Annotated in this window: 19 protein-coding genes (1 of these 19 running past the window's edge); all 19 read left to right on the plus strand. The window is 36.3% G+C overall.

Annotation, left to right across the window (positions count from 1 at the left end; translation table 11 throughout):
• On the plus strand, window positions 1–6,402 hold the 3' portion of the coding sequence (locus B0A80_RS08585) for a non-ribosomal peptide synthetase (protein WP_089077015.1). It extends 111 nt beyond the left edge of the window; only the last 6,402 of its 6,513 coding nucleotides appear in the window; its start codon lies off the left edge, out of view; it ends in the stop codon at window positions 6,400–6,402.
• A 37-nt stretch (window positions 6,403–6,439) separates the two neighbouring features.
• Window positions 6,440–8,056 (plus strand): MBL fold metallo-hydrolase, encoded by a 1,617-nt coding sequence (locus B0A80_RS08590; protein ID WP_089077016.1) that lies wholly within the window; start codon window positions 6,440–6,442, stop codon window positions 8,054–8,056.
• Between the two features lie 63 nt (window positions 8,057–8,119).
• Entirely contained in the window at window positions 8,120–12,856 is a 4,737-nt protein-coding gene (locus B0A80_RS08595; RefSeq protein WP_089077017.1) for a non-ribosomal peptide synthetase, read from the plus strand.
• An 18-nt stretch (window positions 12,857–12,874) separates the two neighbouring features.
• Window positions 12,875–19,126 carry a non-ribosomal peptide synthetase gene (locus B0A80_RS08600; RefSeq protein WP_089077018.1) on the plus strand — a complete coding sequence of 2,084 codons (6,252 nt, stop codon included), beginning with the start codon at window positions 12,875–12,877 and terminating at the stop codon, window positions 19,124–19,126.
• 62 nt (window positions 19,127–19,188) lie between these two features.
• Complete coding sequence (locus tag B0A80_RS08605) at window positions 19,189–22,365, plus strand: non-ribosomal peptide synthetase (RefSeq protein ID WP_089077019.1); 3,177 nt, start codon at window positions 19,189–19,191, stop codon at window positions 22,363–22,365.
• 26 nt (window positions 22,366–22,391) lie between these two features.
• The gene (locus B0A80_RS08610; RefSeq protein WP_089077020.1) at window positions 22,392–25,103 is read left to right on the plus strand and encodes a beta-ketoacyl synthase N-terminal-like domain-containing protein; all 2,712 of its coding nucleotides are present in this window, start codon (window positions 22,392–22,394) and stop codon (window positions 25,101–25,103) included.
• 75 nt (window positions 25,104–25,178) lie between these two features.
• Window positions 25,179–29,690, plus strand: coding sequence for a non-ribosomal peptide synthetase (locus tag B0A80_RS08615; protein WP_089077021.1), 4,512 nt, complete (start codon window positions 25,179–25,181; stop codon window positions 29,688–29,690).
• A gap of 55 nt (window positions 29,691–29,745) precedes the next feature.
• Window positions 29,746–31,065 (plus strand): aminotransferase-like domain-containing protein, encoded by a 1,320-nt coding sequence (locus B0A80_RS08620; RefSeq protein WP_089077022.1) that lies wholly within the window; start codon window positions 29,746–29,748, stop codon window positions 31,063–31,065.
• Between the two features lie 11 nt (window positions 31,066–31,076).
• Entirely contained in the window at window positions 31,077–32,195 is a 1,119-nt protein-coding gene (locus B0A80_RS08625) for a VOC family protein (RefSeq protein ID WP_017496625.1), read from the plus strand.
• Window positions 32,196–32,200: 5 nt separating this feature from the next.
• On the plus strand, window positions 32,201–33,577 hold the full coding sequence (locus tag B0A80_RS08630; RefSeq protein WP_089077023.1) for an FAD-binding oxidoreductase: 1,377 nt from the start codon (window positions 32,201–32,203) through the stop codon (window positions 33,575–33,577).
• A 67-nt stretch (window positions 33,578–33,644) separates the two neighbouring features.
• Window positions 33,645–42,581: a non-ribosomal peptide synthetase gene (locus B0A80_RS08635; protein ID WP_089077024.1), complete on the plus strand. Its 8,937-nt coding sequence runs from the start codon at window positions 33,645–33,647 to the stop codon at window positions 42,579–42,581.
• Window positions 42,582–42,608: 27 nt separating this feature from the next.
• Window positions 42,609–44,237, plus strand: coding sequence for an MBL fold metallo-hydrolase (locus B0A80_RS08640; RefSeq protein ID WP_070908818.1), 1,629 nt, complete (start codon window positions 42,609–42,611; stop codon window positions 44,235–44,237).
• A gap of 91 nt (window positions 44,238–44,328) precedes the next feature.
• On the plus strand, window positions 44,329–45,045 hold the full coding sequence (locus tag B0A80_RS08645) for a thioesterase II family protein (protein ID WP_026110003.1): 717 nt from the start codon (window positions 44,329–44,331) through the stop codon (window positions 45,043–45,045).
• A gap of 23 nt (window positions 45,046–45,068) precedes the next feature.
• A complete protein-coding gene (locus B0A80_RS08650; RefSeq protein WP_089077025.1) occupies window positions 45,069–45,434 on the plus strand; it encodes a hypothetical protein in 366 nt (121 codons plus the stop codon).
• Window positions 45,435–45,615: 181 nt separating this feature from the next.
• Window positions 45,616–48,102, plus strand: a complete 2,487-nt coding sequence (locus tag B0A80_RS08655) for an outer membrane beta-barrel family protein (RefSeq protein ID WP_089077026.1) — start codon at window positions 45,616–45,618, stop codon at window positions 48,100–48,102.
• 145 nt (window positions 48,103–48,247) lie between these two features.
• The gene (locus tag B0A80_RS08660; RefSeq protein ID WP_089077027.1) at window positions 48,248–49,882 is read left to right on the plus strand and encodes a cyclic peptide export ABC transporter; all 1,635 of its coding nucleotides are present in this window, start codon (window positions 48,248–48,250) and stop codon (window positions 49,880–49,882) included.
• A gap of 538 nt (window positions 49,883–50,420) precedes the next feature.
• Window positions 50,421–54,851 carry a non-ribosomal peptide synthetase gene (locus B0A80_RS08665; RefSeq protein WP_089077028.1) on the plus strand — a complete coding sequence of 1,477 codons (4,431 nt, stop codon included), beginning with the start codon at window positions 50,421–50,423 and terminating at the stop codon, window positions 54,849–54,851.
• A 30-nt stretch (window positions 54,852–54,881) separates the two neighbouring features.
• A complete protein-coding gene (locus B0A80_RS08670; RefSeq protein WP_070908812.1) occupies window positions 54,882–55,520 on the plus strand; it encodes a 4'-phosphopantetheinyl transferase family protein in 639 nt (212 codons plus the stop codon).
• A 24-nt stretch (window positions 55,521–55,544) separates the two neighbouring features.
• The gene (locus B0A80_RS08675) at window positions 55,545–57,482 is read left to right on the plus strand and encodes an alpha/beta fold hydrolase (protein ID WP_089077029.1); all 1,938 of its coding nucleotides are present in this window, start codon (window positions 55,545–55,547) and stop codon (window positions 57,480–57,482) included.
• Window positions 57,483–57,671: the final 189 nt, after the last annotated feature.

The raw sequence follows: 57,671 nt of genomic DNA on the forward strand, positions 1-57,671 counted from the left end.
GAAATAAAAAAGAACAGAGAAGAGTTGACTCTTTTTTTACTGAACAGTCAAAAGCTGCAGGCATCAAAACCTGTATGGCCAGAAATACTAAAAACAGCCGATTTAGAGTATTATCCATTATCTTCTTCACAATACAGAATGTGGGTTTTAAGTCAAATGGAAGAATCCAGTAAAGCCTATAATGTTCCGGCTTTATACACTTTTGAAGGGAATCTGAATGTTAAAACATTGGAGCATGCTTTTCAGTTGATTATCGAGCGTCATGAAATTCTAAGAACCAGGTTTGTCAATAAGGAGAATACCGTTGTACAAAAAATAATCCCTGCCGCAGCAATACAATTTAAGGTAGAAGAAATAAATCTAAGAAATCAAACAACAAGTGCAGAAGAACTAATCAACAAAGAAATGTCCTATTCTTTTGATTTAGAAAAAGAGCTGCTGCTAAAAAGTATCGTTTATCAAATAGAAGATCAAAAGTGGATATTCTTCTTTATGATTCATCACATCATCAGCGACGGCTGGTCGATGGGAATACTTATAAATGAGTTATTAGAAAACTACACGGCATTAGAAAAAGGCGAAAATGTTGCTAAAGAACCCTTAACGATACAATACAAAGAATACGCAGTTTGGCAGCAAAAATTATGGAGCGATGATTATTTTGCAGCGCACAAAGAATACTGGCTGTCGCAGATTTCAGGTGAAATCCCTAAAATCCAACTTCCTTTCAGTAAAACAAGGCCGGTTTTAAAAACCTATAACGGAGATACCGTTTACAGAACGATAAATAAAGAAATAAGCATGAAGTTCAGGAGAGTTTGTCTGGACAACGAGAGTACTTTATTCATGGGATTGCTGGCCACTTTAAAAATAGTACTTTACAAATATACCAACCAGACAGATTTAATTGTGGGTTCGCCAATAGCCGGGCGTGAGTTACAGGTACTTCACAATCAGTTGGGACTGTATTTAAATACCATTGCTTTAAGAGGAGTGATGAATCCGAAAGACAGTTTCGAATCTTTTCTTAAGAACATTAAAGAAAGCACTTTTAAAGCCTATAACTACCAATCGTATCCTTTTGACAAACTGATAGAAGAAGCACAGTTGGAGACCGATTTAAGCAGAAATCCATTGTTTGATATCTTCCTGATTTTACAAAACAACGAAAGTACGAACGTAAAAAACATCGGAGATCAATTAACTGTTCAGGCTTTAGAGACAGAAAACAAAACCAGTAAGTTTGATTTGCTTTTCAATTTTGTTGAGGTAGATGAAAATTTAGAATTGAGTATTGTTTATAATACCGATTTGTATGACCCATTTTTTATAGAACAAATCACGGTACATTTTGAGCATTTATTGAATCTGGTGAGCAGCACTCCATCAGAAACAATAGAGAACCTTTCTCTGGTAACTGAGATTGAAAAGAAAAAACTGGTTTTAGATTTCAATGCTACACAATTCGATAATCAGGTATGTGCTCCCTTGAATGTTTTATTCGAAGAACAAGTAGAGAAATTAGCCAATCACACAGCACTTCGTTTCAAAGAGAAAGAATTTACTTTTCAGGAACTGAACGAAAAAGTGAATCAGCTGGCTCATTATTTACGTAAAGAAAAAAACATCAAACAAGGTGATTTCGTTGTCGTAAAACTTCCAAGAAGTGAGCAGATGATTATCGCACTTATGGCCATCATAAAAGCAGGAGGTGCTTATATTCCCGTAGAACCGCAATATCCCGAAGAAAGAATCAATTTCATTATAGCCGACAGTCAGTGTAAATTTTTAATTGATGAGGAAACTTTAGAAAACAGCTCAGAACAGTTGGCTTCTTTGCCTAAAAGCAATCCTGAAAATCACAATACAGTTACCGATTTGGCTTATGTACTCTATACCTCCGGATCAACCGGAAATCCGAAAGGCTGTATGATTACCCATGAAGGAGTAACCAACAGAATTGACTGGATGTGGAACGAATACCACTATTCTTCGAAAGACGTTATTCTGCAAAAAACCACTTTTACCTTTGATGTTTCGGTATGGGAAATTTTCATGCCTTTGTGCTGGGGAACCAAAATGGTACTTTGCGAACAAGAAGACATTTCAGAACCGCATCGCATTCTGAATTTAATCCAAAACAATGACGTAACCAGTCTGCATTTTGTGCCAAGTATGCTCAACACTTTTATTGCTTCAGTGGCTAACACAGAACAATTAGCGGGCAAATTGTCTAGTTTGCGTGCCGTAATAACCAGTGGCGAAGCTTTAACACCATTGACCGTTAAGGAATGGTATAATAAAGTATCGGCTGCACCCATTTACAATCTTTATGGCCCGACAGAAGCTTCTATAGACGTTACTTTCTTTAATACTAATGTAGACAATGAAATAGTCCCGATTGGAAAACCAATCTGGAACACACAGATTTATATCTTAAGCGAGTCAGATGCCGTTCAGCCGATTGGTGTAGCGGGAGAAATCTGCATTGCCGGAAAAGGACTGGCACTTGGTTACCTAAACAATCCGGAGTTGACTCATCAGAAGTTTGTACCGAATCCGTTTCAACCCGGAGTGAAAATGTACCGAACCGGAGATCTGGGCATGTGGCTGCCTGATGGGAATGTAGCATATTTAGGCAGAAAAGATTTTCAGGTAAAAATCAGAGGATTCAGAATAGAGCTGGAAGAAATAGAAGCGGCATTAAACCAACATCCACAAATACAAACGGCTGTGGTTTTAGACCATACTAATGAAAACAGCGGAGATAAATATCTGACAGGCTATATTGTAGCAAATAGTGAATTGGTGAAGGAAGAACTCAACTTATGGCTGGGAACTAAACTTCCTGTTTATATGATCCCGTCAAATTTTGTGGTAGTAAATGAAATTCCATTAACCAATAGCGGTAAAGCAGACCGAAATAAACTACGTCAAAGTAACGGACTAAGTCTAAAAACAGCCATTGCCTACGTTCCGGCACAGAACGAGCTGGAACAAAAACTGGTAGTAATTTGGGAAGGAATACTCAATCAGACCAAGATTGGGATACTCGAAGATTTTTTTACACTGGGCGGTCACAGTTTAAGTGCTACACATTTAGCGAATAGCATCAACAGAGAATTCAATGTGAAAATCAATCTGAGAGATATTTTCGAAAACAGAAACATTCAAAGTCTGGCCAAAAAAATAGCAGGGACAACTACGACTGTTTATCAGGAAATTAAAAAAGTACCGGAAAGCAGCAGTTACCTGCTTTCGTCAGGGCAAAGAAGATTATGGCTGTTGTCGCATCTGGACGATGCGAGTATAGCGCTCAACATGTACAAGACTTTTACGTTTACCGGTGTATTGGACATTTCGGTATTTGCAGCAGCTTTTTTGGCTATTCTGAAAAGACATGAAAGTCTGAGAACGGTTTTCAGACTGGATGAAAATGGAATCGTGAAGCAATATATCAAACCCTTTACTGAAAATTTACTGAATTTAACGATTGAAGATTTCAGACCAAATCAATATTATCAGGAGGTTATTGATGCCAAAATCAACCAGGAAATCGATAAACCTTTTAATCTGGAAGAAGATTCTTTGCTGCGATTGAAATTGTATCAGATCAAAGACGATCAGTGGATGTTTTCTTTTGTAATGCATCATATTATCAGTGATGGATTGTCTATGAATATTTTGACGAAAGAATTTGTTTCGAATTATCAAAATCTATCCCAGGGAAAAGCAATTACAGCTCCGGATTTAAAAATTCAGTATAAAGATTATGCGCAATGGCAAACAGAGCAATTTCAGTCGGAGGAATATAAAAATCAGCTGCAGCATTGGTTAAAAAAGTTTGAGGGAGAAGTTCCGGTATTAGATTTTCCAACAGATAAATCAAGAGCAGCAATCAATGCATATGACGGAGATTCAGTTGATTTTACAATTGAGAAAGAGACTTTTTCAAAATTTAAAAACTTCTGTGAGAGCCACTCGATTACCGTTTTTACCGGACTTTTATCACTGGTTAAAACGTTATTATACAAATATACCCACCAACAGGATATTACCATCGGTACGCCTATCGGAGGCAGAATACATACCGATTTAGAAGACCAGATTGGACTTTACATCAACACTGTTCCTTTGCGAACGGTATTCAATGAAAATCACGATTTTATAAGTTTACTGCATCAGGTAGAACAAAGTGTTATCGATGCACAGGAAAATCAAATGGTCGCTTTTGACGAACTCGTTCTTAATTTAGATCTTCAATTGAGCCGTAACCGCCATCCGTTGTTTGACGTTTGGTTTGTACTGAGAGACAATTCGATAGAAGCCGATAAAGAATCACTCGAAATAGATGATTTGCAAATTGCAGAATACGATGATGTAACCCTGAAAAAATGCCTGTTCGATTTAGTATTCAACTTCATAGAAAGCGAAGGACAGTTAGAAGGTAAAATTGAATATAAATCAGGATTGTACATTAGAGAAACCATTGTGAGGTTAATCTCTAACCTAAAAGTGTTGTTGCATCAGTTAGTAGTAAACGCAGATCAAAGTTTAACTGCATTACCATTCCTGAATGCTGAGGAAGAAAATTTACTACTTCATGTCTTTAATAATACGACTAGAGATTATAGCACACAACCCAACACCTTAATTGGACTGTTTCAAAAACAGGTATTAGAAACACCGGAGCAGACTGCATTGGTTTTCGAAGATAAAAAAATAACATATCAGGAATTGGATGAGGTATCCAACAAACTGGGGAATTATTTAAAGAAAAAATACGGCATAAAGGCAAATGAATTTGTAGGCGTTAAATTAGATCGAAGCGAGTGGAATGTTATTTCATTGCTTGGGATTCTAAAAAGCGGAGGAGTTTATGTACCCATTGACATTGCTTATCCCGAAGAGCGAATCGATTATATCATTGAAAATAGCGATTGCAAGCTGGTCATCGATTCTGATGAAATTTATGATTTCAGATCGATGGAAAAGCTCTACAGCAGTGTTATGGAGAAATCGAATAGCAGTGCCGATGATTTGGCCTATCTGATTTATACTTCCGGTTCAACCGGCCTTCCTAAGGGAGTTTCGATAAAACAGGGCGCCATTTCGAATACAATTTTATCTCAGATCGAAATTTTTGGCAATGAAAACAAAGAAAAAGCCCTTCAGTTGGCCTCGTTTTCATTTGATGCTTCGATTTCAGAAATCTTTACGGTTTTGGCTTCGGGCGGAGAATTGCACATCATAACCGATGAGGTAAAAAAAGACACCGAAGAGCTGGAAAATTACATCGAAGAACACGCAATTCACTTCGCAACCATTTCTCCTTCTTACCTGAAATTATTGCAGCTGGACAAAATTAAAAGTTTAAAAAAGCTGGTAACTGCAGGAGAAGCAGCCCCGACCGAAGAAGTTAAAAAATACCTGACTTATGGCGGTACCTGTTTTAATGCTTACGGCCCTACAGAAACCAGTATTTGTGCTACGATTTATAAGGTGAATGAAAATGAGCTACAGGAACTTTCTAATGTTCCGATCGGATTTCCAATCGCCAACACTAAAATTTACATCCTCGGAACCAACGAAAAATTACTTCCTCTTGGAGCCATTGGTGAAATTTATGTAAGCGGAGCCGGTTTAGCCGAAGGGTATTTGAACAAGCCGGAATTAACCAATCAGAAGTTTATCGATAATCCATTTGCTGAAGGCGAAAAACTATACAAAACCGGTGATTTAGGAAAATGGCTCCCTAACGGTACGATTGAATATGCCGGACGAAATGACGATCAGGTAAAAGTGAGAGGATTTAGAATCGAACTGGGCGAAATAGAAACCGTTATCAAAGAACACGAAGCAATCGAAGATGCCGTAATAGTGGTGAAAGAAGACAGTTTAGGAATTAAAGAAACTGTTGCCTTTTTTGTGCTAAAAGCCGATTCGGTTTCAGACAGTGATGATATTAAAGAATTTTTAGAAGACAAACTGCCGGAATATATGATTCCGTCTCACTTTATAAGCTTGAAAGAATTTCCGCTAACTCTAAATGGAAAAACTGACAAAAAGAAATTGTTGCAGAACAAGTCTTTAACCGAAAATGTTTCCCGAAACTACCTGGCGCCCCGAGACGAAACAGAAAGTAAACTTGCCGCATTGTGGGAAGAAGTGCTGGAGATCGATAAAGTGGGAGTACTGGACGACTTTTTTAAAATAGGAGGTCACAGTTTAAAAGCCACTTATTTAATCACGAGAATAAAAGCGGAATTTAACGCAAAACTCGATCTGATTTCGATTTTCAATAATGCCACTTTAGGAGAAATGGCAGCAGAAATAAAAAAGGCACAGCTCGTGAATGCGGAAGTCGTGATTACAGATGATTTTGAAAATATCTCCCTATAACCTAATCCCATTTTTTAAAACTATAAAATAAATCTAAATGGCTACTCCAAAAATATATCTGAAAAATAACGTACAAGTTGAACCGTTAATTTCAAACTGGTATGCATGGCATCACATTATCCCGCCAATTCTAACGGGGTTTAATGTGGTAAACCGATACATTCCGATTATGGAATCGTACATCAACGACCCAAGCATACATGAGACTGCCGTGAAAGATCCTGCTTTTAGAGGAGGTCCTTTCATCGATTTAGACAAAAAACATGTTGATGAAGTAGCAGCTTTGTTGGAAAACACAAAGAAAATGGCAGCCCCGCTTTTTGAGTTTACAGATGCCGTAAAAGAACTGGACAAATTGCTTAAGAAAAAAGCAACCGGACATTTGATGCAGCCGCTGTATAAAGAAGTTCCATCAGCAATTAGAGGGTATGTCGAATTGTATTATGACAGGCATCACAGACCGGATTTCAGATTTTACGAGCCTCTTATTTATGCCAGTCCGTATTATGTAGAAGATTTTCAGACGGTGAAGCTGTCTTTAATTAATAAGGATGCCGACCGGCCTTTTATCTTCTCCACGCCAAGATTGTCTAATCTGGAAGCAGCATTGGAATTAAAATTACCTTTTAAATCGAAACAAATCGACGAGTTGTTCAAGATGAAACGTGAGCCTCAAACTTTCGAATACATCAAAGAACTTTTGAATATTGAACAAAATGATGAGGCACTGTTTAGAGATTTATTTACTACAGAAGAGCCAAAAAAGTATGAAAAATATACCGGAGACAGTATGCGCATCCGATACTTCGGACACGCTTGTATTCTGATCGAAACCAAAGAACACTCCATTGTGCTCGATCCGGTTTTAAGCTATACTTACGAATCTGATGTGTCACGATTTACCTATGATGATTTGCCGGACGAAATAGATTATGTATTGATCACCCACGGACATCACGACCACATATTGATGGAAACGATGCTGCAAATACGACACAAAGTCAAAAATATAGTTGTGGGTAAAAGCATAGGCGGTGCCATTCAGGACCCGTCATTGAATTTACTGTTAAGAAATCTGGGATTTGAGAATATTATAGAATTAGAAGAATTGCAAACCATTTCGGCTATCGATGGTATTAAAATTACCGGAATTCCATTCATCGGGGAGCATCATGACATTCACATCAACAGTAAACTTTCGTATCACGTTGAATTAGACGGTTATTCTTTATTGGCAGTAGCAGATTCCTGCAATCAGTCGCCGGAATTGTACGAACATGTTCATGAGATTATTGGTGATGTAGACGTGTTATTCATGGGAATGGAATGCGATGGTGCACCGGCTTCATGGGTGTATGGTCCCATTTTTACCACCAAACAGGAACGCGAAAAAGACTTCAGCCGAAGAGGAAGAGGCAGCAATTACGACGAAGGAATCAAAATGGTAAACTGCTTTAATGTCAAAGAAGTTTATGTGTATGCCATGGGAGAAGAACCATGGGTGCGACACATTTTGGATGTTGAATATACAGATGAATCCAACCCAATTGTGCAATCGAACATGTTAATCGAAGACTGCAGAAACAGAGGTATCGTAGCAGAAAGACTATTTGCCGAAAAAGAACTGTTTAAACAAGCGGTACTGCTGTACTAATTCCCTTTAATCCTCCCCAAAACAAAGACTACTATCCATTTATTTTCTTAAATAATTCATCTTATGGCATCAGATTTATATTTAAAATTAAAAGAACAAAACATTCACATTGACGTAAAAGACGAGAATCTTGACATTAAGGCTCCTGCAGGTGCATTGACTCCCGATATTATTGACGAGATTAAAAGAAACAAAGCCGATTTAATTCGTTTTATTAATCAATACAAATACGACAAAGCAGTTGCCATTCCGAAAGCTGCTATAAGCCCTGATGCAAAATATGCCCTGTCTTCCTCACAGTTACGACTTTGGATTTTAAGTCAGTCCGAAAAAGGAAATGTGGCGTATAATTCGGTTGGAGGATATATTTTTGAAGGAGTACTGGATCAAAATACGTTAAATGAATCTCTGAAGGAAATCGTATCAAGACATGAGAGTCTGAGAACTGTTTTTGAAGAAGACGGTAACGGAGGAGCAAATCAGATTGTTAAAGGAATAGAAGCAATCGATTTTTCAATTGAACATGCGGATTTACAAAACGTTTCAAATGCCGATGAAGTTTTAAAAGAACAGGTTGCCAAAGAGGCTTTAATTCCTTTTCACTTATCAAAAGGACCGCTTTTTAAAACGAAGCTTTACCAGTTAGCACAGAACAAATGGGCTTTCATTTATACCATACATCACATTATTGTGGATGCTTTGTCAATGAATATTTTCATTGCCGAAATACTGGAACTCTACAATTCTAAAAAGCAAAACAGAGCTAATGCATTAAATGCGTTAAGAATACAATATAAAGATTACGCCAGTTGGGAAAATGAACAGCTTACCGGTAAAAAATACGAAGAGTTAAAAAATTATTGGCTCGATCAGTTTCAGGGAGAGTTGCCGGTTCTTACGATGCCGGTGGATAAAAAAAGACCAATTCTGCAAACATTCAATGGCGGAACAGTAGAAAAAAGAATCGACGCCAAATTATCAGAAGACCTTGAAAAACTGATAAGAGAAAACGGTGCCACCATGTTTATGGGATTAACCGCCGTAATTAATACGTTATTATACAAATTCTCTACTCAGGAAGATATCATTATCGGAACCCCGGTTTCCGGAAGAGAAGACGAAGATCTGCAAAACCAGATAGGGTATTATGGAAACACGCTGGCCATTCGAATGCAGTTTAAAAAAGAAAATACTTTTTTAGAATTATTAGAATACACCAAGAAACAGGTAGTAGGTGCCTATGAGCATCAAATGTTTCCTTTTGCCACACTCGTGAAAGAGCTAAACTTAAAAAGAGACCCGAGCAGAAATCCGCTTTTTGACGTTCAGGTGATCTACGGAGAAAATGACAATTCTAAAAAAAGCGAAAGTTTGGAAGGCTTGCAGGTTTGGGAATATGAATTTGAAGAAAAATTAAAAACCAGCCGTTTTGATATGGTTTTCAGTTTCTACAAAGACGGAAATCATTTAGTGCAGAACATTCAGTACAATACGGATGTTTTTTCAGAAAAAATAGTACATCAGATTGCAGACCATGTTTCGGTTATCATGAATTCTATTGTAAAGAATCCAAAGGAACAAATTTATAAATTGGAACACATCGGAGAACAGCAAAAAGAAGCACTTCTGCAACTTTCTAAAGGTGATGTCCTGGCGTATGACCAAAGCAAAACAATACTCGATTTATTTAAAGAGCAAGTACAGGAAAAACCCGAAGCTATAGCAGTGGCTTTCAAAAATAAAAAAATCACCTATAAAGCGCTGGACGAAGAATCGAACAGATTAGCCAATTATTTGTTAGCCAATCACACCCTCAAAAAGAACGATTTTATAGGATTAATGATTGATAATTCTGAAAATGTATTGGTCTGCATTCTGGGAATTTTAAAAACAGGAAGTGCTTATGTGCCGATCGATCCGGAATATCCAAAACAAAGAATTCAGCATATTATTGAGGACAGTGGATTAAACGTTCTGCTCACGCAATCCGATTATCTTTTTGACCTTGACTTTTATACAGGAGAGTTTTTTGCCACAGACATTCAAATGGATTCGATTGCGGCCGAAAGTACTGTATTCGGGGCACAAGTGAATCCTGCTGATGCGGCTTACATAATTTATACCTCGGGTTCTACAGGTAATGCAAAAGGAGTCGTTATCAATCACGAAAATTTAATGTTTTCTACTATCGCAAGACTGGAGACTTATCCTGATGCAGCGGCATTTTTATTGCTGTCTTCGATTTCATTTGACAGTTCTGTTGCCGGAATTTTCGGGACAATTACGGCAGGAGCTAAATTGGTTTTTGCCCCTAAAATCAGAGTTTCGGATGTCGATACTATAATAGATATTCTGGTAGAAGAAGAGGTTTCTCACTTACTTACCGTTCCCTCTTACTATCAGCTATTGCTTAACCAGTTAGGAGAGCATCCAAATAATTTAAAAACAGTAATCGTAGCAGGGGAAGAATGTACCAAACAACTGGTTGATCTGCACCAGAAGGTGACTACACTAAAAAACTGTAAACTTTTTAATGAATACGGACCTACAGAATGTACCGTTTGGGCCAGTTATTATGTGTATGAACCGGCTGTGGAATTTATCCCTTCTATCGGAAAACCAATAGCCAACAGCTCGGTTTATATTCTGAATGATAACAATGAATTGTCCATTGACGGTCTGATTGGAGAAATTCATATTGCCGGTAAAGGGCTTTCAGGCGGTTACTGGAATAATCCGGAGCTTTCCAAAGAAAAGTTTGTCGATAATCCGTTTGAAATTGGAACAAAAATGTACAAGACAGGAGATTTGGCCAAGAGATTTTCAGATGGTAATATTGAGTTTTTAGGTAGAAAAGACAATCAAATCAAGATAAGAGGAAATCGTCTGGAATTAGGCGAAATCGAAAATGCGCTCTTGAATTTTAAAGGTATTGACGGAGCAGTTGTTACCTACAGTGAAGGTACTTTGGTAGGGCATATACTAACCGACATTGTAATAAATATTGACAATCTTAAAAAGCACCTGAAAGAACAATTACCAATATACGCAGTACCAACAAGCTATACGCAGTCCAATGAATTTCCGTTATTGCCGAATGGTAAAGTAGACAAAAAGGCCTTAGTCGTTTTAGCCAATAAACATACCTTAAAGGGAGACTCGTATGTACCGCCTTCTAATGAAACAGAAGCTGCTTTGGTACATGTATTTCAGCAAATTCTGCAAAAAGAAAGCATAGGTACAGAAGATGATTTTTTTGCATTGGGAGGAGATTCGATAAAAGCCATACAAATTATCTCCAAATTGAAACAGCTTGGTTTTGTATTAACAGTACAGGATGTTATGCAATTTACTGCCATACAGGAATTAGCACTTCATGTAAAACTGGCAAAGCAGGAGATCGATCAAAATGCAGTAGAAGGAACCATTCCGCTTACGCCAATTCAGAAATATTTCTTTGAGGTGACTTCACAGCATAAAAATCATTTTAACCAATCGATCTTATTAAAATCATCGAAGTCTTTGTCTGAAGAAGGATTGACAAAGATTTTTCAAAAGCTTACCGTACAGCATGATGTTTTAAGAGCGGTATTTAAAGAGGAAGGCAACGAATGGATTCAGGAAATCAAAAATGATGGATTTGAATTCCAACTGCACGTTCAATCCAATGTTACTGCTTCTGAATTTGAGACCATTTGCGATGGGTATCAATCTTCTTTCGACTTAGAAAAAGGCCCCTTGTTTAAAGCAGTTTTGTTCAAAAGAGAAGATACTGATTATTTGTTGCTGCTTTCTCATCACCTGGTGATTGACGGTGTTTCCTGGAGAATTATTTTAGAAGATTTAATGACTTTATACGGGCAGTACGAAGCAGGAGCAGCATTAGAATTACCTCTAAAAACACATTCTTTAAAATACTGGCAGGAAAAACAACTGGAATACGCCAATTCAATGACCATGATGGAAGAAGAAGTGTATTGGTCTTCTATAAACGAAGCAACACAGTTCAGCACTTCCGAACTCCCAAAAGATTTTGATTATGAAGGCAATAATTTTTATAAAGATTTTGAGACAAAAGTATTTCAACTCGATCCAAGCTTTACCGAAAAATTATTGACAGAAGCATACAAAGCTTATAAAACCAATATAAACGATGTTTTAATAGCAGGTTTATCGCTTGCAATTGGTAAAAATTTTGATATCGATAAGGTAGCGATTCAGCTCGAGGGTCACGGAAGAGAAGATATCAACTCAGAGATAGATATCACCAGAACGGTGGGGTGGTTTACCACGATATATCCCGTACTCATCACTCTTAAAAAGAAACAGGATAACATTGGTCAATTAGTAGAAGTAAAAGAAACGCTGCATCGAATTCCAAACAAAGGCATTGGATTCGGGATTTTGAAATACTTAAAAGATTGCGAATTAAATGTAAAAGCAGATGTTTCCTTTAACTACCTGGGTGATTTTGATTTAGGAAAATCAAACCAAGAAGATCAAATTTTTCAGTTCGCAGATATTCCAAAAGGAAGAGAAATCGCAGCGAATACCGAAAGAACGGGAACACTCGATGTATCGGGAATTTTAGTCAATGGCCAGTTGCAGATTATGCTTTCATTTAATACCAACTATTTCAGAAATGAAACCATAGAAAACTTAAAAGAAGCATATAAATACGAATTGGAATCTTTGATTTCCAGTCTTTCCGAAGAAAAAGAAACCCATTTAACCCCAGTCGATTTTACCTATAAAGGTTTGGACCTGAGCAGTCTGGAAGAATTAAACAAAATGCTGTAACCGTACTACTAAAAAGCTATGAAAATTAAAGATATATACCCGTTAACACCATTGCAGGAAGGAATTTATTTCCATTGGAAACTTTCTAAATCCATGTATTTTGAGCAGTCATCTTATAAAATACAAGCTGAATTGGATCTCAATTATCTTAAAGAAAGTTACGATCAGCTGATTGCAAGACATGATGTGCTCAGAACTTGTTTTCGGGATAATGTAGGTGAAGATCTTTTGCAGATTGTTCAAAACGAAGTGCCTTCCAACTTTACTTTTCTGGACATTACCGGAAATACAAGCGAGACCATAGCCTCAGTAAAAGAGCAGGATATTGCAAAAAGCTTTGATCTGACTGTAGGTTCACAGATGCGTCTTACCGTTGTAAAAACGAGTGAAAACCAGTATGAATTAATTTGGAGCCATCATCACATTATCATGGACGGCTGGTGTATTGGTATTTTGATTGGTGAATTTTTTACGCTTTATGAAGGTTTGCTTCAAGGGAAAAGAAACATTTTGCCTAAAGCAACTTCCTATTCAGACTATGTGAAATGGTTGATGAAAAATGACAAAGAAAAATCTTTGCAATACTGGAATCATTATCTGGAAGATTTTCAGGGCTTAAGTACGTTACCTTTTCCAAAACAGCATACAGAAACCTTTAGTCCGGGAGAAATTTTTTATACCATTAGCGGAGGTTTAAGAGAAAAACTGGCTGTTTTGTGTCAGGAGAATAGTAGTACTGAAAATGTCTTTTTTCAGACGATTTGGGGAATTTTATTAGCCAAATACAACAATACAAATGATGTGGTTTTTGGTGGAGTAGTATCAGGAAGACCTGCAGAAATTCATGATGTTGCCAATATTATCGGACTTTTTATCAATACCATTCCGGTAAGGATTTCCTTTGACGATAAGACTACCGTAAAGCAAATCTTATTGCAGACACAAGAGCAGGCCATACAAAGTTTGCCTTATCATTATCAGGCCATTAGTGACATACAGCGTAGCGTAAACAACGGTCAGTCGTTGTTTGATCATATCATTGTTTTTGAAAATTATGGGACTGCCGAAGTGATAGCCGAAAGTGAAAAAACAAATATAAAATTGTTAGAAGCGGCATCTTATGAGGGAGAAAACTATGATTTTTCACTGGCAATTGTACCAGGAAAAGACATCAGTATCCGTTTTACTTTTAACGACAAAAAATATGATGAAAGTGATATTACAGCGCTTAAAAATCATTTTGAACAAGTCGTAAATACTATAGCAGAAAACTTTGATATTCCGGTTTCTGAAATAGAACTTTTGCAAGAATCAGAAAAAGAAGCCGTGTTGTCTTTGTCCGGTCATGACATGCTGAAAGAAGCTTCTGCAGAATACAATTTGGTGGAGTTATTTGAAAATGTAGTGCAGGAGAATCGGGATCAGATTGCATTAGTTTATGGGGAAGAGCAGTACAGCTTTACCGGGTTAAATGGAATTGCAGATCAGTTTGCAGACTTTCTTATTTCAGAATATAAAGTACAGCCCGGAGATTTTATTGCCATGCAGCTGGATCGAAATGACTGGCTGGTTATTGCGCTGTTGGGAATCTTAAAAGCCGGTGCAGTATACGTTCCGCTGCATATTAATTTACCACAGGACAGAGTAGATTATATATTGGAAGATAGTAACAGTTCGATTATTATTGATGAGGATTTTATCAATCGTTTCAAAGTACATCCTAAAGCAAATACGACGATCTCAAAGGTCAAAATTTCACCATCCGATTTAGCCTATCTTATTTATACTTCAGGGTCGACGGGAAAACCGAAAGGAGTGCTTGTCGAGCATAGAAACATTTGTGCTTTGCTGGTCAATACAAAAAACAGTTTTGTCATTTCTCAAAAGCCCGTACTGCCTTTGCTGGCCTCCAATTCGTTTGATATTTTTCTTTTTGAATTGTTTCATCCCCTGTTGGCAGGAGGAAAAGTAGTGATGGTATCCAATGATGAAATAAAAGACATGGAGGATCTTTCAAAAATTCTCAGACAAACCAATAGTTTTCATGCCGTACCAACGCTGATGCGAGCGGTTATTGATCATATAAAAACGAGCAATACCCAGCAATCCTATCCCCATATAGAATCGATTTTTATAGGAGGAGATAAAGTACCTGTCGGGATTCTCGAAGAAATAAGAGAAGTATTTACCAATGCAGTCATAAACGTACTGTACGGTCCAACCGAAGGATCTATTTTTATCACCTCTGAAAGTTATTTGCCTAACGTTAAACAATTTCCAAATGCAGTAATAGGGCAAAGTAACGCCTATAATGCAACTTATGTACTGGATGAACATTTAAAACTATGTCCGATTTACAGTATAGGAGAATTGTGTATTTCCGGAAATCAGGTAACAAGAGGCTATCTGAACCAAGAAGAAATAACAGCCGAAAAATTTGTCGTAAACCCTTTTAAGACCGATGAAAAGCTCTACAGAACAGGCGATATGGTCAAAAGACTTCCAAACGGCAAAATAGAATTTGTCGGACGTAAAGACAATCAGGTTAAAGTAAGAGGATACAGAATTGAATTAGAGGAAATAGAAAATGCTCTATTGTCAAATGAATATGTAGATTTTACCATTGCCAAAACAATTACAGTCTCAGGCGGCGAGAAAGAAATTGTAGTCTATTTAAAGGCCACAAAACAAATGGATGCACAAGAGCTGGTACATTTTCTGAAAGGAATATTGCCTTCTTTTATGATTCCCGATTATTACGTACAACTAGAGGAGATTCCGTTAACGGTAAATGGAAAAGTAGATGCTAAAAAACTACCAAATCCTTTGGATACCAATGCCGTAAGGAAAGCAGATTACGTTAAGCCTGTAACGGAGACCGAAATAAAACTAACCGAAATATGGCAGCGCATTCTGGACCGAAAAGCGGTTGGAATTCAGGACAACTTCTTCCATTTAGGCGGACATAGTTTAAAAATGATCAAGCTGTCCAATCAGATTTTTGTGAATTTCGGCATGCACCTCAACATAAAAGAAATATATATACATCCTACTATAGAAGAACAGGCTGCCTATATTGATCGTTCTTTAAACCGCTACACCCTAACAATTCCACAGGCAGCAATAGCACCAAGTTATCCTTTGTCCTCTTCTCAGTATCGAATGTATAATATATGTTCTATAGACGCTCAGGTAAATAAAGCTTACAATATTAGAATAATAGATATTAAAAATGAAGCTGTAAACCTGGAATTTTTTACCAGAGCAGTATACGATTTAATAGAGCGACATGAAATCTTAAGAACCGCTTTTGTTACCAATGAAAATGGTGAACCGGGACAAACCATCATCCCGATCGAAAAAACCGAACCTTTAAAAATTCAATATTTGGATTTGCGTAACAGCGAAACCTTAGAAAAGGATTTACAAAAAGCGCTTATCGAAACAGCTGATGTCTCTTTTAATTTAGAAACGCCTCCTTTGATGAAAGCTGCATTGATAAGCGTTAAAGAAGATAAATGGATCATTAGTATTCTTTTTCATCATATCATTTTTGACGGATGGTCAACCGATGTTTTTGTAAAAGAACTGTACGCCTTATATGAAAAGTACAGCAAAAACAGCGCAATTACTTTACCGCCTTTAGCCATACAGTTCAAGGATTATGCAGCCTGGGAGCAAAGTACTATTAAAAGTGAAGCAATTGAAGCAGATAAAAAGTACTGGCTGAAACAATTTGAAGGCAATCTGCCAATAGTAAGTGAATTGGGAGATCAAAAAAGACCCAACATCAAAACACATAACGGCGCAGTACGATCAAAAGTTCTGGAAGGCAGTATTTTGAAAGGCCTAAACAGCTTATGCGAGAACGAAGAAGTTTCGCGTTTCATGGTCTTTTTAGCCGTAACCAATATTTTAATCTATAAAAATACCGGAGATCAGGATATCATTACAGGAAGTCCAATTGTAAATCGCGACTATCCGGAATTGTTTGATCAGATTGGTTTTTATGCCAATACCATTCCGTTGCGAACCCATTTAAATGAAAGCGCTTCGTTTACAGCAACTTTAAAACAAGTAAAAGAGAATGTAATTAAAGCCAAAGAACATCAAAAATTTCCGCTTGATGAGTTAATTAAACTTTTAGACATTAAATACGATGCCGGCAGAAATCCATTGTTTGATATCATCGTTACCGCCAGAGAAGAAAACAATCAGACATCAGATTTAGAGTCATATGATGCAATTATTGATGCTGTAGGAAATGGAATCTCTGCCAAATTTGATTTGACTTTCGATTTTTTAGTGACCGATTCGACACTTACCCTAACATTAGAATACAACACTGATATATTCTCTTCAGAAAAAATCACGGCATTGCTTAACCATTTAGAGCAGATATTAGTACAGGTTACCCAAAACGGAGACCAAAAAATAAGTGCGATCGATTGTCTGACAGCAGCAGAGAAAAAACATTTACTGGAAGAATTAAACGGTCATCAAACCGAGTATCCGAAAGATTCATCGATTATCGAATTGTTTGAAAAGCAGGTCGCTCTGACACCCGAAAAAACAGCTCTGGTATACAAAAAACAAAAGTACACCTATCACGAACTCAATAATGTTGCCAATCAGCTGGCCAATTATTTAGAAGAAAATTACAAAGTAACAGGAGAATTGGCAGCTATTTATTTGCCAAAAAATGAATGGCAGATCATAAGCATTTTAGCCTTGTTAAAATCGGGTTGTGCTTACGTACCCATTTCGGCCGATTATCCGCAGGAACGAATCAGTTACATCATTAAAGATGCGAATGCCGAATGCCTGATTGCGGTGGATCTAATCGAAGATTTTGTACAATCACAGGCTAATTATTCGTCTAAGTTTGAAAGTATTTATGCGAAAGCAAACGATCTGGCCTATGTCATGTACACCTCCGGTTCTACCGGAGAGCCAAAAGGCGTTTTAATAGAACAGCAAAGCGTTGTCAGGCTAGTTAAAAATAACAATTTCATACACCTTACCGGAGAAGAAGTATTACTGGCTACAGGAGCTTTTTCGTTTGATGCCAGTACTTTCGAGTATTGGGGAATGCTTTTAAACGGAGGAACTCTGGTCATTTGCGACGAGAATACGCTACTGTCTGTAAGAGGGATGAACGAGGTTGTTGCAAACGAAAAAGTCACTATGATGTGGTTTACCGCAGGCTGGTTGCATCAGTTAGTAGACGAAAACCTAATCTTATTCAAAAACTTAAAAACAATACTATGCGGAGGAGATGTTTTATCTCCACATCATATTACGAAACTGAAAAGTACTTATCCTGAATTAGTAGTCGTCAATGGATATGGGCCTACCGAAAACACAACATTTTCGATAACCCATACCATTGACTTACCAATAAAAACATCCGTTTCGATAGGTGTTCCGATAAGTAATAGTACCGTTTATATTATGGATAAAAACCATCAGCTGGTACCTAAAGGAGTCATTGGTGAAATCTGTGTAGGAGGTGACGGTCTGGCAAGAGGTTATCTGAACAATGCCGAACTGACCCATTCAAAGTTTATAACAAACCCTTATAAAACAGAGGAAAGACTCTACAAAACGGGTGATTTAGGCAGGTGGACCCATAACGATACAATTGAGTTTGTGGGAAGAAAAGATAATCAGGTAAAATTACGAGGTTACCGAATCGAACTCGGAGAAATTGAAAATACCTTATGTACCCACAAATTAATATTTTCATCATTGGTGGTCATAACAGACGGTACAGCAGCAGAAAAAAAATTAATTGCCTATTTGGTTACCGATGAAGATCTTGAAAGTAACACTTTAAAAAACTGGCTCAGAACCCAATTGCCAAAATACATGATCCCAAATCATTTTGTCTTTTTACGAGAGTTTCCGTTAAACATCAACGGAAAAGTGGACAGAGCTAAACTTCCTGAAATTACCGAGCTGGAAACAGAACGTGCAGCCTATACGGAACCCGTGACACCTACTGAAAAAACACTGGCAAAAATATGGGAAGCTGTTTTAGAAATAGAAAAAATAGGACTCGCAGATAACTTCTTTGATCTGGGCGGACACAGTTTAAAAGCTGTAAAAATGTTCCACCTTATCAACAATCAGTTAGAGGTGAAACTTACCATATCTGATTTGTTCAACAATCCAACCATAGAGAGTCTGGCGAACGAAATTGACAATGTCATTTGGGCCAATAACGAAGAACTGGAAGATGTCGAAAGCGAAAACATCACCATCTGATGCAATAAAAAACAAAAACAATAAAACCTAAAGCCCCCTTAAAATCGAACCGTATTTAATCTATGAAAATAAAAGAAATATATGCACTGAATCCTCTACAGGAAGGAATTTTTTTTCGCTGGCAAATATCAGAAAATGAATATTTTGAACAATCCTGTTACCACATCTATGGGAAAGTTGAGGTTGAGTTATTACAGAAAACATTTGATTTTTTGGTGTCAAGACACGATACATTAAGAACCTGTTTTAACAACACTACCGTAAATGATATTTTGCAAGTGGTATTGGACAGTGTTCCTTCCGGTTTTTATTACCGGGACGAGAGCGCCAATGAAAACTTTTCTTTAGAGAATTTTAAAAAATCAGACAGAGATAAAGGATTTAATCTTTATAAAGGCTCACAAATAAGATTAACTGTTATTAAGCTGCAGGAAAATGTATTTGAGTTTATCTGGAGTTACCATCACATTATTTTAGATGGCTGGAGTATCGAACTCTTAATAAAAGATTTTTTTTACGCCTACAAATGTTTATTGGCAGGTCAGGAGATTAAGCTATCCGCACCGCCAAGTTATTCAGCCTACAGCAAGTGGCTGATGGAACTCGATAAAAAAAGTATAGCGGCTTATTGGGAGGAATATCTTTCCGGATTTGAAACTAATACCGGAATACCATTTTTTAACCCCGACAATCAAAATCGTCAGGAAACGGAAGTTAAAGTACTTCATACGCTATCCGAAAAAAATAAAGGGACTGTTACAGCACTCTGCCGGGAATTAGGAATTACCGAAAATATCTTTTTTCAAACCATTTGGGGAATACTGCTTGCCAAATACAATGATACCGATGATGTTGTTTTTGGGAGTGTAGTGTCAGGCAGACCTTCAGAAGTAGATCGAATAGAGGAAATGTTGGGGCTCTTTATTAATACGATTCCCGTAAGGATAAAATTTAATGCAGAAGAAACGATAAAGAATATCCTGATTGATACCCAAAAAGAAGCCATAAGAAGTATTCCAAATCATTATATTCAATTGGCAGAAATACAATCCAATAGTAATCTCGGACAGCAGTTGTTTGATACTTTGGTGGTTTATGAAAATTATCCTTCACAGGAATATGCAGAAGATGAGTTGATTAATTCGGCTCAGGACACTTTAGAAGTAGTGGCGGTAGAAGCCTTTGAAAAAACAAATTATAATTTTTCACTGGCCATAGTTCCGGGGATTAATACCGTGTTAAGGTTTACCTATAATGCTCAAAAATACAGTTCGGAATTTATAGAAAACTTAAAAAAATGTTTTGAGTACCTCTACCTTCAGGTTCTGGAAAATCCCGACAGTTTATTTTCTGAGATTGATTTAGTTGCGGGAGAAGAAAGAAACAAATTATTTTTTGATTTCAACAGAGAGACTTTTGATATTACAGCAAACCATACGATCATTGGTTGTTTTTCTAAACAAGTCTTAAAAAATCCAAATAAAACGGCTGTAAAGTATAAGGAAGAATCTCTTAGTTATCAGGAATTAGATGAAAAAAGTAATAAACTGGCACATTTTCTCATTCAGAATTATGATATAAAAGAGCACGATTTTGTTGCAGTCGCATTAGAAAGATCAGAGATGTTAATCGTAACGATTTTGGCCATTTTTAAATTGGGTGCCGTTTATGTTCCAATTGACATTCATTTTCCGGAAGAAAGAAAAAAAATCATAACAGAAAGCAGTCAATGTGTAGTAGTAGTCAATGAAGATACGATCAAAGAATTTGAAAACTCTACTCAGAATGACACTGCGATAAACAGAGAAATAGAACTTTCTCAAATTGCTTATGCGATCTATACCTCGGGGTCTACAGGAAAGCCCAAGGGAGTGATGGTAACACATCGCAATTTCAGTGTGCTTTTGACCAATTGCAGAAAAAAATTCGGAACAGACAGTAAGACACATTTTCCGGTTTTAGCTTCAAATTCTTTTGATATTTTTTTCTTCGAAGTTTTTTATCCTTTAACGATAGGGGGAACCATCACGATATTAAATTCTGAGACCATACAAGATCTTGCGCTTTTGAGCAAAGAAATTGAAAAGGTCAATGGCTTCCACGCCGTACCGGTTTTAATGAGACAGTTATTGGATTATAGTATTGATTTTGACGTGGCAGATCGTTTCTCACAGGTCACAAAAATATTTATGGGAGGAGAAGTTTCTTCAAACGAAACCTTGGAAGATTTGTCAAAGATATTCCCTAATGCTTCTCTTCATGTACTGTACGGACCTACCGAGGGAACCATTTTTATAGCAGGACAAACTTATTTGCAGAAACAAAAAAGTTACAATCCGCAACTCATAGGGATACCTAACAAAGGTTCGAAAATATACCTGCTGGATACCGCAAATAATCTGGTGCCAATAGGAGTTCCGGGAGAAATTTGTATTGCCGGGGAGCAAGTTGCAAACGGATATGTAAATGATGGAGGCATTGGAAGAGAGGTTTTTATGACTGATTTTTTTTCCAGAAAGAAACTCTATAAAACAGGCGATTTAGCCCGCTGGCATTTTAATGGAGTAATTGAATTCATTGGCCGAAAAGACAGTCAGATTAAATTAAACGGGTATCGCATCGAACTTGGTGAAATTGAAACGGCACTTCAGGAACAGGAAACCATCAAAAAGGCCATAGTTTTAGTGGACAACCAAAAAGTAGATCAGAAAAGAATCGTTGCTTTTTATACCGGAGCCGAAGAACTGGACGAAAAGTCATTAAAAAAACAGCTGCAGCAAAAATTGCCGTCGTATATGATTCCTTCAAAGATAATTTGGGTGGAAACCTTTCCCGTTTTGATCAATGGAAAAACAAATGTGAAAGCCTTATTGACTTTAGGGCAGCAAACCAGCAAAAGCGAACAGTATACTTTGCCTAAAACCGAGTTGGAAGCCAAAATACTAAACATCTGGAAAGCGATCCTGTGTAATGAAAATATTGGCATACAGGACAACTTTTTCGAAATAGGAGGTAATTCTATTTCCCTTATGAAAATGGTACGGCTCATCAACAAAGAATTGGATATAAATTTAAAAGTACTCAATGCATTTAAGTTTAGCAACATTGAGGCACTTACCCATCATATTACGCAAGATGTAGAGCCAGGTCTTGAGCTAGTAGACGAAAAAAATTCCAAATCGGTTGACATCGCCAATCAGACCCTGTCAATTTTAAAAAAGAAGCAGCAAACAAATTAAGAAGTATCTCAATAAAGTAAAATCAAATGGCAACAAACGATAATACAGGTTTAGAAATTGCGATAATAGGAATGTCCTGTCACGTGCCGGGAGCAAATGACTGGAGAACGTTTTGGAACAATATTTCAAAAGGAGAAGAGTCCGTTTATACCTTATCAGAAGAAGAACTTCTTAAAAGAGGCTTTGTTAAAAATGAAACCAGCAAAAATAGCCACATTCCGGTCATAGCAGAATTAGGGAATAAAGGAAGTTTTGATGCTGCCTTTTTCGGATTTACACCTTATGAGGCAGCACTTATGAGTCCGGTACATCGTATGTTTTTACAATCGGCCTGGGAAGCTCTGGAAGATGCCGGATGCCTGTCAGAATCAGCAATCAGTATTTATGCGGGCAGTGGAGGTGATTTGCCTTGGAAAGCACATGTTGCCCTAAATAGCGACGGCAGTAAATTAGATCCTCTTACGCTTGATTTTATAACCAACAAAGATCATTTGCCCACTTTAACGTCGTATAAATTAAATCTGACTGGCCCTTCATTTTCAATCAATACGGCTTGTTCGACTTCACTTTCAGCCGTTCATCTGGCTTGCCGCGGGCTCTTATTTGGAGAAGCGAAAGTAGCTTTGGCCGGAGGTATTTCTTTAATGCTGGAGCCCAGATTCGGTTACGAATACAAAGAAGGATCTATTTATTCAAAAGACGGACATTGCAGAGCATTTGATGAAAAAGCAACAGGAACCATTGGCAGTGAAGGCGTTGGAATTGTAATACTTAAACGACTGGAAGAAGCCCTCGAAGACAAAGATCATATTTATGCCGTAATTAAAGGAAGTGCGGCCAATAATGACGGGAACAGAAAAGTAGGATATACAGCCCCAAGTATTGAAGGAGAAATGGAATGTATAAGATTAGCGCATAAAATGGCCGGAATAGCACCTGATAGCGTGAGCTATGTAGAAGCACACGGAACGGGTACAACCTTAGGAGACCCGATTGAAGTAGAAGCACTTAACATGGCTTTTGAAAATAATAAAGAACACAACTGTTTACTGGGTTCAGTAAAAAACAATATTGGGCATACCGATACGGCAGCAGGAGTTGTAGGCTTAATAAAAGCAGCACTTAGTTTAAAATACCGTCAGATACCGGGAACGATAAATTACAGCGACCCAAATCCGAAAATCAATTTTAGCGAAGGCCCTTTTTATGTCCAAAAAGAGCTTCACAAATGGGAATCGGTCAATAATAAGCCTCGTAGAGCCGGAGTAAGTTCTTTTGGAATAGGAGGAACAAACGTGCATCTGGTTTTAGAAGAAGCCCCGGGAAAAGATAAAAATGCGACAAAAGAAAGATCCAATCTTTTCCTTTTTTCGGCCAAATCAAAGAGTTCACTTCAAAATTACCTTTTAAAATTTAAGGAGTTTCTAAAAAATGAAAGCGACATTGCTTTGGACGAAGTTGCTTACACCCTTCAGACCGGAAAAAGACATTTTGATTACAGAGCCGCAATAAGCTGTACGAACAAAGAAGAGTTATTCTTGTATACCGATATTTTAAGCAATGAAGAAAATATAGGGAAGGTTGATGAAAAGAAAAAAACGGTACTCTTATTTTTTCCTCATACAAACCATACAGATATCCAATTCTACAGTAATCTCTACAAAGAAAATGCAGGCTTTAGAAATAAAATAGACCAAAGTATTGCAACAGTGGAGCTAGGCAATTATGACCTGAAAAAATGGATGAATGAAACAGCGGTTAGTGGTAAATCAAAAGACAAGGTACTCACCAAAGTGTTTACGGTACTATCCGGTTATACTTTAGCCAATTTGCTGAAAGAATATGGAATACGGATCAATTTTACTTCAGGTGTTGGAATAGGAGAATATACTGCAGCCTGTGTTTCCGGAATATTACAGTTAAACGAAGTACTCGGGATGATGCTGTACGATGAAAAGGAATTAAGCATACAACCTGCTCAGATTCCTTTTGTACAAGCAGCCAAAGACATCACTATAAATGAAGGAATTTTAACTCCTCAAAAATATTGGGTGAATGGCAGAAGTCTGAAAATTAACGCATCGAAATCCTTCAGTGATATTGTACAAAACAATTCAGCTGTGCTTTTGGAAATGGGCGACAGCACAAGTCTGACACAGTTTTTAAATACCATTTTGGCTGAAAATTTTGAGGAAAATAGTCATGTCACTATTTCCTTATCGCAAACGGATAAAGCAATTCATGCAGATGATATCCTAAAAAATACTTTAAGAAAATTATGGCTCGCGGGAGAAAATATCGATTGGGAAGAAACGTATGATGACAATCACCCCGCAAAAACCACCCTGCCGGTTTATGAATTCGATAAAAGCGAATATCCGCATGTGGTCAATCTTATCCCCGAAAATTTTAATTTTTTGGCTAAAAAAGAGGAAAAAATCGAGGTTGGAGAGAAGGTGAATGTTTTGCAGAAAAAAAAGGAAACTACTTCAGAAATTATTCAGTCTGTGTTTGTTGAATTTCTTGGAGAGAAAAAATTCGATTTGGATAAAGACCTTTTCGAAATAGGCTGTGATTCCCTGAAAGGAATGTTAATCCTCAATAAAATTAAAAATGAATTGCAGGTCGAGTTGTCTCTGATGGATTTTATGGAGCATAGTTCCGTAAGAGAGGTAATCGAAACCGTTGAGGAAATTAAGAACAAAGCATACCAACAAGTAAAAACAATTACCATTTAGCCCCACTATTATGAATCATAGAATCGTAAAATATTCTTAGGACAATTTACTCTACTTACTTAAATCGAATTGATTATGGATACACTACAGTTTTTGAATTATTTAACGGAAGAAAATATTACTATTCAGTTATCTGAAGATAATCTTAAAATTTCTTATACAAGTGAAGAAATTTCAGAGGCCGTTATGGAGGAGATAAAAGTGCGAAAATCTGAAATCGTAGAATTTTTAAAACAGCAGCAGGAAACCGGGATTGTAGCAAGCATACCATTGGCACCCGCAGATCTGATGTACTATCCGCTCACACCTTCTCAGACAAGATCATGGATTGTGAGCCATAATTGGGGCGATAATTTTGCTTACAACATGTCAAAAAGCTTTCAGTTTGAAGGAGAATTAGACATTACAGCGCTTGAAAAAGCCAGCCAGAAATTGATTTCCAGACACGAAAGCCTTCGAACTGTTTTTGCTGAAAATGAAAGCGGTGAAATATGCCAGTGGATCAAAAGTCCTGAAGAACTAAATTTTAAGATCAGTCACATCGATTTTAGAGGTCAGGATATCTCCGAAGAAAGATTAAGCAAGTTCATTAAAGAGGAAAGGGCAATACCTTTTGACCTGCAGACCGGTCCTTTATTGAAATTTTACTTAATTCGTTTAGAGGAAGATAAATGGTTGTTTTATAGTATCATTCATCATATCATTTGCGACAGCAGATCATTCAATATTCTGATACGTGATTTATTCTTTTTCTATAAAGCCGAAGTAATGCAAGTGGATGCTTTAGTACCGGAACTCAGAATACAATATAAAGATGTGGCGGTATGGAAAAGCAAACGTTTTGAGGATATAAATTTAAGTAAAGAAAAAGAGTATTGGATCAATCAGCTGGGGGGAGAATTGCCTTTGCTGCAATTACCTGAAGATTATACCAGACCGGTGATTAGAAATTCTGAGGTAGGTATGCTAAGACGCACCATTAAAGCCGAATCGGTAAAAGAGTTTAAGACGTATTGCAGAAACGAAGGCGGAACCTTGTTTACAGGATTGATGACTTTGTTTAACTTATTGTTCTATAAGTTTAGTGAACAGAAAGATATTATTTTAGGATTTCCCGTGTATGGAAGAGATTTTTCTGAATTGGAAGATCAGATAGGTTTTTACGCAGATACAATTGCTTTGCGAACCCGTTTTGAAGCGCAGAATACCTTTAAGGAACTTTTTAATATTGTAAACACCAATGCTTTCAATGCCTATGAAAACAGAGAGTATCCATTTGAAGAAATTGTAAATCAGCTTCAGGTAGAAAGAAATCCGGGCAGAAATACTCTATTTGATGTATTTGTCGTATTGCAAAATTTTGACACTGATTCTCTAGAAGATGATTTTCTTCCGGGAGGATTAAAAGTGGTTGAATTTGCAGAACTGAAAGAAGGGTATTCAGCTTATGATCTTACGTTTAATTTTGCAGAATCAAAAGATGGAAGCCTTTTTTACGAAATCGAATACAACTCAGCAATCTATCAGGAGGAAACAATAAAACGTCTGACCGATCATTTAGAGTATTTAATGACGGAAACCATCGCAAACGATAAAATTGCGATAAGTGTTCTGGAGAGTATCGATTCCGGTGAACGTAAAAGAATTTCAGACTGGAGCAGAAATCAATCTAATATTATTTTTTCTGATAAATCAATAGATGATAGCCATAAAACGTTAGATTTTGGTCTCTATTATTTCGGAAATACCGGAACAGAAGAAAATCAGTATGAAATACTAATGATTGGAGCGGCTTATGCAGATCTTAATGGTTATAGTGCAGTCTGGACACCTGAACGACATTTTAATGAATTTGGCGGACCTTTTCCAAATCCAAGTGTTTTGGGAGCAGCCGTAGCAGCAAGAACCAAAAATATAGGCATACGGTCAGGAAGCGTTGTAGCAGGACTTCATCATCCCATTAGAATAGCCGAAGAATGGTCGGTAGTTGATAATATTTCGGGAGGAAGAGCAGGCATCTGCTTTGCTTCAGGATGGAATGCTAATGATTTTGTTTTTTATCCTGAGAATTTTAAAAACCGAAAGGATATCTTACTTCAGACCATAGAAGAGGTTCGCTCACTTTGGATCGGAAATTCGGTAAATTTTAAAGGAATTGATTCGATAGAGAAACCTTTTAAAATATTACCAAAGCCCGTTCAGAAAGAAGTTTCTGTTTGGATTGCCTGTACCGGAAATATAGAAACCTATAAAAGAGCAGGAGAAATAGGAGCAGGAATTTTGACAGGATTGTTAAATCTTAGTTTTGATGAACTGGAAGAAAAAATTGCGGTATACAGAAAGGCTTACAAAGAAAATAATCATAAAGAAGGTGGCGACAGAGTGGTACTCATGTTACACACTTATCTGGATGAAACGGTAGAAAAAGCACAGGAAAAAGCAAGACCATCCATGAAGAAATACTTGCTAAAATCTCTTGAAATGAATGGAAAAGAAGCTTTGGAACAGAGTAATGATCCGTCACTTCAAAAAATAACAGAAAAGTCAGTTGACGAAATGCTGGATTTTTCGGTTAGCAAATATTTTAAAGAAGGCAGCCTTATCGGAAATTTAGAAAGCAGTTTACCGATTTTAAATAAAGTGGTAAAAGCAGGAGTAAATGAGATTGCCTGTTTAATCGATTTTGGTATTGATAAAACAAGTGTGCTGGAGGGATTACCCTATATCACAAAATTAAAAGATTCTTTTAACGCTGTACGAAAAGAGATTGGTGCAACTAAAAAGGAGGACAGCAGTAAGAGTATTGAGACTTCGGTACTAAAACTTTTTAAAGAACAATATCTTTTGCATCCCCATAAGATTGCAGTTTCGGACGGTGCTGATTCGCTGACCTATGAAGTGCTTTACCGGAAATCAGAAAATCTGGCCCGATACTTACAATCAAAAGGAGCTAAAAAAGGAATGATCATCCCGTTGTGCATCAACCGTTCTGTTGATCAATTAGTGGGGATTCTGGGCATCCTGTTAACCGGAGCTGCTTTTTTACCCATTGATTCCGGTTTTCCAATTAAAAGAATTGCGCAAATTATAGACGAAGTAAATCCTGAATTACTGGTAGCTCAAAAAGAAAACACGAGTCTTTTTTCTTCCGAAATAGTAAAAGTAGATATCCATGAAGTTCCCAATGTTAGGGACGGTATTTTCGAAGCGGTAGAAATAGATTCAAGTGATTTAGCTTACGTTATTTTTACTTCGGGCTCAACAGGAAAACCAAAAGGAGTAATGATCAGTCATCATGCGCTTGAGAATGTAATCGTTTCATTGTCTGAGCAATTAGAATTGGATCAAACCATAAAATTTGTGGCAGTTACTCCTCTGATATTTGATATTTCACTTTTAGAAATCTTCCTGCCTTTAATTACTGGAGGACAGGTTGTAATGACAAACGAAAAGGAAGGAAAAGACATTTATCATCTCAATAATTTTCTAAAAGAGAATACCGTAACTCACATGCTTACGACGCCAACAAGATGGAAAATGCTTTTGGACACAGGCTGGAAAAATACAGAAAATCTGGTGGTTATGGCTGCCGGAGAAGATCTGGATCAACAACTGAAAAATAATTTGGTCGCACTTACCGGTACCGGTATCTGGAATCTTTATGGCCCAACTGAAACCGCGATCATCTCCAGCTTGCAATTTTTGGAACAAGACGATATCGTAAACATCGGAAAACCAATTGATAAAACTGGATTATATGTTTTGTCTGAAGAAAAAATGCTAATGCCACAAGGCGCTGTCGGAGAGCTTTACATTGCAGGAAGCGGACTTGCTTTAGGCTATTTTAAGGATAAAGCACTTTCAGACGAGGCGTTTGTTCCCAATACTGTTGATCCTGAGATGGGCGATTTGTTATACAAAACGGGTGATTTAGTCAAATGGCTGCCGGACGGGACTTTGAAATATATGGGACGAAAAAAGAATCAGATAAAAATCAGAGGTTATCGTATTGATTTAAAAGAAATCGAAAATGTTCTGGAACAATATCAATCCGTAAAAAAAGCAATATTGTCCCTGAATGAAGATGAAAATGGTGAAAAAGAATTGACAGCCTATCTGCACAGCAATGAAAAAATAGACTATGTGTCACTAAGAACATTTCTGAAAAGCTATTTACCGGATTATATGATTCCCGAAAAATTTAAGACCGTAAAGGAAATCCCGGTAACCGTAAACGGAAAAGCAGATCTCAAAAAATTGCAGCTTCTTAAAAATAATCATACCATAAGCAATCAAAACACTTTTGTATTGGCGAGAAATGAGACGGAAAAACAGCTAACGGAGATTTGGAAGGACTTATTAAAACTGGAAGAAATAAGTGTAAACGATAATTTCTTTTTCCTGGGAGGAAGCAGTTTGAAACTCGCAAAAATGAAAAATGAAATCTATAAACGATTCGGTATACCACCAGTTTCTTTAACCTTATTGCATCAGCTTACTATAGCCTCTTTCTCGGTTGAGGTAGAAAAATTACTCAGACAGACGGAGGAAGTTGACGAAGTGGAATACGAGAAATTCAATATTTAAGATACTCTTTTACTTTTCTAAAATTAAAACCAAATAACCCTTTAAAAATTCAGAAATGATTGAAAAAATAATTTCGCAACCGTCAATCGATGTTGTAAACCCATTATTGTTTTCTATGGGCGAAGATGTGATGGGATTTCTAAACGAAGTTCAGTTGCAATATCCTGAGGCAATTTCATTTGCATCAGGCAGACCAGACGCTAAATATTTCAATATGGGGCAATTTTCTGAATGTCTGGACTATTTTGTGCAGCATAATGTTCGTGAAAAAGGGATTGAAGAAAATATAGTTTTGGAAAATCTGGGACAGTACAATAGAACCAAAGGAATCATAAATACAGAAGTTGCAAAATATCTGTTTATTGATGAGTTTATAAAAGTAAATCCGGAAGATATCCTTATCACAGTAGGAGCACAAGAAGCCATCGCCATTGGAATAACAACGCTTTGCGATAGGGAAAATGATGTTATTCTGGTAGAAGATCCCGCTTATATTGGGATAACACATTTTGCTAAAATCAATGACTACAAAATTGAAAGTATTCCGGTTATTGCAAATGAATCTTCCATAAAAGCAATTGAGGATAAAATTTTGGAGCATCAGGAAAAGGGTAAAAAAGTAAAAGTAGTTTACGTAATTCCCGATTTTCAAAATCCTACCGGAAACAGCATGTCTTTGTCCAACCGCCATAAACTTCTGGCGTTAGCACGTTTATATGATTTTGTGATATTTGAAGACAATGCCTATGGTGATTTTTATTACGAAAACGAAAAAATGCCTACTCTAAAATCGTTGGATGAAAATGATACTGTAATCTACTTGAGATCCCTTTCAAAAACGATATATCCTTCTTTACGTCTTTGTTTAATGGTCGTTACACAAAAAGTAAAAGTGCAGGATAAAATTTTTGCCCTAAGCGATTTAATGGCGAAAACGAAAGGATACGTCACTGTAAATACCCCATCAATCATGCAAGCCATGTTTGGCGGTTTATTACTAAAAAACAAATTTTCGCTCGAATCCTTAAATGCTGAGAAAAGGACGGGTATGAAAGAAAAAAGAGATCAGCTTTTAGAAAGTCTGAGTCACTTTTTTAATAAGGAAACACAGTACTGGGCAGAAAATATCAGTTGGAATTTACCTGCAGGAGGTTTTTTCTTAATTCTTAAAGTGCCATTTAAAGTGACCAAAGAAGATGTTATAAGATGTGCAGAAGTCAATAAAATAATTTTTACCCCTATGTCTTTTTTTTACATGAATGAAGGAGGAGAAAATGAGTTGAGGCTGGCCTTTAGTAATGTTACCAAAGAAGAAATCATAAACGGAGTGCAAAGATTGTCTGAGTTTATAAAATCGAAAGTAAAAAACCAATAAAAACTATAAAAATGGAAAACAACAATGAAATAATCGTATCTGATTTTTTTAATATGGAGTACGATTTTGTCGAGTATTATGTGGGTATGGCTAAAATGGTAGTATTCTGGCACGTTAAAGCATTAGGTTTTGAAGTGATAGCTTACGCCGGACCGGAAACAGGTGTTTTAGATCGTTGTTCTTATTATATCGTAAAAAATGATATAAAACTGGTGATCACCTCAGCATCACAGCCTAGTTCGTACAAAATAGTTTCTTTCGTAGATCTTCATGGGAACGGTATCAAGAGACTGGCCATAAACGTTGATAATGTTAAGGACTTCTTCGAAAGAGCCATGAAAAATGGGGCAATACCGGTAGAACATCCTCATTTAACCTCAGATGAAAATGGTTTTGTAGAACAGGCATCTTTAAAAATGTTTGACGATAATGAAATTGTACTCATCAATTACGATAATTATAATGGAGACTTTCTTCCGGGATATAAAAATGTACAGAGCGAATGGAACTTTGAAGGAGAAGATACCGGTCTGCAAAAAATTGACCACGTAGCTTGTGCCTTAAGACTCAACGAAATCAATTTATGGGAAAAGTATTTTAACAACATCTTCCTTTCTAAAACCGTAGTTGAATTTGATGAGAGAAAAGTAAAAGGCGAAAAGAAAATCGGGATGTTATTGAAAGTACTTCAATCCGGTAATAAAAGCATTAATAACGTTTTGGTTGAACCGGAACATGGAGTAAAAAATCAGGTACAATTGTTTATCGATCAAAACTACGGAACCGGAATACAGCATATCGCTTTTGAATCAAACAACATTATTAAATCAGTAAAAGCATTGAGAGAGTCCGGTGTGAAATTTACCAGATATCCGGATTCTTACTATGAAAAATTAGCGTCGAAATATCCTGAATTGGATGTAGAGCCTTTAAAAAAGCACGGGATCTTGTGCGATGTTTTAGAGGGAGCCCTACTCTTTCAAATCTTTACCACACCTATAGGAGACAGAGCTACATTTTTCTATGAAATAGTACAAAGAGTAAATGATTATCAAGGCTTTGGTTTAGATAATATCTACGCTCTGTTTGAAGCAATGGAAGAAGAACTGACACTTTCGAATAAAATTTAACAAGGATGACAGGCTGCAAGACCGATATTATAAATGCTATAATTGAAATAGTGGGGCATGACTATGTATTAACAAATGCAGAGTTATTGTACAATTATTCCAGAGACTGCACCTCTGATGAAGAGAGTATACCCTCGGCAGTAATCTTACCTAAAGATGAAAAAGAGATATCAAAAATTCTTAAAATCTGTAATGAAACCAAGACCAGTATCACCGTGAGAGGCGGTGGTACCGGAGTCAGCAGAGGAGCATTATCCCATACAAATGGTCTGATACTTTCGTTGGAACGGTTGAATAAAATCATCGAGATTAATAAAATCGACAGGATTGTTACAGCAGAGTCGGGAGTGATCACTCAGGATTTGCGTAATGCGGTTTTAAAAGAAGGTTTAAATTTTCCACAAAACATCAGCAGTGCCAACGCTTGTTTTATAGGTGGAAATATAGCAGTATCGAGTGGCAGTCCAAAATCATTGAAATATGGTACGACTAAAGATTATGTCATCAATTTAGAGATCGTTTTACCTGATGGAAGTATTATATGGACAGGAAAAAATGTAACTAAAAATGCAACCGGTTATAATCTTACCCAATTGTTTACCGGAAGCGAAGGAACACTGGGCATCATCACTAAAGTAGTATTAAAACTAGTTCCTCCCGTGAAAGAACTGCTTCTCATGATTCCCTTTACTAAAATAGAAAAGCTGTTTGAAGGCGTACAGCAGTTTTTTGTAAAAGGATATGACGCTTCAAGTATTGAATTTATTGATCAGAAAGGAGTAGAGCTGGCCTCGAAATTTCTGGATAAAAAACAATGGAATTCTAAACGTATTGAAGGGATTTTATGGATCGAACTTGAAGGCACAGATTCAGAAAAACTAATGCAGCAGGCTATTGAAATCAGTGAATTTATCAGTGCTTATACACCAGAAGAAATTAGCATAGCAGATACCCAAAACGAAGTGAAAGCACTATGGGAAATGCGTTCTAAAATTGGAGAAGCGGTTATTCATCATGTGTTTTTCAGAGACATCGACATTGTTGTACCCCGCTCTAAAATTGATGAAATGTATGAATCAATCGCAGGGATAGCCCAAAAATATGATTTTGAATACACGGTTTTCGGACATGTTGGGAATGGAAATTTTCATGTCAATATTTTTCAGGACAAACAAAGCAGCAAAAAGCAGTGGGAAGACCATCTGGCAATTTGGGTGAAAGCCATTTTCCTAAAAGCACTAGAACTAGGCGGAACCATTTCAGGAGAACACGGAGTAGGTAAAATTAATCTTCCCTATTTAGAAGATGCCATGACCAACCATCAGATCCATATAATGAATGGCATCAGGGAGCTATTCGATAAAAACAGAATAATAAATTAAAATTTTTGCACAGGACCATTTAACTAACATGCACTATACCATTTAGTGTACACGAAAAAATATTATTATGGGTTACGATTTATTTACAAAGCTGAAAAAACTTAAAGTTACTGTCAAAGTAATAAACAATAATCTGGATGTTAAAGCTCCCAAGGGTGTTTTAAATGAAGAACTATTAAAGGAAATCAAATCAAAAAAGGAAGAATTAATTGATCTGGTGAATAAATATGCCAAAGATCAGGTTAACGAAAGCCATGCTATTCCCGTCGCACCAAAAAGCGAACATTACCCGTTATCTTCTTCCCAGCTTCGATTGTGGGTTCTAAGTCAGATTGATAAAGCAAACTTCTCTTATAATATTCCCGGAATTCAGGTTATTGATGAAGCATTGGATACTAATGCTTTTATGTTGGCCATTCGTGATTTGATTCATCGTCATGAAGTTTTAAGAACTGTTTTTAAAACCGTGGAAGAGGAAGAAGTAAGACAGTTTATTATAGCTCCGGAAGATTTTGAATTTCCTTTTCAGCAAATAGAAGTAAATGGTGATGAAGAAAAATTAAACGAAATCCTGACCAGTATAAGTAATACTGTTTTCGATCTTGAAAAAGGTCCTTTATTCAAGGGAGCTCTGGTAAAAGTTACTGATGACAGATTCGTTTTTGGATATAACATGCATCATATTATCAGTGATGGCTGGTCTATTGGGATCATGATTAATGAATTGCTTAAAAATTATGATGCCAGACGAAAAGGAGAAACAGTACAGAGTCATCCTTTACAGATACATTATAAAGATTATGCTGTATGGCAGCAAAAGCAATTAGCAGACGAAGTGTTCAATAAAGAGAGAAAGTATTGGCTGACTCATCTTGAAGGTGATTTACCGATACTATCGCATTTTGGAGATTTCCCCCGTCCGGCTATCATGAGTTATAATGGAAATGTGACAAGAAAGGATATACCCGCAGCTTTGTATCAAAAGTTTAAATCCTTTTGCAGAGAAAATTCAGGCACTTTGTTTACAGGCTGTCTCAGTCTTATCAACGTGTTATTACACAAATACACCGAACAGGAAGATTTTATTGTCGGGAGTCCGGTTTCAGGCAGAACACATAAAGACATGGCCGACCAGATTGGATTTTATGTAAACACCCTGGCACTTCGAACACAATTCGGAGCCGCTAATTCTTTTGAAGAGGTTTTTCAGAAAAATAAAAAGGTAACCTTAAATGCAATTGAAAATCAGAATTACCCTTTTGATGAATTAGTGAATCATCTCAACTTAAAAAGAGACCTCAGTCGTAGTGCTTTATTTGATGTTATGATTGATATTCAGAACGAAAATCAGAGCAACGATCAAAAAGCAGGTACATCCTATAACGAATTATTAAACGGAGGGGTTAGTAAATACGATTTAACCTTTACGTTCATAGAAAAGTCTGATTCACTAACGGTTGAATTGGAATACAATACAGACATTTTTACCGGAGAAACAGCAATCGGATTCTTAAAAGATTTAGAAAATATAGTAGAAACAGTAGTTCAAAATCCGGTAGAGAAAATTGGCTCTCTTCCTTTGAATATAAATAGAAGAACAGCTCATTCTAAATTAGAATCTCCTGAAGAAATTGTGACAAACGAAGAGATAACGTATACGCTGCCTTCAACTCCGCTTGAAAAAGCATTGGCCGGGTTATGGGAGGAAGTTTTAGGAATTTCGCACATCAGTATGGAAGATAACTTTTTTGATTTGGGAGGGCATAGTTTAAAAGCTTCCAGGTTAATTAGTAAAATTCATAAAGAGTTTCGTGTAAAACTACAGCTAAAAGATTTGTTCATTCATACAAGTTTAGCTTCTCAATACGACTTAATAACCAAAGAACAGGAGGTTGATTATAGTGAAATTCCTGTACTGGAGAAACAAAATGGTTACCCGCTTTCAATAATGCAGCGTCGTTTGTGGATCCTGAGTCAGCATGAAGCAGCCAATATTGCCTACAATATGTCCGGGGCTTATGTATTTGAAGGCGAGCTGGATTTCGATGCGTTAGAGAATGCATTTGTACAGCTGATAGAACGTCATGAAATTTTAAGAACCAGCTTTAAAGAAAATGATCAAAAAGAAGTGTTGCAGTACGTTACGCCGATTGAAGACATTCTTTTTACAATAAAAAATACAGATCTGAGCCAGACCAACGAAACAATTCTCGAAAAACATTTGTTTGAAGATTTGTCAGCTCCTTTTGATTTGTCTTCAGGAACTTTGTTAAAAGCCAGTATCTACAAACAATCTCAAAACCGTTGGGTATTTAGTACCGTAATTCATCATATTATTAGTGATGCCTGGTCTATAGAAATCATTGTAAAAGAGTTGTTGCAGCTCTACAACAGTCTGGTAACCGGTGTTCCGTCAGCATTAACTCAGCTGCCTATTCAATACAAAGACTATTCGTCATGGCAGCTTACAGAACTAAGCGGTTTTAGATTGGAGTTGCATAAAAACTATTGGCTGAATCAGTTTAAAGGCGATTTACCTACTTTAGATTTATCAGCAGGAAAGCAGCGTCCTCTTATAAAAACATACAATGGAGGGCTCTATACTAAGCTGATTCCCCGTTCTTTAAGTGACAAATTCGATGAGCTTCTTAAAAATAAGGAAACTACGTTGTTCATGGGATTATTAAGTGTAGTCAATGTACTGTTTTACCACTATACACAGCAGGAAGACATTGTGATCGGAAGCCCTGTTGCAGGAAGAGACCACGTTGATTTAGAAAATCAGATTGGTTTTTATGTAAATACATTGGCACTTAGAACTCAATTTTCGAAAAAGGACAGTTTCAATACGATCTTGTCTAATGTGAAAAAAGTGGTTCTGGGAGCACATGAACATCAGTTATATCCCTTCGATGATCTGGTTTCTTCTTTGGATATTCCAAGAGATATGAGTCGTAATCCTTTGTTTGATGTACAGGTTATTGTTCAAAACCAACAAGTATCAAACTCCAAAGGGATGGAGAATTTATCGGTTAATGAATATCAGGGAAAATTACCGGATTCCAGTGTGTTTGATTTGGTTTTTAATTTTGCTGATTCTGAAAATGGTTTAGCGACAAGTATCATTTACAATAGTGATGTTTTCGACTCAGAAAGAATAGAACAATTTGGAAATCACCTCGAGCAGCTATTAACAGCTTTAGTACAAAATGCAGAACTGCCGGTACAGGAATTGAAATGGTTACTAAAAGAAGAAGAACAGTATTTACTTGATTTTAATTCAGAAACATTGGACTATGATACATCTAAGAACGTCTTAGATAGGATCAGAGAGCAAGTCGAAAAAAATCCGGAAGCCATAGCGGTATCTTTTGAAGGAAATCAATTGAGTTATTCCGAATTGGACAAACGTTCCAATCAACTCGCTCATTATTTATTGGAAGAGTATCAGATACAACCTAATGATTTTGTTGGAATGATGCTTGATCGTTCCGAATCGATCTTCATTGGTATTTTAGGAATATTAAAGACAGGAGCAGCTTATGTTCCTATAGATCCCGATTACCCGGTTTCGCGAAAAGAATATATCTTGAAAGATACCAACGTAAAGGCCCTGCTCACACAATCCGATTATATGTTTGATCTGTCATATTATGAGGGTGGAATATTCGCCATGGATGTACAGCTGGACAGTCTGGCAAATCCAACAACTGCTCCTGAAATAACAGTTTTACCGGATCATTTGGTTTATATCATTTATACTTCGGGATCTACTGGAAATCCAAAGGGAGTTATGGTAACCCATGGCAACCTCCAGCATTCTTTGGCACCACGAGGCAATACCTATTCGCCAATAAAATGCTTTTTGTTATTGTCTTCAGTTGCTTTTGACAGTTCAGTCGCGGGGATATTCAGTACATTAACTACCGGAGGAACATTGTGTATCACCAGTAGCTCAGATATTGCTAATGTTAATTTCATCGCAGCTCTAATTGTTTCTCAAAAAGTAAGTCATTTATTAACAGTGCCTTCGTATTATAAACTGCTTTTGAATGCCTTATCAGATAAAGAATCTTCTATTGAACAAGTTACGGTAGCCGGAGAAACTTGTCCTATAAGTTTAATCGAAGACCATTTTAAAAGCAAAATAGGCCAATCAGGCTGTGATTTGTTTAATGAGTATGGTCCAACAGAATGTTCGGTTTGGAGCAGCGTTCACCAATATGAAGAAGGAAAACCGGTGACAGCAACTATAGGGAAACCTATTGCCAACACCCGTATTTACATATTAAACGAAAAAGAAGATTTAGTTCCGCTTGGTGTGATTGGTGAATTGCATATTGGAGGTAACGGCGTAACCAAAGGATATTTAAACAATCCCGATTTAACGGCCCAAAAGTTTGTAAAAGATCCTTTTAGTGAAGCAGGTTTAATGTATAAAACAGGTGATTTAGGCAGATGGAATTCTGCCGGGGAAATCGAATTTTTAGGCAGAAAAGACAATCAGGTAAAAGTGAGAGGATATCGTATCGAACTGGGCGAAATACAATATGCTGTTGAACAGTACAGCCTTGTAGAAGCTGCGGTTGTTTTAGTAAAAGAAAATAAAACGGGTGATAACGAATTGTATGCTTATTTGTTAGAAAAGGAAGCCATAAATACTTCAGATTTAAAACACCATTTAAAAGATTTGCTGCCTTCTTATGCCGTACCCGCTCACTTTATTACTCTGGCTGCATTTCCGTTAACACCAAACGGAAAAATAGATACCAAGGCATTATTAGAAATTGGAGGCTCAGAAACAGGAAGAGGAGCAGCATATGCAGCTCCGCAAACAGCAGAGGAAATAGCCTTAGTAAACATATGGGAAACCGTTCTGGACAAGAAAAAAATTGGTATAAACGATCGATTTTTTGATTTAGGAGGAGACTCTATTAAAGTGTTGAAAATTGTAAATGGTATTTATAACGAAATGCAGTTGGAAATTACGATTTCAGATATCTATACCAATGATTGTATCTCTCAATTATCAGATTTTATAAGAAATAACAGAGCGTCACTGGAAGTCAAAAAAACGACTGTTACAGGAACCGGGAATCAGGGATTAGAAGCTATTGATTTCATAAAGAACAGCGTTTTAGCATCTTTAAATGAAAATGATGCTGATGCCGTTGAAGACGTTTACCCAATGAGCGACATTCAAAAAGGAATGATCTATGAGTCATTGAAATATGAAGGAGCAAGTATATATCACGATCAGATGATCAATCACCGTGAATTTAAAGATTTTGATGTTTCGGTTTTCAGAAAAGCTATGGAATTAATGACTGAAAAGCATGAAATTCTAAGAACAGGATTTAATTTACAGGATTACGATCAGGAAGTTCAAATCCTATACAAACAAGTTGAAATACCGGTTGTGTATGAAGATTTGTCTCAGTTGCAGTCTTTAAAAGAACAGGAAAATGTTATAGCGGCCTTTCTGCAGTCAGAATTGCTCCATCCGTTTGATGTGACTCAGGCACCATTATTTCGTATGGCGGCTTTTAATCTGGGCAATGATACAATTGTTTTTGTTTCGCAATGTCACCATGCTATTATAGACGGCTGGAGTGATTCATTACTACTGACGGAAATCAATAATGTATACCTTAAATTACTTGAAACTCCTTCGTTTAAACCGGCTAAATTACAATCGAGTCATAAGGATTATATGCTGCATCAGTTGCAGGACAAGCGAAAGGAAGAGACTGCAGCATTTTGGACTAATGAATTAAACGATTACAACAGACTGGATCTGTTTACCGAAAAAGAAACTGATGATTTTAAATTGTTCAGCTTTGAAAAAGAAGAGTTAGCAAAAATTGAAAGTCTAAAAAAGGCTTACGGTGTTAGATTAAAAGAACTGGCTCTGGGTGCCTTTGTGTATACTTTAAAATTATATTCGTACAGCAACGACATCACAATTGGTCTGGTTGTAAATACAAGACCTGCCTTACCGGATGCTGATGGAATGTTAGGCTGTTTTCTAAATACAATACCTTTCAGACTTGAAGTGAATCGGGATTTAAGTGGCGAAGATTTACTGTTGTTAGTAAAGCAAAAACTGATCGAAGTAAGTAATTTTTCGGATATGAGTTTGGCCAGTATCGCTTCTGTTACTAATGAGATTAAAGGAATGAACAATCCTTTCTTTGATATCATTTTCAATTATGTTGATTTTTATTCTTATGATGCATTAGAAGAACAATCTAAGGAAAAAGAAGCGTCGTATCTCGAGAATCGGGAATTAACCTTAAACGGAAAAGGAGTTACCAATACATATTTCGATTTTACCGTTAACAATACCAATAACGCAGCTTTGTTTGACTTTGCACAAACCAGAGCGCTCGTTAACAAAATTGAATTGTCTGAAATAGAGTCCGTTTACAAAAAAGTTTTCAGGCACATTGTTGAGCATCCGGAATCTTCATTAAAAGAACTGGATCATTTATCCGATGAGGAAAAGGAAATTTATGAGAATAAAAAGCAGCATGATTCTGTAACCGAAAACGAAGATCAGACCGTATTGGATTTATTTAAGAGACAGGTTCTTCTAAACCCGGGGTATCCGGCGCTGCACCATAATGGTATAAATATCAGTTATGCCGAATTAGATCAGAAATCGAATCAGTTAGGAAACTATCTTAAAAAACAAGGTATAGGGAAGGAAGATTTTGTGGCAATACTACTGGACCGTTCTATAGAAATGCTGGTTTCAATTTTTGGAATCATAAAAGCAGGAGCAGCCTATGTTCCTTTAGACGAGGGGTATCCACAGCAAAGAATTGATTTTATTCTAAAAGATACAGCCGCAAAAGCTATAATTTCTAAGCCGTCTCTTTTAGAAAATTTTTCAGAAGAATCCTTTCCAAAAACGATATTAATTGACACAGACTGGGATACAATTTCTCAGGAAAGTGTAGCAGAAACAGATCATAATCTTACTTCAAATACTTTAATATACAGTATATACACCTCTGGAACAACAGGAAATCCAAAAGGGGTTTTTATTGAACATAAAGGAGTAGTAAATCTGGCAAACTCGTTAATAAAAAGATATAAAATACAGAAGGAAGAGAAAATTTTAGCCTTTTCTAATTATGTATTTGATGCTTCAGTAGAACAAATTTTTATTGCACTAACCAGTGGAGCAACTTTAGTGTTATGTGATAAAGAGGATTTACTGGATAATGAAAAATTTGCGGACCTTTTGATGGAAAAAGAGATCACACATATAGATGTAACGCCAACCTACCTCGAAAATGTGATCCCAAATAAATATCATCTGAACAGAGTTGTGGTTGGAGGTGAAGAGTGCTCAATAAGTCTAGCCAGGAAATGGGCAGCTCACACTGACTTCTACAACTCTTATGGTCCTACTGAAACCACCGTATCTTCGACGATATATGCTTACGACAAAGAAAATGATAAAGATCTAAATCGCCTGCCAATCGGAAAACCAATTGATAATACGACTATTTACATTTTAGACAATGCTTTGCAGATTGCAAAAACCGGAGTCGTTGGTGAAATGTATATTGGAGGTATCGGAGTTTCCAGGGGATACATCAATCAGGAAGCCCTTACCAAAGAGCGTTTTGTGACCAATCCTTTTGCCAAAGAAGAAACTTTATATCGAACGGGCGATTTGTGCTGCAGGCTGTCGGATGGGAACATTCAATTTTTTGGCAGAGCCGATGATCAGGTAAAAATCAGAGGTTACAGAATTGAATTAGGCGAAATCGAAAATGCATTTCTTCAACAAAAAATAACAATTTCTGTTGCGGTACTGGCCAAAGCAAACAAGTTAGGAGAAAAAGAAATTGTAGCTTATCTGGTGCCTGATGAATATTATGATGTAAAAGATATCCGAACCAGGTTAAAAAGCATTTTACCTTATTTCATGATTCCTTCTTATTTTGTTCCGGTAGAAGAAATTCCATTCACAAAAAGTAGAAAAGTAGACCGAAATAAATTATTAGCCATAGAAATACACAAAACGGATAGCCTCAGAGCGCTTGTTCCGCCGGAAAATGAAACCGAAAATACGATACTTCAAATATGGCAGGACATTCTGGAAAAAAGAGACATCAGTGTCATAGACAATTTTTTTGAAATTGGCGGATATAGTCTGAAGGCGATTAAGCTAAAGGCAATGTTACGAAGAAAATTAGGCTTAGACATTTCGATAAAAGATCTTTATAATGCGCCAACGATCAGAGAATTGGCTCAGGGTAAAAAAACACCCAATACTGCAGTGATCCATTTACATGCGGGAGACCCTCAAAATACAATTTACTTCATACCGCCAATTCTGGGTAATTCTATAATATATCATCCTTTGGCAAAAGTATTAGGGAGTGAGTTTAATTCGATTGGTTTGCAATACAAAGGATTAGAGCCTAATGAAGAGCTTTCTCAGTCTATCGAACAAATGGCCGGTTATTTCAGCGCAGAAATTAGAAAACGTCAGAGCAATCAGCCGTTTGTGGTTTTGGGATATTCAATGGGCGCTTCAATTGCCTTTGAAGTAGTTAAAGAACTGGAAAAACAATATGATGCCATTGAATTGGTTTTGGTGGACAGACCAACGTCTCTAAATGAAAGCAACGATACGGAGCATATTGACCAACAGGCCAATTGGCTGCTTGACGAATATCAGAAGGGTATTGATTTAAGTAAAGACCAAAAAGCAAGTGTTTTGTCTTTTATGAAAAACAATCTACAGATGGACAATCAATATACACTTCAAGGTAAAATCTCCAGCACTATATATGTTCTTGAATCCTCTGAGAATGAATTAAAAAGTAATATGAAGGACTGGCAGGATTATACCAATGGAGCGCTAGTGCACCATTATCTGCCAGGGACACACTGGGAGGCCTTCAATGGGAATAATTTTGACAAGTACGTTGAAATTTTTAAAAGTATCATTCAAAAAACAAGTATAGAAACCAACTAAAACTGTAAAACTAAATAATCAAACAGAATGGAAAACACAGAAAAGTATTATTTTAAACCAAATGTAATTATTGGACCATTAGTAGATAAATGGTATGCATGGACACACTTAATTTCTCCTGCCACAGCAGCAATGAACATTGTCGAAAGGCATTTAAAAATAATGAACTCCTATATTCAAGCTCCCGCAATTCATGAGGCTGCCGTAAAAAATCCTAAAATGTTAGGAGGACCTTTTATGGATTATGAAACCCGAAGAGTAGAGGAAGTCAAAGAACTAAAAGCAGAAATTCTTGAAAAGCAGGCAAACGCAATACAATTATCAGACGCTATAAAAGAATTGGATCAGTTGCTAAAAACCAAAGCAAAAGGAGCATCTTTAGAACCTTTGTACAAAGAAGTTCCGGAAATATTAAAAGGATATGTAGAATTGGTTTACGATTTAAACAATCATCCGTCGTATCGTTTCTTTGAATCCTTATTATACAACAGTCCATTTTATTCCAAACATTCTCAATCTATTTCTTTATGGGAAACACTAAATGATGAGCGTCCATTTTGTTTGAGTACCCCACAATTAGAAGATCCTAAAGTATTACAGTTGGATATTCCGTTTGATCATAAAGGAATTGATACGTTAAGCAGAATGAAGAGAAATCCGGGATCTATTGAGGCCGTTGCCGAAGAATTGGGTGTTCGCGAAGATCAAATGGAACTGTTTAAAACTTTCTTCACCAAAAAAGAACATCCTGCTTATCAAAAATACACAGGAGACAAAGCCAGAATGCGCTATTTGGGGCATGCCTGTATTTTAATTGAAACCAAAGACGTGAGTATCCTTGTAGATCCTTTAATCAGTTATTACGGCTATGAATCTACAGTAGAACATTTTTCAGATATTGACCTGCCGGATGTTATTGATTACGTATTGATTACACACAATCATCAGGATCATATTGTTTTAGAAACTTTACTGCCGTTAAGACATAAAATCAAAAATCTAATAGTTCCCGTAACCACCAGTGGAGCACTTCAGGATCCAAGTATCAAATTAGCGTTTCAAAGTATCGGATTTAAGAATGTCATAGAAATTGATGAACTGGAAGAAATAAAATTTGAAAATTGCACCATTACCGGACTTCCGTTTACAGGAGAACACAGTGATCTTAATATCAGAGCAAAATCATGTTTCCATGTTGCGATCAATGAGCTAAGCTTCTTGTTTGTTGCCGATTCGAGAGTAATGGAACCTAGATTGTACGAACATATTCATAGAGTTAAAGGCGATGTAGATGTCTTGTTTTTAGGAATGGAATGTGCCGGAGCACCGTTAAGTTGGCTATACGGCTGCTTAATGACAGAGGCGATTAATAGAGAAGATGATCAGTCCAGACGACTGGCGGGCTGCGACAGCGAAAGAGGTTTGTCGTTAGTTGATATTTTTAATCCAAAAGAAGCCTATGTCTACGCAATGGGAATGGAGCCTTGGTTAGAATTCATCAGCAGTATCAAATACACAGAAGAATCTCTTGCCATTATTGAATCAAACCGATTGATAAATCACTGTGCAGATAAAGGAATCATCGCTGAAAGACTATTTGGAGAGAAAGAATTGTTATACGATTATGAATTAAAAAATGAATTAGTGACAAGTTAATTCCAAATTGAAGCATAACAGCATAACCCATGTGAGACCTTCTTTTGATTTTTTTAAAGAAGGCTCTCACTAACCAAATTATAAAAAGCAGATGAATAAAAAGCAACTATTCTTATTACACTTCGCCGGTGGCAGTATATATTCCTTTGAGTTTCTGAGATCATTATGCACCGATTTTGAAATGATACCGCTGGAGCTTCCCGGAAGAGGAAAAAGAATCAAAGAAAAACTATTGACTTCCTATCCGGACGCTATTAAGGACCTGTTCTCACAGATAACTGATAAGCTTAACGGGAGCCCGTTTATCGTTTACGGGCACAGTTTAGGTTCGTCTCTGGGGTTGGGAGTGACCGATTTATTAGAGAAAAACAACACTCCGCCCCAATGTCTGATCGTAAGCGGTAATGCCGGACCCGGAATTGCAACAGAAAACAACAGATCTGATCTGGAGCGTGACGATTTCATCAGCATGCTTACCGAATTGGGTGGGATACCGGATGAGTTATTAAAAAGTAAAGAACTGCTCGATTTTGTATTACCCATACTTAAGGCCGATTTTAAAATAGTAGAAGAAGATTTTTTCATTGAAAATACCATTGTAAAAGCTCCGATTGTGGCCATAATGGGGAACTCAGAGAAATATGTAGATCGGATAAACAATTGGAGAAAACACACGTTTTCCGGTTTTAACTCCTATGTACTAAAAGGAAACCATTTTTTTATACTCGATCATGGTGATAAATTGAAAGAAATTTTTGATATTAGTTTTAAGGAATGTACAAGTCTTAATTATAATAATGTACAATAGCCTTGCTAAAAAACAAACCAATTATGAAAACAACCAAAATCCTGATTACCGCTGTTATGATACTATTAATTTCAATTGGCAGTATGGCACAAAACAAGAAAAAAGAACAGGCCGAAAATCAATTGACGATTACCGGAATTACCGGACAATCTATCAAAGAATCTGCTGATGTAAATAATGTTGGAAAGCTAATTGCAGCAATCAGCGATCAAATCGTAAAAGAAAAGTTGGCACCGGCCAATACGAGCAGTTTGTCTTATATGCTCAACAGCAAAGAGTTTATAATAAACGGAGTGAAGCAGAAGCCGGAAGTACAATTGAGATATAAAAATAAATATATCGGAGACCATACGAAATGGAATATTTGTAAAAACTTCAAGACAAAATAAAATTTATCATTAGCTGAGTTTTCTTCTTTAGTATACATTCTGCTTTTACAATTCAGAGTGATTATCCTATTCTTGAAATATTGCGATCCTTTAAATTTCTTAAATTTTATCAATTCAAAAGAGCTTGAGTTTACATATTGTATCCCTCACAGGCAATCTTATTAAATACATTAAAAAAATAATGAAGTATAATTATATGCATTTAAAATATATCGCTTTACTATGCATGTTTGTTTTTCTGGGTAATTCAGTATACGGACAAAGTTCAAAAGCAGCGGGTAACGAAATATACAAACAAGTGTCAGCAGCATCCATTTCAGGAACCATTATTGATGCTGAAAATAAAGAGCCTGTTATTTTTGCAACCATTCTTTTGTTGAACGAGGAGCAGGAAACATTAGTAAAAAGCGAATTGTCTGAAACTAAAGGAGAATTTAATTTTAAAAACCTGAAAAACGGGAACTATAAAATTAAAATTACCCATGACGACTATAAAACGTTTAGTACAGGAATTATAAGCATTAAAACAGACAATCAAAAAGAAGTACTGCCTATAGAATTGTTCAAAATCACTAAAAAGGAGAGCTTAAAAGAAGTCGTAATACTTAAAAAGAAAAAGTTTGTTGAGACTAAAATCGATCGTACCATTTTAAATGTTGACGCTTTAGAATCTAACTCAGGAATTACCGCTTTAGAATTATTAAAGAAAGCCCCAGGAACCAGTATAAGCGATCAGGGAGTTGTAAGTCTGAATGGAAAAGCAAATGCGACCATTTTTATCGATGACCGTCCAACCTATCTGTCAGGTGCCCAACTTGAAAGCTATTTAAGCGGATTAGCTTCAGATAATATTGATAAAATTGAAATCATGACCAATCCGCCTGCGAAATATGAAGCAGCAGGAAATGGCGGAGTGATAAACATCAAACTAAAAAAGAGCAAAAAAGAAGGAGAAAACGGAAGTGTTATTTTGGGGCTAAGACAGCATAAATTTACAGAATACAATGCCACGTTTGCGTTGAACAAAAAAAAGGAGAATTACAATATTTTTCTGAATGGAAATGCAGGTTACAAAAAACGCTTTCAGGATCTTTATATCAGCAGAAACTATACCGATACAGGCAGTTACAGCAAACAAGAAAACAATAATGTAGGAGATGCTATAGCAACGAATCTAAGGTTTGGAGCAGACTATAATTTGTCAAAAAATACGGTGATCGGAGTCTCTGCAGATGCTTCAATCTGGAATGGAAATGATCTTGATAATAGTTTGAATTACCTTTATAACAGAAAACAAACTACAGATTCCATTGTAAAAACATTAGGCAGCTCAGATGCTAAATCTGTAAACAGCGGAATAAATCTGAACATTAATCACAAGCTTAACGAAAAAAGCGATGTGAGTGCCAATTTAGATTACTTACTATACGATTCTTTTCCCTATCAGGAATTTAAAAATTCGATCATTTTTTCGGACGCAAATAAAAATTATTCCGATATGCTGGTAGGAGGAGCAGCTTCTAAGGTTTATATTTATTCAGGAAAAGCAGATTATTCCAATCAGCTGACTAAAAAAACAAACCTGCAGACCGGATTCAAATACAGTAATATCAAGACCAACAATAAGAGTGAGTATTTCGATATCGTAAATGATATATCGACTCCAAATTTAAATCAGAATAATAAATTTCTATACAACGAGAAAATAACAGCTTTATACGTAAGCTCCAACACAACTTTAGACAGACTTTCGGTACAGTTAGGACTCCGCTATGAAAGTGTAAAAATTGTCGGAGATCAGTTAGGAAACGAAATAAAACCGAGAACAAAAAATACAACCAAGTACGACAATTTATTCCCAACCTTATACTTGTCTTATAAGCTCGACTCTTTGGCTAATAACACAGTAGGAATCAATTACGGAAAAAGAATCGACAGACCATTTTATCAGGATCTTAACCCTATGGTTATTCAGGTTGATAAATTGACATTTTACAAAGGAAATCCCTATCTGCAACCTTCAATTACAAATTCCGTTGAAGCTTCTTACGCACACAAAAGCTTATTGAATTTTACTCTTGCCTACAGTAAAATTGACAATCAGATCATGGAAACTATAGAAATTATAAACAATGTCTATTACAGTATGCCCGGAAACATAGGAAATACTCAGGTAACCAATCTTAGTCTTAGTTCTACATTTAATATCGCTCCATGGCTAACCTTTACCGGAAATGCACAAGTATCGTATACCGATACCAAAAGTGATTTCTTTGGAGGTAAACTCCATACGTACGGTTATAATTTTAGAATCGATCCCGTATTGCAAGTAAAACTGAAAAAAGATTACAGTCTAGAACTTTTTGGACGCTATGTTGGGAAAGCTTATGTAGCTCAATTTGCGCTGGATCCTTACTGGTTTCTTGATGTGACAATCAGCAAAAAACTTTCAAACAGAAGTTCACTTAAAGTAATAGGGATGGATATTTTCAGAACCTATATCACCAAAGGACAAATTAATAATCTGGTCAATGCAAATGCTGACTTCAGGACATTATCGAATACAAGACAGGTCAGACTATCGTTTACCTATAATTTTGGAGATAAGATGACTACTCAGGAGAGAGAAAATAACAGTATCGATACCGAAAAGAACAGAATCAAGTAAATCATAATCGTCTGTTTTTTCTAGTTGCTGATATTGACTTAGCATCTAAAAACAGAATTTAATTTTCAAGTTAATTTCAGAATCCGAATTTAAAAAGGGATACAATCTCTTTAAGACTTTATCAACCACAACAAAAACTTTTAAGATGTTTAAAATATCACTAAAAAATTCAATTCTTCTGGCAGCCTATGCTTTGCCAAATACAATTCTTAGTTTCGGAATAGTGTACATTATAAACAATACTTTGTCAGGCAACAAGTCGTTTATGACGGATTATACCGGAATGGTTTTTTTTGCAATTGTAGTATATACCTATCTTCTGAACATCATTTTTCAGAAAGGACTTAATGAGTTTTCCTTTAAAATGTTATACGACAACGAAAAAACAATATTCTCAAAAATACTTCAAACCTCACTGATAAAATTAGAGAACTTAGGTTCCCAGCGTTTTTTTACCGTTGTTGAAGATTTGCGGGTATTTGGGCTTTTACCTTATACCGTAACCCATACCGTAAATTCGGTTTTAATGTTAGTGCTTTGTTTGATCTATATGTTTACCATCTCGGTAAGTTCTGCTCTTATTGTGGTAGTATTAATTATAGCCGTTGCCGCTTCCTATTTTGTAGTAATCAACTCTATGTCTAAAAAAGTAACCAGTCTCAGAGAATACAATGACGATTATTACAAGTACGTGGACGATGTTATGAAAGGATTTAAAAAATTAAAGCTGAGCTTTTTCAGAGCTGAAAATCTAATGAATAGATTTTTAATTCCGAATAGGGATCAGGCCGGTGAATTAGACTTTAAAATCAGTTATATCTTTTTGTCTATAAATTTGATTAGCCAATATGGTTTATATGCCATTATCGCAACTATTTTGTTTGTATTACCGTCATGGGGATTATTGAGTCAGTCTGATGTGATAGCATATGTAGTAATTGTTTTATTCATCTCAGGACCTATAAATAACCTGATCAATCTGCAGCAAACCTATACACGTTTTATCGTGGCCAATAAAAGAATCAAGGATTTCTTAAAAGACTTTGAAGTAGATGAAGATGTAAAAAAACAATTGCCAATAGACAACACTTCTTTTGAAAGTATCGAATTTAAAGACATACATTTTTCATACAATAGCGATTCCAACGACAGTGCTTTTGCATTAGGGCCAATAAACTTAGAAGTTAAGGAAGGAGAGACCATTTTTATTGTTGGCGGAAATGGTTCCGGAAAAAGTACCTTCATCAATACCTTCACCGGATTATACACACCTTCAAAAGGAGAGATCCTTTTAAATGGAAAAGAAACAGAGTCCGGTCAGGAAAATCAAAATTTAATTGCAGCCGTGTTCACAGACGATCATATATTTTCTCATAATTATGAAGAATATACCGTTGAAAACAATCCGGAATACAAACAGTTATTAGAAATGATGAAGCTGGACAAAGTCATCTTAGATGATAAAGAAAGTTCTGCCAGAAGAAAATTTTCTAAAGGACAAAGTAAAAGAATGTCCTTGATTTTTGCCCTAATGGAGAAAAAACCAATCCTCGTTTTAGATGAATGGGCCGCCGATCAGGATCCTTATTTCAGAAAATTTTTCTACGAAGAACTAATCCCAAAGTTAAAAGCAGAAGGCAAAACAATCATTGCTGTAACACATGATGATGCTTATTTCCATCTGGCAGACCGAATTATAAAATTTAATTACGGCAAAATTGATGCTGAGGTAAAAGTAGATAAATCAAAAGAATACAGTAAAGAGCTTTTCTGGGCATAATAAGGTGTGCAAAGATAGCACACGGATTAAACAGATTCGGTAAAGCGAAAACGCGGATTGACGCGGATTTTTTTATTTGTTTTTGATAATCTATAATACAGTGTAAAATAGAGCTCCAAAGGAGCAAGATATATATATAGCAAAATTATCCATTACCATAAATAAGTTCCAGAGGAGCGAAATATCTATAGCATCCGGAAGAGCAAGGCAGGTATAGCTCCAGCGGAGCATAATATTTATAGCAAAATTATCCATTACCATAAACAAGCTCCGGAGGAGCGAAATATCTGTAGCTCCCAGAGGAACGAAATATTTATGGCATCCGAAGGAACGATATATTTGTCGCGTTATATTTCATTCAGAAACATTGATTTATAAAATTCTGAATAAAATGTACAATGTATTTCCTTACACCAACCCTACGTTAAATAATACCTCTTTTTTTAAGTTCCGGATTGGAAAAATCAATTTGTTTAATTCCTAAAAATTAAACGAAACAAAATATCATTTAGTTCTAATTGCGTAAAAATATTGTAAAATGAAACTCACCCTTCCTCAGCAAGATGTTTATTTCGAGCAGTTATTATATCCCAATGAACCCATCTATAACATTGGGGCTAAGATTAAAATTAAAGGCCAAATAAACCATGATGCATTTCAAAAAGCATACATTGCCTTAATTGATCAGCATGATTCGTATAGAAGTATACTTACCAGCAAGCACGAAAATGTTCGGATTAAAATTGTAGAAGATCATAATTCAGCTCTGGGATTTGTTGATTTTTCTCCATCTGCAGAACCTTTCGAGGCAGCAAATGTGTACATGCAGGAAGAGTTTGCAAAGCCGTTTGATTTATTTGGAGAGCATCTTTTGCATGTTTTTACCCTCGTTAAAGTTCAAGAAAATTTTCACTATTTATTTTCCGTTTACCATCATATTATAACTGATGGCTGGGGTACGTCGTTAATGTTTCAGAGATTGGTACAAAATTACAATGAGATTCTCGAACATGGGAAAATTCAAACCGTATATCCGTTTAGCTACAAAGACTTTGCAGTTGATGATGCCGCTTATCAGCAATCAGAATCGTATCATCAGGACAAAATTTACTGGACCAAAAAGTTTGAATCCTTACCTCAGAATCTGTTTGATAAATTAGAAGATAACATTCAGATCAATGAAAGTGATCGCAAGGAGCTAATTATCAAAAGAGAGGTATACAATCAGTTAAATTCGTTAGCAGTACGTTACAGATGTTCTACTTTTAATGTCATTCTGGCTATCTTGTACGCCTATTTTGGCAGAAAACATCAGAACAATGATTTTGCCATCGGACTACCGGTTTTAAACAGAAGTAAAGCCAGTTACAAAAAAACAGTTGGTCTTTTTATGGGCGTTTCTCCTTTAAGAATTTCGATCGATTTTAACGCCACTTTCGAGAATTTAATTGCAGAAATAAAAACTACTTTAAGACATGATTATCGCCATCAGCGATTCCCGTTAGGAAAGTTAATTCAGGAGCTTCAGGTTTTTAGTGAAAAAGAGAGACTGTTCAATATTACACTTTCTTATGAAAAACAGAATTATTCTAATGATTTTCTTCATACCCACACACAAGTAATTCCGCTCACACATAAATCCGAGCGGGTAGCTTTGGCCATTTACATCAGAGAATTTGATGAAGATGAGGACGTGAAAATTGATTTCGACTACAACTTAAATTATTTTACAGAAGCACAGATCACACAGGTCGTTCATCACTTCGAAAACTTAGTTCACGCCATTTTAGATACTCCTGATCAGGTTCTAAAAGAATTAAACTATCTGGGAGAAGACGAAAAACGTCATATTCTCGAAACATTCAATACCACAAAAGTTGACTATCAGAAAGAGAACACAATTTTGGATGTATTTCAGGATCAGGTGATAAAGTTTAGTACAAAAGAAGCCCTAAAAGACAATTACAAAAGTTATACCTATGCCGAACTGGACCAATTATCTGGTCAAATAGCCGAATACCTAATAATCAACTATGGACAAGAGGACAAATCACCAATAGCCGTTTTATTAGGACGTTCGGCAAATATTGTCATCGTGTTACTGGGAATACTCAAAGCGGGCAGAGCTTATATTCCGTTAGATCCGTCGTTCCCCGGGGACCGATTGAATTACATTGTAGAAAACAGCCAGATTAAACTGCTTATCAATGAAAAAGGCTATGTGTTGCATACAGACGATGAGGTGCAGGTACTATCTTTAGAGACAATCTTAGAAAAAGCAGCGGGATTAGAAGGAAAACTATCCCTGAAAGTTTCCCCTCATGACACCGCTTATATCCTTTACACGTCAGGTTCAACAGGCAATCCGAAAGGTGTTGAAATAGGGCATCAATCCCTGTTGAATTTCCTCAGCAGTATGCAGCAGGAGCCGGGTGTGAGGCCAAGCGATGTGTTTTTTTCGGTTACAACTTACTCTTTTGATATTTCAATTTTAGAATTCTTTGTACCACTGTTGTCGGGAGCTGCTTTGTATATTGCCAATCAGGAAATTTTAGGGGATCCGGTGGTTATTATCCAAAAAATAGAGGAAATCCACCCCACAATAATCCAGGCAACGCCAAGTTTTTACCAAATGCTCTTCAATGCCGATTGGAATGGAGACAAACGCCTAAAAGTACTTTGTGGAGGTGATTTGTTAAGTGAAGCATTAGCCGAAAAGCTAATCAGTCATAGTTTAGAAGTCTGGAATATGTACGGTCCGACGGAAACCACCATTTGGTCGAGTTTAAAAAAACTGGAACATGCAAAAGAGGCGTCAAATATTGGAAAACCAATACACAACACGCAAATTTACATACTGGATTCGTTTTTAAGTCCAAAACCAATCGGAACTCCCGGAGCAATTTATATTGCCGGTGATGGACTGGCAAAAGGATATTATAAAAATACTACACTAACTCAGGAAAAATTTATAAAAAATCCGCTTCAGGCGAATGGTTTATTATACGAAACCGGAGATGTAGGCAGATGGAATGACAAAGGAGAAATCGAATTTTTAGGACGAAACGATAATCAGGTTAAAATTAGAGGATATCGAATTGAACTGGGAGATATCGAATCGCATTTGAATCAAATTTCCGGAATAAAAGAATCGGTCGTAATTGCAAAAAAAGGGAATCAACAGGAAGCTTTTTTAGTAGCGTATGTAGTAAAAACGGAAGAAAGGACAGATACAGGAGAAATTGTAGCCACATTAAAAATGAACCTTCCGTACTATATGATTCCAGGCACAATTGTTTTTCTGGAGGAGTTTCCGCTAACACCGAATCAAAAAATTGACCGTAAGAACTTAGCGCAAAGAGCCATTGAACATCATACAGTAAACGATGATTTTAAAACACCTGAATCTGATCTGGAAAAAAAGTTAGCCGGATACTGGAAAGAAATTTTAAACAGTAAAAAAGAAATCAGTACCAATGACAATTTCTTTGCTCTTGGCGGACATTCCCTAAACGCAGTTAGATTGACGGGGGCAATAGCAAAAAATCTTGGGTACGATGTTAACCTTAAAACGGTTTTCGATTATCCCACGATCAGATTAATGGCAGATTATTTAGTGACTTTAAAAACCAATGACAAACAGGGCATACCATTTACAACTTTAAAAACTGATTTTGCAATAACACCTTCACAGCAAGAATTATGGGTAGCTTGTCAGGATCGGCAAAAATTGATTGCTTATAACATGGTAGCCGTTTTTGAAATTAATGGGACCGTATTTCCGGATAAAATCAACAATGCAATGTCTCAGTTAATTTTTGAAAATGAAATTCTCCGCACCAATTTTGTGGAAAGCAAAGGAGCCGTTTTTCAAAAAATAGGGAAACAAGAGGATATCGATTTTAAGATCACTCAGCTGCAGATTGATAACGAGCAAAAAGAGCAGACTATTCAGCGATACATAGAAACACCGTTTGATTTAGAACATGATGTATTGGTGAGAATGCTGCTCGTACAAACGGGTGAGACATCATCATCATTGGTTTTTTGCACCCATCATATTATTATGGATGGAGTTTCATTAGAATTTTTTACCAAAGAATTTATTCAAAAATACAATCATCCTGATTCCGTAATTAAAAACTCAGGTATTCAGTTTAAAGACTATACGGCATGGTTAGCTTCTGAAAATGACGACAAAACCACTTTCGATTTTTGGCAAAGATATTTGGATGGGTACAGTATCAAAGAAACGATCAATAGAGATTTTAATCTAAACGGTCCATTGCAAAATGGAGCGTATTATGATGATGAGTTTACCATTGAAGATACTAAAGCGTTAAAAAAATTCGCTCAGGAGCAAAAAAGTACACTTTATAATACGATTATTTCGCTTTTAAATGTGCTCATTCATAAAATTAACGACCATAATGATATTGTGATTGGAACCGTTAATGCGGGAAGAAACAATGCTGATATCGCAACAATGATAGGAATGTTTGTAAAAACACTGCCGCTTCGTGTTCGGTTAAATGAAGATATAAGTTTTTTAGAACTCTTAAAACAAGTTCAGGAAGACGTTATCTTACTAAATACACATCAGGATTTTCCATCACAACTCAAAAAAGAAGCGCTGTTTGATGTTTTAGTAAGCTATCAGAATCCCGATTTTTCTTTTCAGGAAACGATTAAAATGGATCATGCCGAATTAAAATACGTGACTTCCGATACCAATTACAGCAGATTTCCTTTATTGTTTAATTTTTTTGAAAGCGGCAATGCTCTAAAAGTCAGCGTTTCATACGATAAGAATAAATATGAAGAAATTAGTGTACAATTTCTTCTGGCCACTTTTAAAAATTTGTGGTCTCAAATAATAGAAAACCTTTCCATTAAAGTATCAGAAATTGAATACCCTTTAGTGAATATAGCGAAACTTCAGGAAACCGATTTTGACTTTAATTTTTAAGCGCTTTTAACGATTAAAAACCAAATACTTTTGATACATATTTATTATTCCTATCTGTCCGAAGAAAAACATCAGAGTTTGCTGCAGAATGATTTACCGAAATTTCCAGCCGATTATCAGGATAAAATTAAGCGTTATCGAAGATGGCAGGATGCACAATTATCGCTTTTAGGACGGATACTCTTGTTTAAAGGAATCGAGGAAACGTATAAGCAGAAGCCTGATGCGAAAGAGATCATGCAAACCCTTTATAACAAACCCTATTTTGAAGATAATCCGGTTCTTTTTAATATTTCACATTCAGGAGATATTGTAGTTTGCGCCTTAAGCGATCAGCATGAAGTTGGGATCGATGTGGAGATTATAACCGATATTGAAACAGCTGATTTTAAATCGCAAATGACAGAAATAGAATGGAATAAGATCGTCCTGTCTGACAATAAAAAAGAAGCTTTTTTTGAGTATTGGACACAGAAAGAAGCCGTTCTAAAAGCCCAGGGACATGGTTTGATCGTTCCGTTGAAATCATTTGAAGTTTTAGATAATACAACCGAAATCAACGGAGAAAAATATTATTTAAGCGAAGTAAAAATAGATAAAAACTACAAATGCCACATCTCTTTAAAAACAGACGGCACAAAAATTTACCTGAAAAGAATCATACTATAAACCTAACAATTTAATTCAACCAAAATGAAAAAAATAATAAACCTGTTTTTATTACTATTGATTGTACCAAACTTTGCATTTGCTCAAACAAAAGCTTTTACGTTAGAGAAAGTAAAAACCTTTTTTCCCGAAGATCAAAATCTCTCCAAAGAAAATATAGAATGGGCATTTTTAACTGTTCCTGAAAACTGGGATAAACCAACAGGAAAAACAGTTAAAATTGCAGTGGCTGTTTTAAAAAGCATCTCAAAAAGTAAAGACTCAAACCCGGTAGTATACATCGATGGAGGACCAGGATCAGGTGGTATAGAAGGAATATGGGCCTGGCTAGACCATCCGTTAAGAAAAAACAGCGACATTGTCTTGTTTGATGTGAGAGGAACCGGACGCTCCCTGCCAAAATTCTGTCCGGACCTGGGGAAAAAATTCTTAGAAATATTAGCAAAAAATCAAAACAGTACACAGGACGAACAGCAAAAAACGATTGCATCATTAGAATGTAAACAGGATTTACTCAACAGAAATATCGATATAAGCGCTTATAACAGCAGCTCCATCGTAAAAGATTTAAATGCCTTAAAAAATGCTCTGAAATATGACAAATGGAATGTTTACGGGGTTTCGTACGGTACTTATACCGCACAGATTTATGCAAATGATTTCCCTGAGGACATTAAATCATTAACACTGGATTCTTCCATTTCAGATATTTCTCAATATTACAATCGCAATACAGAGAATTATATGAGCAGTCTTAAAAAGGTTTTTAGTGCCTGTGCGGAAGACCCAAATTGTAATCAACAATATCCTAATCTTCAGGCTGCTTACTATGAAACCATTGAAAAACTGGAAAAAAAACCTGTCACCGTTAAGGTCGATCAAAGAATAATTTCGAGTGGGACGTTTACTTATAATGCAGAAGATTTTAAAATTGCAATTCAACAGTCCCTTTATCAAAAAAGACTGATAGAAGTAATTCCATTATTAATTACCGAATTTAATAAAGGAAACAAAAGTACTTTAAGCTCGTTAGTGGCAGCTTTTTCAGGAGCTTTAGGCTTAGATTATGGGCAATATTATTGTGTGAGCTGTAATGAAGCAGTGCCAAACAATTCGATTTCAGAATTTAATAAAAATGCACGTAATTATAAAGAACTAAAAGGAGGACTATCCTTTTACAAATCAGATTTCGTAGTATGTGATAAATGGAATCTGGGAGTAAATAAACGGCCTGCCTTGGTTAATTTATCCAACCTGTCCAAATTAACGATCCCTGTATTAGTATTTGCAGGAGCATTTGATCCGATAACACCTGCCTTAAATGGTAAAATTACAGTTGACAGGTTTAAAAAAGCATTTTTGGTAAACGCCCCAATTTCAGGTCATACCCCGGGCTTTTCATTAGTGGGAGTTCAAATCGCCGAAGAATTTATAAAAAATCCACTTCAAAGACCAGATACCAGGGAATTTGATACAGACAATAAAGTTCATTTTGTGACCAATATAAAAATCAGTGCAGGAATTTCGAATTTTGCCAATAGTCTAAACGAGTTTAATTTACTCTTTTTTGCGCCTTTTTTCACCGCTTTGATTATCGTCTTACTTTCCATCTTTATTTTTGCATATGTACTAATTAGAAAAAGAGAAGAGAAAACGGCCGATAAAATTTTGAAATCCCTAATTATAATCACCTCTTTATTAGGTTTGTTTACTTTCATTGGATTTGTTTTAGCGATAAACCATACAGCCGAAAATAATTTCTATATACTAGCGTTCGGAATACCAGATCAGTTTAATTACCTATTTATAATACAATGGATCTTTATAGTGTTTACCCTGATTTCGACACTTTATTTTATTCTTAAACTTAAGTTTATTTCGAATACGGGAGTTATGGCGACAATTTTGTTTTCGTTACTATTGGTAGGTATCTACTTTCAGTATTGGGGATTCCTACTTTAATAAAAGAGGTTAAAGTTTCACGCAGATTGAGCAGATAATAGAGCAAAAAAAATCTGCTCAATCCGCAAAATCTGTGTAAAAATAAACAGAAGAGGTTGTCAGATACAATTTGACAACCTCATTTTTTAATAATACAGTTAAAAAGATTTTTTATAATTTCGTTTGCTCGACAATTGTATTCTTGGAATA

It is taken from the genome of Flavobacterium tructae, assembly GCF_002217475.1.
Lineage (GTDB): Bacteria > Bacteroidota > Bacteroidia > Flavobacteriales > Flavobacteriaceae > Flavobacterium > Flavobacterium tructae.

Bases quoted from the DNA above. Each gene is read 5' to 3' on its own strand.
- B0A80_RS08590 (WP_089077016.1), top strand. From the start codon at position 6,440: ATGGCTACTCCAAAAATATATCTGAAAAATAACGTACAAGTTGAACCG.
- B0A80_RS08595 (WP_089077017.1), top strand. From the start codon at position 8,120: ATGGCATCAGATTTATATTTAAAATTAAAAGAACAAAACATTCACATT.
- B0A80_RS08600 (WP_089077018.1), top strand. From the start codon at position 12,875: ATGAAAATTAAAGATATATACCCGTTAACACCATTGCAGGAAGGAATT.
- B0A80_RS08605 (WP_089077019.1), top strand. From the start codon at position 19,189: ATGAAAATAAAAGAAATATATGCACTGAATCCTCTACAGGAAGGAATT.
- B0A80_RS08610 (WP_089077020.1), top strand. From the start codon at position 22,392: ATGGCAACAAACGATAATACAGGTTTAGAAATTGCGATAATAGGAATG.
- B0A80_RS08615 (WP_089077021.1), top strand. From the start codon at position 25,179: ATGGATACACTACAGTTTTTGAATTATTTAACGGAAGAAAATATTACT.
- B0A80_RS08620 (WP_089077022.1), top strand. From the start codon at position 29,746: ATGATTGAAAAAATAATTTCGCAACCGTCAATCGATGTTGTAAACCCA.
- B0A80_RS08625 (WP_017496625.1), top strand. From the start codon at position 31,077: ATGGAAAACAACAATGAAATAATCGTATCTGATTTTTTTAATATGGAG.
- B0A80_RS08630 (WP_089077023.1), top strand. From the start codon at position 32,201: ATGACAGGCTGCAAGACCGATATTATAAATGCTATAATTGAAATAGTG.
- B0A80_RS08635 (WP_089077024.1), top strand. From the start codon at position 33,645: ATGGGTTACGATTTATTTACAAAGCTGAAAAAACTTAAAGTTACTGTC.
- B0A80_RS08640 (WP_070908818.1), top strand. From the start codon at position 42,609: ATGGAAAACACAGAAAAGTATTATTTTAAACCAAATGTAATTATTGGA.
- B0A80_RS08645 (WP_026110003.1), top strand. From the start codon at position 44,329: ATGAATAAAAAGCAACTATTCTTATTACACTTCGCCGGTGGCAGTATA.
- B0A80_RS08650 (WP_089077025.1), top strand. From the start codon at position 45,069: ATGAAAACAACCAAAATCCTGATTACCGCTGTTATGATACTATTAATT.
- B0A80_RS08655 (WP_089077026.1), top strand. From the start codon at position 45,616: ATGAAGTATAATTATATGCATTTAAAATATATCGCTTTACTATGCATG.
- B0A80_RS08660 (WP_089077027.1), top strand. From the start codon at position 48,248: ATGTTTAAAATATCACTAAAAAATTCAATTCTTCTGGCAGCCTATGCT.
- B0A80_RS08665 (WP_089077028.1), top strand. From the start codon at position 50,421: ATGAAACTCACCCTTCCTCAGCAAGATGTTTATTTCGAGCAGTTATTA.
- B0A80_RS08675 (WP_089077029.1), top strand. From the start codon at position 55,545: ATGAAAAAAATAATAAACCTGTTTTTATTACTATTGATTGTACCAAAC.